The sequence below is a fragment of the Marinobacter sp. B-12 genome (assembly GCF_056857915.1).
This window is the reverse complement of the sequence record NZ_JBSXOB010000035.1, coordinates 1-57,671: the sequence shown is the minus strand read 5'-3', so window position 1 is coordinate 57,671 and position 57,671 is coordinate 1. Positions and strand designations below refer to the sequence as shown.

At 57.5% G+C, this 57,671-nt stretch carries 54 protein-coding genes and 1 rRNA gene (1 of these 55 running past the window's edge); 24 read left to right on the top strand and 31 right to left on the bottom strand.

The annotated features are described in order from the left end of the window. Positions 1-1,274, bottom strand: the 5' portion of a protein-coding gene (locus tag AC13D2_RS04410) for a DUF2066 domain-containing protein (RefSeq protein ID WP_421910593.1). Its footprint begins 52 nt before the window's first position; only the first 1,274 of its 1,326 coding nucleotides appear in the window; its start codon is at positions 1,272-1,274; the stop codon falls past the left edge of the window. Between the two features lie 198 nt (positions 1,275-1,472). Between AC13D2_RS04410 and purM the strand changes: the two genes are divergently transcribed. The 3 genes from purM (at position 1,473) to AC13D2_RS04395 (ending at position 4,049) form a co-directional block, all read left to right on the top strand. Then, positions 1,473-2,537: a phosphoribosylformylglycinamidine cyclo-ligase gene (purM, locus tag AC13D2_RS04405; protein ID WP_482938257.1), complete on the top strand. Its 1,065-nt coding sequence runs from the start codon at positions 1,473-1,475 to the stop codon at positions 2,535-2,537. Further along, positions 2,534-3,214, top strand: a complete 681-nt coding sequence (gene purN, locus AC13D2_RS04400; protein ID WP_300495658.1) for a phosphoribosylglycinamide formyltransferase — start codon at positions 2,534-2,536, stop codon at positions 3,212-3,214. Before purM ends, purN begins: the two co-directional genes overlap by 4 nt. 94 nt (positions 3,215-3,308) lie before the next feature. Further along, on the top strand, positions 3,309-4,049 hold the full coding sequence (locus tag AC13D2_RS04395; RefSeq protein WP_300495655.1) for a DUF3108 domain-containing protein: 741 nt from the start codon (positions 3,309-3,311) through the stop codon (positions 4,047-4,049). Positions 4,050-4,058: 9 nt separating this feature from the next. Here the strand turns inward: AC13D2_RS04395 and AC13D2_RS04390 are convergent, their stop codons facing one another. From AC13D2_RS04390 to apbC, 4 genes are all read right to left on the bottom strand, one after another. Then, the gene (locus AC13D2_RS04390) at positions 4,059-5,330 is read right to left on the bottom strand and encodes a valine--pyruvate transaminase (RefSeq protein WP_482938256.1); all 1,272 of its coding nucleotides are present in this window, start codon (positions 5,328-5,330) and stop codon (positions 4,059-4,061) included. Positions 5,331-5,399: 69 nt separating this feature from the next. After that, a complete protein-coding gene (locus tag AC13D2_RS04385) occupies positions 5,400-6,002 on the bottom strand; it encodes a YjaG family protein (RefSeq protein ID WP_482938255.1) in 603 nt (200 codons plus the stop codon). 55 nt (positions 6,003-6,057) lie between these two features. Further along, a complete protein-coding gene (gene dcd, locus AC13D2_RS04380) occupies positions 6,058-6,624 on the bottom strand; it encodes a dCTP deaminase (RefSeq protein WP_007155426.1) in 567 nt (188 codons plus the stop codon). Between the two features lie 235 nt (positions 6,625-6,859). After that, entirely contained in the window at positions 6,860-7,960 is a 1,101-nt protein-coding gene (gene apbC / locus AC13D2_RS04375) for an iron-sulfur cluster carrier protein ApbC (protein WP_421910592.1), read from the bottom strand. 180 nt (positions 7,961-8,140) lie between these two features. On the opposite strand from apbC, the gene metG reads away from it, so the two are divergent. The 8 genes from metG to nth are packed head-to-tail and all read left to right on the top strand — an operon-like array spanning position 8,141 to position 16,370. Next, positions 8,141-10,174: a methionine--tRNA ligase gene (gene metG, locus AC13D2_RS04370; RefSeq protein ID WP_482938254.1), complete on the top strand. Its 2,034-nt coding sequence runs from the start codon at positions 8,141-8,143 to the stop codon at positions 10,172-10,174. 12 nt (positions 10,175-10,186) lie between these two features. Then, entirely contained in the window at positions 10,187-10,768 is a 582-nt protein-coding gene (rsxA, locus tag AC13D2_RS04365) for an electron transport complex subunit RsxA (protein ID WP_007155451.1), read from the top strand. A 15-nt stretch (positions 10,769-10,783) separates the two neighbouring features. Further along, a complete protein-coding gene (rsxB, locus tag AC13D2_RS04360; protein WP_292049455.1) occupies positions 10,784-11,362 on the top strand; it encodes an electron transport complex subunit RsxB in 579 nt (192 codons plus the stop codon). Beyond that, complete coding sequence (gene rsxC, locus AC13D2_RS04355; protein ID WP_292049457.1) at positions 11,362-13,200, top strand: electron transport complex subunit RsxC; 1,839 nt, start codon at positions 11,362-11,364, stop codon at positions 13,198-13,200. Before rsxB ends, rsxC begins: the two co-directional genes overlap by 1 nt. A gap of 19 nt (positions 13,201-13,219) precedes the next feature. Then, complete coding sequence (gene rsxD, locus AC13D2_RS04350; RefSeq protein ID WP_482938253.1) at positions 13,220-14,272, top strand: electron transport complex subunit RsxD; 1,053 nt, start codon at positions 13,220-13,222, stop codon at positions 14,270-14,272. A gap of 3 nt (positions 14,273-14,275) precedes the next feature. Further along, positions 14,276-14,977 (top strand): electron transport complex subunit RsxG, encoded by a 702-nt coding sequence (gene rsxG, locus AC13D2_RS04345; RefSeq protein WP_300495638.1) that lies wholly within the window; start codon positions 14,276-14,278, stop codon positions 14,975-14,977. A 1-nt stretch (position 14,978) separates the two neighbouring features. Further along, entirely contained in the window at positions 14,979-15,689 is a 711-nt protein-coding gene (locus tag AC13D2_RS04340) for an electron transport complex subunit E (RefSeq protein WP_300495635.1), read from the top strand. Between the two features lie 39 nt (positions 15,690-15,728). Beyond that, a complete protein-coding gene (gene nth, locus AC13D2_RS04335) occupies positions 15,729-16,370 on the top strand; it encodes an endonuclease III (RefSeq protein ID WP_300495633.1) in 642 nt (213 codons plus the stop codon). A 40-nt stretch (positions 16,371-16,410) separates the two neighbouring features. Here the strand turns inward: nth and AC13D2_RS04330 are convergent, their stop codons facing one another. The 17 genes from AC13D2_RS04330 to AC13D2_RS04250 form a co-directional block, all read right to left on the bottom strand. Then, positions 16,411-16,986, bottom strand: coding sequence for a chalcone isomerase family protein (locus AC13D2_RS04330; RefSeq protein ID WP_300495631.1), 576 nt, complete (start codon positions 16,984-16,986; stop codon positions 16,411-16,413). Positions 16,987-17,173: 187 nt separating this feature from the next. Further along, positions 17,174-18,175, bottom strand: coding sequence for an RNA polymerase sigma factor RpoS (rpoS, locus tag AC13D2_RS04325; protein WP_300495629.1), 1,002 nt, complete (start codon positions 18,173-18,175; stop codon positions 17,174-17,176). A 214-nt stretch (positions 18,176-18,389) separates the two neighbouring features. Next, positions 18,390-19,145 (bottom strand): peptidoglycan DD-metalloendopeptidase family protein, encoded by a 756-nt coding sequence (locus AC13D2_RS04320; protein WP_420390955.1) that lies wholly within the window; start codon positions 19,143-19,145, stop codon positions 18,390-18,392. A 365-nt stretch (positions 19,146-19,510) separates the two neighbouring features. Next, positions 19,511-20,401 carry a DUF368 domain-containing protein gene (locus AC13D2_RS04315; protein ID WP_421912147.1) on the bottom strand — a complete coding sequence of 297 codons (891 nt, stop codon included), beginning with the start codon at positions 20,399-20,401 and terminating at the stop codon, positions 19,511-19,513. Between the two features lie 74 nt (positions 20,402-20,475). Next, positions 20,476-21,132 carry a protein-L-isoaspartate(D-aspartate) O-methyltransferase gene (locus AC13D2_RS04310; protein ID WP_292049467.1) on the bottom strand — a complete coding sequence of 219 codons (657 nt, stop codon included), beginning with the start codon at positions 21,130-21,132 and terminating at the stop codon, positions 20,476-20,478. Further along, complete coding sequence (surE, locus tag AC13D2_RS04305) at positions 21,132-21,896, bottom strand: 5'/3'-nucleotidase SurE (RefSeq protein WP_292049468.1); 765 nt, start codon at positions 21,894-21,896, stop codon at positions 21,132-21,134. Before surE ends, AC13D2_RS04310 begins: the two co-directional genes overlap by 1 nt. Next, the gene (gene truD / locus AC13D2_RS04300; RefSeq protein WP_292049470.1) at positions 21,874-22,974 is read right to left on the bottom strand and encodes a tRNA pseudouridine(13) synthase TruD; all 1,101 of its coding nucleotides are present in this window, start codon (positions 22,972-22,974) and stop codon (positions 21,874-21,876) included. The genes surE and truD overlap by 23 nt, the downstream gene beginning before the upstream one ends. Next, positions 22,971-23,450 carry a 2-C-methyl-D-erythritol 2,4-cyclodiphosphate synthase gene (gene ispF, locus AC13D2_RS04295; RefSeq protein ID WP_292049472.1) on the bottom strand — a complete coding sequence of 160 codons (480 nt, stop codon included), beginning with the start codon at positions 23,448-23,450 and terminating at the stop codon, positions 22,971-22,973. The genes truD and ispF overlap by 4 nt, the downstream gene beginning before the upstream one ends. 42 nt (positions 23,451-23,492) lie before the next feature. Further along, a complete protein-coding gene (gene ispD / locus AC13D2_RS04290) occupies positions 23,493-24,191 on the bottom strand; it encodes a 2-C-methyl-D-erythritol 4-phosphate cytidylyltransferase (protein ID WP_482938252.1) in 699 nt (232 codons plus the stop codon). A gap of 39 nt (positions 24,192-24,230) precedes the next feature. Continuing rightward, positions 24,231-24,503, bottom strand: a complete 273-nt coding sequence (locus AC13D2_RS04285) for a septum formation initiator family protein (protein WP_300495619.1) — start codon at positions 24,501-24,503, stop codon at positions 24,231-24,233. A gap of 183 nt (positions 24,504-24,686) precedes the next feature. Further along, positions 24,687-25,982 carry a phosphopyruvate hydratase gene (eno, locus tag AC13D2_RS04280; protein WP_300495616.1) on the bottom strand — a complete coding sequence of 432 codons (1,296 nt, stop codon included), beginning with the start codon at positions 25,980-25,982 and terminating at the stop codon, positions 24,687-24,689. A gap of 181 nt (positions 25,983-26,163) precedes the next feature. Next, entirely contained in the window at positions 26,164-27,009 is an 846-nt protein-coding gene (kdsA, locus tag AC13D2_RS04275) for a 3-deoxy-8-phosphooctulonate synthase (protein WP_482938251.1), read from the bottom strand. 2 nt (positions 27,010-27,011) lie between these two features. Further along, positions 27,012-28,640: a CTP synthase gene (locus tag AC13D2_RS04270; protein WP_292049480.1), complete on the bottom strand. Its 1,629-nt coding sequence runs from the start codon at positions 28,638-28,640 to the stop codon at positions 27,012-27,014. 88 nt (positions 28,641-28,728) lie between these two features. Beyond that, complete coding sequence (tilS, locus tag AC13D2_RS04265; RefSeq protein ID WP_292049482.1) at positions 28,729-30,090, bottom strand: tRNA lysidine(34) synthetase TilS; 1,362 nt, start codon at positions 30,088-30,090, stop codon at positions 28,729-28,731. Continuing rightward, on the bottom strand, positions 30,074-31,027 hold the full coding sequence (gene accA, locus AC13D2_RS04260; protein ID WP_292049484.1) for an acetyl-CoA carboxylase carboxyl transferase subunit alpha: 954 nt from the start codon (positions 31,025-31,027) through the stop codon (positions 30,074-30,076). Before accA ends, tilS begins: the two co-directional genes overlap by 17 nt. 176 nt (positions 31,028-31,203) lie before the next feature. Beyond that, positions 31,204-34,686 (bottom strand): DNA polymerase III subunit alpha, encoded by a 3,483-nt coding sequence (dnaE, locus tag AC13D2_RS04255; protein ID WP_300495608.1) that lies wholly within the window; start codon positions 34,684-34,686, stop codon positions 31,204-31,206. Between the two features lie 42 nt (positions 34,687-34,728). Then, positions 34,729-35,208 (bottom strand): TlpA family protein disulfide reductase, encoded by a 480-nt coding sequence (locus AC13D2_RS04250; protein WP_482938250.1) that lies wholly within the window; start codon positions 35,206-35,208, stop codon positions 34,729-34,731. A 72-nt stretch (positions 35,209-35,280) separates the two neighbouring features. On the opposite strand from AC13D2_RS04250, the gene arsC reads away from it, so the two are divergent. From arsC to tfpB, 4 genes are read left to right on the top strand one after another with little or no spacing between them, the layout of a single operon-like run. Continuing rightward, the gene (gene arsC / locus AC13D2_RS04245) at positions 35,281-35,634 is read left to right on the top strand and encodes an arsenate reductase (glutaredoxin) (RefSeq protein ID WP_292049486.1); all 354 of its coding nucleotides are present in this window, start codon (positions 35,281-35,283) and stop codon (positions 35,632-35,634) included. A gap of 13 nt (positions 35,635-35,647) precedes the next feature. Then, the gene (gene wrbA, locus AC13D2_RS04240; protein WP_300495605.1) at positions 35,648-36,250 is read left to right on the top strand and encodes an NAD(P)H:quinone oxidoreductase; all 603 of its coding nucleotides are present in this window, start codon (positions 35,648-35,650) and stop codon (positions 36,248-36,250) included. Positions 36,251-36,283: 33 nt separating this feature from the next. After that, the gene (locus AC13D2_RS04235) at positions 36,284-36,652 is read left to right on the top strand and encodes a DUF2069 domain-containing protein (protein ID WP_300495602.1); all 369 of its coding nucleotides are present in this window, start codon (positions 36,284-36,286) and stop codon (positions 36,650-36,652) included. A 13-nt stretch (positions 36,653-36,665) separates the two neighbouring features. Next, the gene (tfpB, locus tag AC13D2_RS04230; protein WP_300495600.1) at positions 36,666-38,468 is read left to right on the top strand and encodes a type IV pilus assembly ATPase TfpB; all 1,803 of its coding nucleotides are present in this window, start codon (positions 36,666-36,668) and stop codon (positions 38,466-38,468) included. 24 nt (positions 38,469-38,492) lie between these two features. Here the strand turns inward: tfpB and AC13D2_RS04225 are convergent, their stop codons facing one another. The 8 genes from AC13D2_RS04225 to smrA all read right to left on the bottom strand — a co-directional run bounded on the left by AC13D2_RS04225 (position 38,493) and on the right by smrA (position 45,111). After that, positions 38,493-39,542, bottom strand: a complete 1,050-nt coding sequence (locus AC13D2_RS04225; protein ID WP_292049490.1) for a DUF3080 family protein — start codon at positions 39,540-39,542, stop codon at positions 38,493-38,495. Between the two features lie 6 nt (positions 39,543-39,548). Further along, complete coding sequence (gene mtnC / locus AC13D2_RS04220) at positions 39,549-40,241, bottom strand: acireductone synthase (RefSeq protein WP_292049491.1); 693 nt, start codon at positions 40,239-40,241, stop codon at positions 39,549-39,551. Next, positions 40,238-40,798, bottom strand: a complete 561-nt coding sequence (locus tag AC13D2_RS04215; protein WP_300495596.1) for a 1,2-dihydroxy-3-keto-5-methylthiopentene dioxygenase — start codon at positions 40,796-40,798, stop codon at positions 40,238-40,240. Before AC13D2_RS04215 ends, mtnC begins: the two co-directional genes overlap by 4 nt. Beyond that, positions 40,795-41,421 carry a methylthioribulose 1-phosphate dehydratase gene (locus AC13D2_RS04210; protein ID WP_292049493.1) on the bottom strand — a complete coding sequence of 209 codons (627 nt, stop codon included), beginning with the start codon at positions 41,419-41,421 and terminating at the stop codon, positions 40,795-40,797. The genes AC13D2_RS04215 and AC13D2_RS04210 overlap by 4 nt, the downstream gene beginning before the upstream one ends. A 116-nt stretch (positions 41,422-41,537) precedes the next feature. Further along, positions 41,538-43,742, bottom strand: coding sequence for a xanthine dehydrogenase family protein molybdopterin-binding subunit (locus AC13D2_RS04205; protein ID WP_421910579.1), 2,205 nt, complete (start codon positions 43,740-43,742; stop codon positions 41,538-41,540). A 1-nt stretch (position 43,743) separates the two neighbouring features. Beyond that, positions 43,744-44,229, bottom strand: coding sequence for a (2Fe-2S)-binding protein (locus AC13D2_RS04200; protein WP_300495590.1), 486 nt, complete (start codon positions 44,227-44,229; stop codon positions 43,744-43,746). Positions 44,230-44,300: 71 nt separating this feature from the next. After that, a complete protein-coding gene (locus AC13D2_RS04195; protein ID WP_292049496.1) occupies positions 44,301-44,492 on the bottom strand; it encodes a hypothetical protein in 192 nt (63 codons plus the stop codon). Between the two features lie 40 nt (positions 44,493-44,532). Continuing rightward, a complete protein-coding gene (gene smrA, locus AC13D2_RS04190) occupies positions 44,533-45,111 on the bottom strand; it encodes a DNA endonuclease SmrA (RefSeq protein WP_292049497.1) in 579 nt (192 codons plus the stop codon). Positions 45,112-45,296: 185 nt separating this feature from the next. On the opposite strand from smrA, the gene AC13D2_RS04185 reads away from it, so the two are divergent. The 9 genes from AC13D2_RS04185 (at position 45,297) to AC13D2_RS04145 (ending at position 57,489) form a co-directional block, all read left to right on the top strand. Next, a complete protein-coding gene (locus tag AC13D2_RS04185) occupies positions 45,297-47,213 on the top strand; it encodes a putative nucleotidyltransferase substrate binding domain-containing protein (protein WP_292049498.1) in 1,917 nt (638 codons plus the stop codon). A gap of 17 nt (positions 47,214-47,230) precedes the next feature. Further along, a complete protein-coding gene (locus AC13D2_RS04180; RefSeq protein WP_292049499.1) occupies positions 47,231-47,941 on the top strand; it encodes a 3'-5' exonuclease in 711 nt (236 codons plus the stop codon). Between the two features lie 208 nt (positions 47,942-48,149). Then, on the top strand, positions 48,150-48,413 hold the full coding sequence (locus AC13D2_RS04175) for a DUF4212 domain-containing protein (RefSeq protein ID WP_007154785.1): 264 nt from the start codon (positions 48,150-48,152) through the stop codon (positions 48,411-48,413). Positions 48,414-48,419: 6 nt separating this feature from the next. After that, the gene (locus tag AC13D2_RS04170) at positions 48,420-50,186 is read left to right on the top strand and encodes a sodium:solute symporter family protein (RefSeq protein ID WP_292049500.1); all 1,767 of its coding nucleotides are present in this window, start codon (positions 48,420-48,422) and stop codon (positions 50,184-50,186) included. Between the two features lie 98 nt (positions 50,187-50,284). Then, positions 50,285-50,791, top strand: a complete 507-nt coding sequence (locus AC13D2_RS04165; RefSeq protein WP_292049502.1) for a hypothetical protein — start codon at positions 50,285-50,287, stop codon at positions 50,789-50,791. A gap of 52 nt (positions 50,792-50,843) precedes the next feature. Beyond that, positions 50,844-54,362 (top strand): hybrid sensor histidine kinase/response regulator, encoded by a 3,519-nt coding sequence (locus tag AC13D2_RS04160; protein WP_300495574.1) that lies wholly within the window; start codon positions 50,844-50,846, stop codon positions 54,360-54,362. Next, a complete protein-coding gene (locus AC13D2_RS04155; RefSeq protein ID WP_482938249.1) occupies positions 54,359-55,999 on the top strand; it encodes a tetratricopeptide repeat protein in 1,641 nt (546 codons plus the stop codon). Before AC13D2_RS04160 ends, AC13D2_RS04155 begins: the two co-directional genes overlap by 4 nt. Continuing rightward, positions 55,996-56,712, top strand: a complete 717-nt coding sequence (locus AC13D2_RS04150) for a sensor histidine kinase (RefSeq protein ID WP_482938248.1) — start codon at positions 55,996-55,998, stop codon at positions 56,710-56,712. Before AC13D2_RS04155 ends, AC13D2_RS04150 begins: the two co-directional genes overlap by 4 nt. Before the next feature lie 33 nt (positions 56,713-56,745). Further along, positions 56,746-57,489, top strand: coding sequence for a response regulator (locus AC13D2_RS04145; RefSeq protein ID WP_292049506.1), 744 nt, complete (start codon positions 56,746-56,748; stop codon positions 57,487-57,489). A 43-nt stretch (positions 57,490-57,532) separates the two neighbouring features. On the opposite strand, the gene rrf is transcribed toward AC13D2_RS04145, so the two are convergent. Continuing rightward, a 5S ribosomal RNA gene (rrf, locus tag AC13D2_RS04140) occupies positions 57,533-57,648 on the bottom strand. Between the last annotated feature and the right edge of the window lie 23 nt (positions 57,649-57,671).

Sequence of the window (57,671 nt, the reverse complement as noted above, 5' to 3'; positions counted from 1 at the left end):
AGCACCTGGTAGAGTGACTCGAACGCCTGTTCTGATTCTTCCTCATTATTTGCCAACAGCGGTTGGTAGACGAACAGTGGATTCGCGGAGGCCGCAGCGCTTTCAGTGCTCTGTTCAGCCAGTGCGATGCCTCCTTGTGGCGCCCGCTGTACCGGTTGCGCCTGAGACTGACCGCCGGACTGTTTCTCGTCACCGGTGGGCATGCGGGAGATCTCAGCCTCAGAAAGAGGAACCAACCGCGGATCCAGGGCAATGTACTGCTTCAACTGCTCCATCTCCCCTGAGAATGCGACCCTGAGTGTCAGTTGTTCCTTCCTCGCTCTTGTCGCACCTGCATCAACCACGGGGGACAGGTTCTTGAGAACCCCATTCACTCGGGCGTAGTCCTTCAGATTGCTGACTCCGTGCACAACGATGTCCACCTGTGGAGACTCACCGACATCACTGCCCGCAACCGCATAACGATCTGCGAACATTTCCGCCCAGCGCCCGACAACGGCAGCGGCCAGAGCTTGCGGAGTGTCAGCGGTCACCGATTGCTCTGTACTATCCAGCCCCATACCGTCAAATACCCATCCGGCGCGCCACTGTGATCCGGAACGGCTGACCCGTACCAATGACATCAGGTCATGCTCCATATCTTCAGACGACCTGCGGACACTGGACGTAAACTGGCCCCATATGTCCGATAACAGTTCACGGTCGTCCCGGTACCTTGCTGGGGGAAGACCCACCGGCAAACCGCGGTCGACCGCCGCGTCCTGAAAGACACGACGCCATTGCTCATCGGCGCCCGTCCCGGTGCTGTCGCTTCCCTGGTGGACCAGAGTGCGGCGTCCACCCTCTTCGACCGCGATCCAGGCCAGGGTCAGCGGCCGGTTCGCGCCCCACACCGGCGCATCCGCAGACGCCAGCGCACGGTTGACACCGACCGCGCCGAAACTCATCCGTAGTCTGTGATTTCCCGTATCCGAGCGTAAGAACTGGTAGGACTGAAGCAGCGATTCGGCGTTCGCCAGGAGCTCCGCAACACCGTCGCTACGCAACACGTCGCGGGTGCCCGAAACACGTACAAACACGCGGCTAAGGCCGTCCGCATAGCCCTGCTCAAGTTCCTGCGGCTGGGAACCCTCGACGGGCACTTCCACCGAGTAGAGGCCGGTGACGGTAACAGCTGCCGCTGGCGTGGCCATCAGCGCCAGAACGCCAAACAACCGGAGTGACTGACGGATTATCCGCGCTGCCTGCATCGAGATTTTTCCTGAGTCTGGCATGAAACACCCTGCGATTCGTCTTAATGGCGCATAGGATACACCAAGCCCCCTGGTGTGAGTAGCTAACCGGGATTGCAGAAAGTCAATCCGGTGCCACACTGCCTTGAGGGTGACAAACGGGGCAATTGCATTTGGAGCACCGTTCCGCACCTGTTAAAATCCGCCGCCTGTCCCACTGTCCAAACGGTTAAGCACACCATGAGCGAACAGAAGCCCTCCCTCACCTATCGTGATGCCGGCGTTGATATCGATGCTGGTAACGAACTCGTCGACCGCATCAAGAACACCGCGGCGCGCACACGTCGCCCGGAAGTCCTTGGCGGCCTCGGTGGCTTTGGCGCCATGGTGGCTATTCCCCCTGGCTACAATGAGCCTGTGCTGGTGTCAGGCACCGATGGCGTCGGCACCAAGCTTCGACTTGCCATGCAGCTCCAGAAGCACGACACCATTGGCATTGACCTTGTGGCCATGTGCGTCAACGACCTGGTGGTGGGCGGTGCAGAACCCCTGTTCTTCCTGGACTATTACGCTACCGGCAAGCTGAATGTTGACGTTGCCGCCGAGGTTGTCGACGGCATTGGCGCTGGCTGTGAACAGGCCGGCTGCTCCCTGGTGGGCGGCGAGACTGCAGAAATGCCGGGCATGTACGAAGGGGACGACTACGATCTGGCCGGTTTCTGTGTGGGTGTGGCGGAGCGCAGCGAGATCATTGATGGCAGCCACGTGCAGGCTGGCGACGTTCTGCTCGCCCTGGGTTCTTCTGGCCCGCATTCCAATGGTTACTCCCTGATCCGCAAGATTCTGGAAGTCAGCAACGCTGACCTGAACCAGACGGTTGCCGACGTTACCCTCGCGGATGCCCTGATGGCGCCCACCCGCATTTACGTGAAAAACCTGCTCCAGCTCGCCCGCGAAGTGGACGTTCGTGCGCTCTCCCACATTACCGGCGGAGGCCTTCCGGAGAACATTCCCAGGGTTCTGCCTGATGGCATAGTTGCGGCCATCGATACGGACAGCTGGCAACTGCCCCCGGTTTTCCAATGGCTGAGAGATGCCGGCGGCGTTGCCAGCGAAGAAATGTACCGAACATTCAACTGCGGCGTTGGTATGGTTGTATGCATCCCGGCCAACCAGCGCGAACTGGCCCTCGATACGCTGAACGCTCTGGGTGAAAAAGTCTGGCAGATCGGCATCATTGAGGCCTCTGACGACGCCACGGCCTCTGCCTCGGTACGTTATGCGCCAGGGCTGTTGTCGGCATGAAGGCAGATTCCGTAACCGCCCCTCGCATCCTGGTCCTGGCTTCCGGCAGCGGAACCAACCTCCAGGCCCTGATTGACGCCAGCCGGGAGCGGGACTTTCCCGGCCAGATCGTTGCGGTAGGATGCAACCGCCCTGGCGCCTTCGCGCTTGAGAGGGCAGCTCAAGCCAATATCGACACCTTCACCGTGGATCATACTCATTATGGCTCCCGCGAGGAATTCGACGGCGCTCTCATGGCGGAAATCCGCCGCCACAACCCGGACCTGATCGTTCTGGCAGGCTTCATGCGCATCCTGACCACGGATTTCGTACGGGCACTGCGTGGCACCATGCTGAACGTGCACCCTTCCCTGCTGCCCAAGTACACCGGGCTGAACACCCATCAGCGTGCGCTGGACGCTGGCGAAACAACCCACGGTGTCTCCATTCATTTTGTCACCGAAGAACTGGATGGCGGGCCGGTGATTGCGCAGGCGGAAGTGAGCATCTCTTCTGACGACACCCCGGAATCCCTGGCCGAGAAAGTCCAGGAGAAAGAACACGTGCTTTACCCAATCGTCGTGCGCTGGTTCTGTGAGGGGCGCATTCAACTGGGCAGCGACTACGTGGTATTCGACGGTCAGCCACTGAACCGACCTCTGGTGCTTCCGGACGAGAACACAGCTGCCACGACCTGAGTAAACTTATCGTCATCTCCGGGAGCAACCAGGCGCGCTAGACTGTCCAGTAACCAGGCAAAGCCCCATCTGCCATTGCAACCGGAGGAGTCACATGCCCCTGAAACTCAGCCCCACAGCCTTGCCCGCCCTGTTGGCCGGGGCCCTGCTTTTTGGTGCCACACTCGCAAGCGCCTCCGATGCGCAGGAGGACGTAGCCCTCCAGCCAATGAAGCTCAGCTACAATGCGTCCCTGGACAAGGGCATCTCTCTCAATGGCGATGCCCGCCGCAGCCTCGAGCAACGGGACGATGGCACCTGGCGTTTCCGAACGGACGTGAATTCCTTTGTCGCCGATATCGACGAATCACTGATCTTTCGCTGGGAAGATAATCAAGTGGTTCCCCTGCGCTATCGCTATAAGCTGTCCGGCCTGCTGATCAGAGACCGCGAGGAAGCGATCGATTTTGACTGGGAAAATAAAGTGGTCAGCGGGCATCACGAAGGCGATAAGTTTTCGATGACGCTGGAGGACGGCGCCATGGACCCCATGGGCTACCAACTGCAACTGAGCCAGGACATCAAGGCCGGCAAGCGTGAGATGGAATACCGCGTCATCGACAAGGGCGACTACGACACCGACAGGTTCTCCGTGGTTGACGAGGAGACCGTGCGCATCAACGGCGACGACATCCGCACACTCAAGGCCGAGAAAGTCCGCGACAGCGACAGCAAGCGTCAGTCACTGATGTGGTTCGCGCCAGAGCGTGACTATCTGCTGATCCGTTTCCTCCAGGTGGAACCTGACGGCAGCGAGTACGAGCTGACCATCAGCAACGCCAAAGTGGGCCGCTAGAGCGATGGGTTACGGGTTGGTCGTCGCCCAGACAGCCTTCACCTCATCCGCAATGATTCGCAGCCCCTCCGCCACGCGCTCATCGTCCTGTGAATAGGTCACTCGCAGGCATTCGTGGCGGTGTTTCCAGCCGTCTTCCGGCAAGCCGGGGAAGAAGTAGTGCCCTGACACCACCAGCACGCCCCGCGCCTTGAGCCGCTGATACAACTCCAGACTGCTGATCGGCAGCCCCGGAAACCAGAGCCAGAGAAACATGGCGCCTTCCGGTTTATGGACATACCAGCGACAACTGTCCTCGCCCATGGCATCCCGGAACACCGCCACCGCCCGCTCCATTTTCGCCTTGTAGAACGGGCAGACCACGTCCCGGCTGAGCGACAGGATCTCTCCTGAGCGCACCAGAGGCTCCGCCAGCATGGCGCCAAAGCTACCAGTGGCCAGGTTCATGATGGCATTGACGCCCGACAAGGCCTTGATCACCGGCTCCGCCGCAATAACGATGCCCGTTCGAACGGCCGGCAGGCCGAACTTGGACAGGCTCAGACACAGGATCACCTGGTCGTTCCAGTGGGGTGTCGCATCCACAAACAGCAAATTTGGAAATGGCGTACCGTAGGCTCCATCCACAATCAGCGGGATGTCGTGCTGGCGGGCCATCGCTTCCAGCCGGGCCAGCTCTTCGTCGGTGACCACATTTCCGGTGGGGTTCGTGGGCCGGGAAACGCAGATGGCGCCAGTTTCAGCCGTTACCTCAACCGCATCGAAATCCACCCGGTATTTGAACTCATGGGCGTCGGTGAATGAGATATCCGGCTGCACGGCGTGGAACAACCCGGGTTCAATACCGGCATCGGCATAGCCTATGTACTCTGGCGCCAGTGGCAACAGGACATGCTTGTGCACTCCATCGCCATAGTCACCACCAAACATATTGAACAGCATGAAAAACGCAGCCTGACTGCCATTGGTCAGGGCAATATTTTCCGGTTTCAATCCCCAGTCGTACTCCCGGTTCAGAAGGTCAGCCAACGAGGCAATGAACTGCTTCTCACCCTGGGGCGGGTCATAAATGCCAACCAACCTGCGCGTATCACCATCGCTTTGGGCCATGTCGGCCAGTATCTGCTGGACCCGAGCCTGGATCTCGGGAATATGGCCGGGATTCCCGCCGCCCATCATGATCATGTCGTCGCCGGACGCCAGGGCGTTGCCAAGGTCATCCATCAGGGAGGTAATGCCCGCATCCGCGGTAAATTTCCGACCAAAGGAAGAGAGTTTCATGATGCTTTTCTGTACCGGATTAAAACGGATTGTCACCCAAGTGTAGGCCAGAGCCGGCAGCGCTGCCGGTCAATCGCTCAGCGAGATGCCCAGGTTGCTCACACCGTCGTTGGCGGCATCGCCGTGGATACGTTCAACAAACTGGCTGGTGGGCGTGCGCTGGCGTTTGAGGGCCAGGACCAGATCGCGCTGGAATACCTTGTCTTCTTTCATCAGCGGGTGCTGATCCAGCAGCCTGACCAGCTCATCATCTTCTGCCAGATCTTCACCTTCGGAAAGCTCAACAAAGTTCATGACGGTCGCGGTGGCCATCTGGGAGGCGTCGGTTGCACGGTGCTTACCCGGATTGAGTCGGTTCAGCAACGCTTGCTCCAGCAACTGGCAGAAATCAAACGCCGGATAGACTCCGTAAGCGTCATAGGCGTTCACATCTGGCGATAGCGATTCGAGTTTCGCCAATAGCTGGGGAATGGCCGCTTCGGAAGCGTCCTTTTGCAGCATATCCCAGCCTAGATCGAGCAACTGGCGCATTTTTGCACCGGTTTTCAGCCCAACGGCGTCCGCAAACAGGGCGTAATTGGGGAAGGAGCGCTCAGCAAGGGCCATCAGGAAGGTGAATTCCCGCCAGCCCTGCAGTTGTGAGACCGCTTTCAGAAACTGATTGGCGTTCACTGTGGCTCTCTCCTGACGATGTCACTTCCCGGAATCGCCCCTGCGGCACTGCCACTCATGTTCGCGGCAGGGTCACGCCTGTCTGCCCCAGGTACTTTCCGCCCCGGTCTTTGTAGCTGGTGTCGCAGATTTCATCGGACTCGAAGAACAGCATCTGGGCGACGCCTTCGTTGGCGTAGATTTTGGCCGGCAGGTTGGTGGTGTTGGAAAATTCCAATGTGACCTGACCTTCCCATTCAGGTTCCAGTGGTGTGACGTTGACGATGATGCCACACCGCGCGTAGGTGGATTTGCCCAGGCAGATGGTCAGCACGCTGCGGGGGATACGGAAGTATTCCACGGTGCGTGCCAGGGCGAAGGAGTTGGGCGGTATGATGCAGACGTCGCCGGTGTAGTTGACGAAGCTGTTGTCGTCGAAGTTCTTCGGGTCCACGGTGGCTGAGTGGACGTTGGTGAAGATTTTGAATTCGTTGCTGCAACGGACATCGTAGCCGTAGCTGGATGTGCCGTAGGAGATTACGCGGCCTTTTTCGGTTTCGCGGACCTGATCGTATTCGAAGGGTTCGATCATGCCGTGATCCCGGGACATCCGGCGGATCCAATGGTCGGATTTGATGCTCATGGGTGACGTCTCGTATCCATAAAAAAAGAGGCGGTAGTTTACCTGTTCAATTAATGACTGTCGAAGCTTTGGCCCCGTGAATTCCACCTTCCAGCTTGGTGGCTGCGACAGCGAAGAGGACGGGTTTGAAACACGCCGTTAATACGTCCATGTAGGCTTGAGAAAAACATCCATGTTTTTCACAGTTTCAAACCCGTCCTCTCCGCTGTCGCGATCGAACCTTAGCGGTATTCGCCTAGTGTTCGGTTACGGAAACACTGGAGATTGAACCGGTTAGGTTTCGCTCCCTTGTAGACAGCTCCGCGCCAACCCGGCGGGCGATATCCTTGTAGCGCCTTGCCACTTCCGAATCGGGTTCCGCCACCACAGACGGGGTGCCGCTGTCAGTCTGTTCGCGGATGGTCATGTGCAGCGGGAGCTGGCCAAGCAGCGTGGTGCCGTACTCCTCGGCGATGCGTTCGCCGCCGCCGTGGCCGAAGAGGGGTTCTTCGTGGCCGCAGTTGCTGCAGATGTGGACGCTCATGTTTTCCACCACGCCCAGCACGGATATGTCCACCTTGCGGAACATTTCGATGCCTTTCTTGCCGTCCAGCAGTGCGATGTCCTGAGGCGTGGTTACGATGACGGCGCCGTTTACCGGGACTTTCTGGGCGATGGTGAGCTGAATGTCGCCGGTGCCCGGGGGCATGTCCAGGATGAGGTAGTCCAGTTCGTTCCACAGGGTCTGTTGCAACAACTGCATGACGGCGCCGCTGACCATGGGGCCGCGCCAGACCATGGGGGTTTTGTCGGTGACGACGAAGGCCATGGAGTTGGCCTGCAAACCGTGAGCCTCCATGGGAACGAAGTATTTGTTTTCCTTGGTGTCGGGGCGCTTGCCTTCCGGGACGCCCAGCATCATGCCGATGCTGGGGCCGTAGATGTCGGCGTCGAGGATGCCCACGCGGGCGCCCTCGGCGTGCAACGCGAGCGCCAGGTTGACAGCGGTGGTGGATTTGCCTACGCCGCCCTTGCCGGACGCGACGGCAATGATATTTTTCACACCGGGCACGGACTGGATGTCCTTCTGGACCTTGTGGGAGTGAATTTTCTGGCCCACATGGACATCCACGCTTTCAACGCCATCGACGTCGTCGAGGGCGTTGGTGAGCAGCTCTTTCAGGGCGCCGGCGATGCCTTTTGACGGGTATGGCAATTCGACCATCACGGTGACCTTGCCGCTGTCGTCCGCGGTCAGGGATTTCACCGCACCCAATTCGTACAGGTCCTTGCCCAGGTAGGGGTCGCGATACTGTTGTACGGCGGTTTCCAGTGCCTGCTGTGAAATCTGTGCCATCGGAATCTCCGGTCTAACGTCACGCGCATTTATTAGCGCGGAAACAGGTGTTTCGGGTGAAAATTATCTGCTCGGAAGGTATCATTTGTGCCCGTTTCTGGCCATAAGGGTTCTTTACCCGGAGCAAGGCCGGTAAACGCGAACACCCAACTCCTGACGAATGAAGGTTCGGACCACAACATGACGCAAGCGAGTTCAAAGCAACAGCGCGATATTCTGGTAACCAGCGCCCTGCCGTACGCCAATGGCCCCATCCACCTGGGCCATCTGCTGGAATACATTCAGACGGATATCTGGGTGCGCTATCAGAAAATGCGTGGCCAGAACTGCTACTACGTTTGCGCGGACGATGCTCACGGTACTGCTATTATGCTCCGTGCCGAGCGGGAAGGCATCTCTTCCGAAAACCTGATTGATCGTATCCAGGACGAGCACCAGCAGGATTTCGGTGGTTTTCACATCCGCTTCGACAACTATTACACCACCCACTCCGAGGAGAACCGCCAGTTCTCGGAGTACATTTATCGCCAGTTGCAGGAAAACGGCCACATAGCCACCCGCAAGATTACCCAGGCGTTCGATCCTGAAAAGAACATGTTCCTGGCGGACCGGTTCATCAAAGGCACCTGCCCCAAGTGCAAGACCGAGGACCAGTACGGCGACAACTGCGAAGCCTGCGGCGCCACCTATACCCCAGCCGAGCTGATCAATCCCCGCTCGGCGGTTTCCGGCGCCACGCCGGTGGACAAGGAATCCGAGCACTACTTCTTCCGCCTGCCGGAATTTGCAGACTTCCTCGCGAACTGGACCCGCAGCGGTACGCTACAGCCCCAGGTGGCCAATAAGCTGGCCGAGTGGCTGGATGCGGGTCTGCAGGAATGGGACATCAGCCGCGATGCCCCCTATTTCGGATTCGAGATTCCGGATGCACCCGGCAAGTACTTCTACGTCTGGCTCGACGCGCCCATCGGTTACCTAGCCAGTTTCAAGAACCTGTGCAACCGGGAAGGCATTGATTTCGAGCATTTCTGGAAGGCGGACTCCACCGCCGAGGTGTACCACTTTATCGGCAAGGACATTATCAATTTCCACGCCCTGTTCTGGCCGTCCATGCTGCACAGCGCCGGGTTCCGCACGCCCAGTGCCGTCTGGGCCCACGGTTTCGTGACGGTGAATGGCAAGAAGATGTCCAAGTCCCGGGGCACGTTCATCATGGCCCGTACCTATCTGGACCACCTGAATCCGGAATACCTGCGCTACTACTTCGCCGCCAAACTCACCGGCAGCGTCGACGACATGGACCTGAACCTGGAAGACTTCGCCGCGCGGGTGAACTCGGATCTGGTGGGCAAGGTGGTCAACATTGCCAGTCGCAGCGCCGGGTTCATCACCAAGCGCTTTGACGGCCAGCTCGGTACCGTTACCGAACATGAAAAGCTGAAAGAGTTTATCGAGGCCGGTGATGAGATTGCGGACTTTTTCGAGGCCCGGGAGTTCGGCCGCGCCATGCGTCGTATCATGGAACTGGCGGACATCGCCAACCAATACGTGAATGACGAGCAGCCCTGGGTCATTGCCAAGCAGGACGGCCAGGACGACAACCTGCAGGCCATCTGCACCAATGCCATCAACATGTTCCACCTGCTGATGACGTACCTGGCACCGGTTCTGCCGGAAACCGCCAAGGCGTCCGAGGCCTTCCTGAATGCGCCGCTGGACTGGAACAAGCGCGAGCAGCGGCTTGAGAATCACGGCATCAACAAATTCAAGCCGCTGATGAACCGAGTGGACATGGCCCAGATCGAGAAAATGCTGGACGCGTCCAAGGAAGAAATGCCCGCGGCGACAGGACAGAAGGCCCCGGAAGCCAATCACGAGCCGATTGCCGATGAAATAGAATTCGGAGATTTCGCGAAGGTGGATCTTCGGGTCGTCAAGATTGTCAAAGCCGAGCACGTGGACGGCGCCGACAAGCTGCTTCGCCTCACCCTTGACGTTGGAGAGGGCGAGCGCAACGTCTTTGCCGGCATCAAATCGGCGTACAAACCTGAGGACCTCGAAGGACGCCTGACGGTGATGGTGGCCAACCTCAAGCCCCGAAAGATGAAATTCGGGATGTCAGAGGGCATGGTGCTGGCGGCCGGCCCCGGCGGAAAAGATATTTTCATCCTGTCACCGGATTCGGGCTCCACGCCCGGCATGCGGATTATGTAATGGCGCGCTCTGATGACTGAGTATCTGCTGATCCTGGTCAGCACCATACTGGTGAACAATTTTGTGCTGGTTCAGTTTCTTGGACTGTGCCCGTTCATGGGTGTATCCGGGAAGCTGGAAACCGCCATGGGCATGTCATTGGCCACCACGTTTGTGCTGACCCTGGCCTCGGTGTGCAGCTACCTGGCGTATACCTACCTGCTGGAGCCCCTGGATCTGGCGTTCCTGAAAACCATCACGTTCATCCTGGTCATCGCCGTTGTCGTGCAGTTCACTGAGATGGTGGTACGCAAGACCAGCCCCCTGCTCTATCGGGTATTGGGCATTTTCCTGCCGCTGATTACCACCAACTGCGCGGTTCTGGGTGTTGCCTTGCTTAACCTCAACAAGAACAATAACTTCGTGGAATCTGTCCTGTACGGATTCGGAGCCGCCGCCGGCTTTTCGCTGGTGCTGGTGCTGTTTGCTGCCATGCGTGAACGCATCGCCGTGGCCGATGTTCCGGTTGCCTTCCGGGGCGCTGCCATTGGCATGGTCACCGCCGGGTTGATGTCTCTGGCTTTCCTGGGCTTTACTGGTTTGGTCAGCGTCTGACGGAGCGTTTGTATTATGTGGACGAGCATACTGATTGCCGTAGTGGTTCTGCTCGCGCTGGCGGTTGTGTTCGGCGGCCTGCTGGGCTTCGCTGCAGAGCGCTTTCGGGTGGAAGGCAACCCGCTGGTGGACCAGATCGACTCCATGCTTCCCCAAACCCAGTGCGGCCAATGTGGTTTTCCCGGCTGTCGTCCGTACGCGGAATCCATTGCCAACGGCGATGCCATCAACAAGTGCCCTCCGGGCGGTGAAACCACCATCAAGGCACTGGCAGACCTGCTGGACGTGGAGCCACAACCGCTGGACGCGGAACACGGGGTGGAGCAGGCCAAGCGTGTTGCAGTGATTCGCGAGGACGAGTGTATCGGCTGCACCAAGTGTATCCAGGCCTGCCCGGTGGACGCCATCCTCGGCGCCGCAAAACACATGCATACGGTGATCGAGAGCGAATGCACCGGCTGTGATCTGTGTGTGGAGCCCTGCCCCGTGGACTGTATCGACATGATTACGATAGAACCCGACATTCGCTCCTGGACCTGGACTCCGCCTACGTCCGGTGTGATTGCCACCGATCGTCAGGGGGCCAACGCCTGATGACACAGCTCTGGGACTTTTCCGGCGGCATCCATCCTGCCGAAAACAAACACCTGTCCACATCACGCCCTATCACTGACGCCGGCCTGCCGGAGGTTCTGGTATTGCCGCTGCAGCAGCACATAGGCGAACCAGCTGAAGCCTGTGTTGCAGTCGACGATCGAGTTCTCAAAGGCCAGAAAGTTGCCGACGTGACCGGCGGCATGGGCGTACCCGTTCACGCGCCGACCTCCGGTACTATTGAATCCGTCAGCCTTCAGCCCGTTCCCCACCCCTCCGGAATGAGCGACTGGTGTATTACACTCAAGCCCGACGGAAAAGATGAGTGGGCGCCTCTCAACCCGGTAACGAACTACCGAGATCTGGACCGGGAAACGGTGCTCGAACGAATTCGCGACGCCGGCATTTCGGGCATGGGAGGCGCCGGCTTCCCAACAAACATCAAGCTACGCCCGCCCCGGGACCGCAAGGTGAACACGCTGATCCTGAACGGCGCGGAGTGCGAGCCTTACATCACTGCCGACGATATGTCGATGCGGGAGAACGCGGGCGAGATCATTGCCGGGTTGCGGATTATGGCGTGGGTACTACGCCCGGAACGGGTTGTAATCGGCATCGAGGACAACAAACCCGAGGCCATCTCAGCGCTCAGGAAAGCCGCAGAGGGCACCCAGACAGAGATCGCAGTAATCCCTACCAAATATCCCTCTGGTGGCGAAAAGCAGCTGATACAGATCCTGACAGGCATGGAAGTGCCCAGTGGCGGGATTCCGGCGGATATTGGAGTGATGTGCCAGAACGTGGGCACAGCCATCGCCGTATCTGCCGCTATTCACCGGGGAGAGCCATTGATTTCCCGCGTGACAACGGTCACTGGTGATGCCGTCACCGATCCCGGTAATTTCGAGGTCTTGATCGGCACACCTATCGACTATCTGCTCGCACAGGCCGGGCCCACCCAGAACAAGCTCCACCGCCTTGTTCTGGGTGGGCCAATGATGGGCTACACCCTGGAAACTCCGGCCGTACCGGTGGTCAAAACCACCAACTGCGTGATTGCCGCCACGGCCACGGAATTACCGGACCCCGCTCCGGAACAGCCCTGTATTCGCTGCAGCATGTGTGCCGAAGCCTGCCCCATGGAGCTGCTGCCCCAGCAACTGTTCTGGTACTCCAAATCCGGAGAACTCGACAAAGCCGAGCACCTGAACCTGTTCGACTGCATCGAATGTGGTGCCTGTTCTTACGTCTGCCCCAGCTCCATTCCGCTGGTTCAGTACTATCGTGCCGCGAAAGGCGAAATTCGGGTGCAGCAGGCCGAACAGTTGAAGGCAGACCGCGCCCGTGAACGCTTTGAAGCCCGTCAGGCCAGGCTCGAACGAGAACAGCAGGAGAAAGAACAGCGGCGTAAGGAGCGGGCAAAAGCAGCCGCCGAGGCTCAGGCCAAGAAGCAGGCAGAGGCCGAAAAGGCGGAAGCAGAGGGCCAACCAGCCGATGACCGTGCCGCCAAGGCCACCCTGGTGCAGGAAGCCTTGGCACGTAAAAAAGCCAAGGCCCAACAGCAGGCCGAAACAAAAGCCGGGGCCTCTGAGACCAGCACCTCCAGCGAACCGACGCCCGATATCGACGCCCTGGAAAAGCAGCTCGCCCAGGCCACCGCCAAGCTCAATACCATGCAAAGCATGCTCGAGGACGCCAGGGCTGAGAACGCAGACAACGTCGAAAAACTCGAGAGAGCCGTCACCAAGAACCACGACCGGGTAAAACGGGCGGAAGAGGCTCTGGCTGAGGCCCGGCTATCTGTGGCGGCCACCGATACCCAACCGACAGACTCATGATGAACAGGCCCCAACGCTAATGGCACTTGCGCAACAGTCCTCGCCCCACGCCCGTAACGCCCGCTCCACATCACAGGTCATGCTGTGGGTGATACTGGCGGCCTTGCCCGGCCTGCTGGCGCTGACCCTGTTCTTTGGCTGGGGCAATCTGATCAACGTGGTATGGTGCATCGCAGTGGCACTGGCCGCCGAGGCTGCCATCCTAAAGCTTCGCAAGCGCCCGGTGGCTTTCTTCCTGAAAGACAACACCGCTGCGGTCACCGGCCTTTTGCTCGGTCTTTCCCTGCCGCAGTTTGCGCCCTGGTGGGTATCCGCGATTGCGGTCATCGCCGCCATCGTCATGGCCAAACAGCTCTATGGTGGTCTGGGCTCCAACCCCTTTAATCCCGCCATGGTGGGTTACGCCCTGGTGCTGATCTCGTTCCCCGTGGCCATGACCACGAATTGGGCGCAGCCCGGTCTCCTATGGGAATCCGCGCCGGGCTTTGTCGACACCCTGGGCATGATCGCCTCCGGCCAACAGACGGCGGTAGACGCGTTCACCATGGCCACGCCGCTGGATGAATACAAGCACAAAATTACCACCCACACCGCAGCGGAAGTCCTTGCTCACCCCACTTTCGGCGACGGTGTTGCCCGGGGCTGGGAATGGGTCAACGCTGCATTCCTGGTAGGTGGTCTGGTTCTTGTCGGCTTGAAGATTATCACCTGGCACATTCCAGTCAGCATGCTGGCGGGGCTCGCGCTTATGAGCCTTGCCTTTGGCAGCAACGCGGACCTGTATGCGCCGCTGTCCATGCACCTGCTGGCCGGGGGCACCATGTTGGGCGCGTTCTTTATTGCCACGGACCCGGTGTCCGCCGCGTCCAGCCATCAGGGCAAGCTGATCTACGGAGCGGGTATTGGTATTCTGATTTACCTGATCCGCGCCTGGGGCGCCTACCCGGATGCAGTGGCCTTCAGCGTTCTGCTGATGAACTTCGCAGTGCCGTTTATCGACCACTACACGCCGCCCCGTACCTACGGGCATCACAAGCCCCGGCGCGGCATTCCCGGCAAGGGTCAGGGGTAAACCATGGCAGCACTAGCAACGTCGATCCGTCGCAACGCCATTGGCCTGGGCCTGTTCGCCATCATTACCGGCGGCACCATCGCCATCACCCAGGTTATGACGGCCGAGCGCATACAGGAACAGGCCGCCAGGGCGGAAGCGCAGGCGCTGTTTGAGATCATTCCGGAAAACCGGCACGACAATCATCTGCTGACCGACACGGTGCAGCTTCCGACGGATAACGGAATGAACGCTAACGACCCCGTCACGGCCTGGGTGGCACGTCGCAATGGCCGCCCCATCGGTCTGATCATGCCGGTAGTGGCCCCTGACGGTTATTCTGGCAACATTCACCTATTGGTGGGTCTGAATATGAAGGGCACGGTGCTGGGAGTTCGGGTGACCAGCCACCGGGAAACCCCCGGCCTGGGCGACCGCATTGAAACCAAGAAGTCAGACTGGATCCACTCGTTCACCGGCCGCTCCCTTGGCAACCCGGCACCGGAACGCTGGGCTGTCAGGAAAAATGGCGGGGCGTTTGACCAGTTCACCGGTGCGACCATCACCCCGAAAGCCGTAGTTAATGCAGTGCAAAAAACACTCATCTATTTCCGTGAGCACCGCAGTGACATTCGCGACATCCTCAATGAACCCGCGTCACCCCGAAGCACGCCGCTGACGCCCGAGGAAATCGCTGGCCAGACACCAGAGCGGGAGCACTCGTAACATGGCGACCAAATCCAGCGCAGAGATCATCCGTGACGGGCTCTGGACCAACAACCCTGCTCTGGTTCAGGTACTGGGGCTTTGCCCCCTTCTGGCGGTGACCAGTACCGTCGTCAATGCCATCGGCCTGGGCCTGGCAACGCTGATGGTGCTGATGGGCTCGAACCTGGCGGTATCACTGATCCGCAACTTTGTCAGCGAGTCGGTGCGCCTGCCTGCCTTCGTGATGATCATCGCCTCTTTCGTCACCTGCGCTGAACTGCTGATGCAGGCCTATACCTATGAGCTCTACCAGATCCTGGGCATTTTCATTCCATTGATCGTGACCAACTGCGCCATTCTGGGCCGTGCGGACGCGTTTGCCTCCAAAAACCCGCCCCTACCCGCCCTGCTGGACGGTGTCATGATGGGTATCGGTTTTCTGGTAGTGCTGATTGCACTCGGCGCCATGCGGGAGCTCGTGGGCCAGGGCACCCTGTTCACCGATATGGACCTTCTGCTAGGCCCCGTGGCGGCAGACTGGGGAATCCGGCCGTTGGAGCAGTACCCGGACGTGCTCTTCATGGTTCTGCCGCCAGGTGCCTTTGTGGGGCTGGGGCTGCTCATCGCGCTGAAGAATGGCATCGACAATCATCTCAAGGCCCGTCGCAAAGCAGCGGAGCCCATCGTGGCGGGTAGCAAGCGAGTGCGGGTAACAGGCCATGTGTCCTGAACATTCAATGAACATTTCTTCTCAGCCAGCGGATAGCCCATGAACAAGGCAAAACGTACGGAAATCTTTACCCGTTTGCGGGAAGCCAACCCGACACCCACAACCGAGTTGAACTATACCAACCCGTTCGAACTGCTGATTGCGGTGATCCTCTCGGCCCAGGCCACGGACGTTGGCGTGAACAAGGCAACCGCAAAACTGTATCCCGTAGCCAACACACCCGAAAAAATCCTCGCCCTGGGAGTGGATGGCCTGAAGGAATACATCAAGACCATCGGGCTGTTTAACAGCAAGGCCGAGAACGTGATCAAGACCTGTCGCGCGCTGATTGAAAAGCACGGCGGGGAAGTTCCGGACAACCGGGAAGACCTGGAAGCCCTTCCGGGTGTCGGCCGCAAGACCGCCAATGTGGTTCTGAACACTGCGTTCGGGCAACCGGCCATGGCGGTGGATACCCACATCTTCCGGGTATCGAACAGAACAGGGATTGCGCCGGGCAAGAACGTGCTGGAAGTGGAGAAGCGCCTGATGCGACTGGTGCCCAAGGAGTTCCTGCTGGACGCCCATCACTGGCTGATCCTTCACGGGCGCTACACCTGTACAGCCCGGAAGCCAAAATGCGGCGCCTGTATCATCGAAGATCTGTGCGAATTCAAGCAGAAACGGGATTACATGGACTGACACCGGCTCCGGATAACCGGAACCGGTGCCCGCCGGGCGCTTACCGCTGGCCCAGCATCTTCTCTTTCAGGTCTTCCTGGGCAGGCTCGTCCGACAGCCAGATGCCGAACAGGGCCTTCTTGAACTCCAGGTCACCAATAGTCGCGCGCTGATCACCGTTCTTCAGCACACGCACGCCTTCACCCGGCAGGTAAACGAGATCAAACACGTCACCGTCCTTGATCTCTTCTGAAAACACATCCAGGAACGCATCCACATCGTCCTTGATCGCAGCCAGGTCTCCGCCTGTGGAATTCTCAAACCCTTCCATTGTGGCGGATTTCATTTTATCGCTGGTGATCATCCCGGAAATGATGTGCAGGGTGATGGCCTGGGGCTCGTCCGCGTTGATAATGGCCTGGCCATCGTCGATGGTTTCGGGCACATACAGACCGCCAATGTAGAGGTCCATGAACCACTTGGAACGGGTACCCGCACCATTGAGCTTGAGCTCGGTATCCATCGCCGAGTAGGTATCCGGCACATCGACGCCTTCCACCGTCAGGGCGGCGGCTGGCGTTGTAAGGGCTACTGTCAGCAGCAGTGATGCAAATCCTGTTGATAGGGCCTTTTTCATCGTCCTTTCCTTATTGATCGTTATTATTGAATGTCTGATTGCACCGGAGTTCGACACCCATATCCCCCTCCGGCCATTCAAGTTTAACAGGGAGCAAACGAACGCTTACGCCGGCTGGTTCTCATTTGGCAACGCAAAAAAAACCGGCCCGCAGACAGCGGGCCGGTTTTTGGTGGTACAGAACGAATTACTTGAACAACATGGTTCCAGACAGACCTTCCTTCTCCAGGATTTCACGGAGGCGACGGAGCGCCTCCACCTGGATCTGCCGAACCCGCTCACGGGTCAGACCAATCTCCTGGCCCACTTCCTCAAGCGTGCTGATGGGGTAACCCCTCAAACCAAAGCGGCGGGACAGCACTTCCTGCTGCTTGTCACTGAGCTGGTCGATCCACTTTTCGACACAGGAACACATATTGTTGTCCTGCAGCAGGTCGGCGGGATCGGAGGCACCTTCGTCTGCAACAGTATCCAAAAGGGACTTTTCACCGCCGGTACCAATGGGCGTGTCCATGGAGGCAACGCGCTCATTCAGGCCCAGCATCCGCTTAACGTCCGCAACTGGCTTGTCGACCATCCGCGCGATTTCTTCCGCTGACGGCTCGTGGTCCAGCTTCTGGGTAAGTTCCCGTGCCGCACGCAGGTAGAGGTTGAGCTCCTTAACGACGTGGATGGGAAGGCGGATGGTACGTGTCTGGTTCATGATGGCCCGTTCAATGGTCTGACGGATCCACCAGGTGGCGTAGGTGGAGAAACGGAAGCCCCGCTCGGGGTCAAACTTCTCTACTGCGCGGATAAGTCCAAGGTTACCCTCTTCAATCAGGTCCAACAGTGTCAGACCACGGTTCACGTATCGCCGTGCAATCTTTACCACCAGGCGTAGATTGCTCTCGATCATACGTTTGCGACCGGACTCCTCTCCCTTGCGGGCGAGCCGTGCAAAATACACTTCTTCTTCGGGTGTTAAGAGAGGAGAAAAACCGATTTCGTTGAGATAAAGCTGGGTGGCGTCCAGTTGCTTCTGGCTGGTGAAGTATCGACCCTGGGCCGGGATGTCTTCTTCTGTTTCAACGGCTTCCACTTCCGCCGATTCTTTTTCTTCTACTTTGTCTTCTGCTAACAGCTGATCGTCTGCGTCTTCAACATCTGAAACACGATCAATGATGAGTTCTTCATGCTCTGCTGACATAACTCTTTGCCCCGCCTTTCAATGATCCTGGAAATTCGCCCACGTCTTTTTGTTATTGCGAGCGTCTGCTTTCTTCGCGTTCTTGTTCAGGACATTTATTGCTAGCTGTTGACGGTTGCCGGAACCGCCGTCTTTTTATTGTTTGTCTCGACTATTGTCTTTCGTTGTCTCTGATTTTGGTGCCGGACGTCAGGCTCTTTCCTGCAAATCCGTTTCATCGGGCCGGGAGGTAGTGGGCGGGGTCGACCGGGTTGCCATTTTTCCGAATTTCAAAATGCAACTTGGGTCTGTCCGTGCCGCTGTTTCCCAGTTCAGCGATGACCTGTCCGGCTTTAACATCCTCCCCTTCCTGCACCAGAATCTTCCGGTTGTGAGCATAAGCACTCAAATAGTGCTCGTTGTGGTTCACTATGATCAAGTTGCCATAACCGAGCAACCCACTTCCGGCATAAACGACATTACCACTTGCCGCTGCCCTTACAGAGTCACCTGCTTTTCCAGCAATATCAATACCTTTATTGACTTTCCCGGATGTAGAATATCCTGCAATTACGGTGCCAACGTGGGGCCAGCGCCAGTTGACATTGGATACTGTCTGGCTCTGGCCCGTTAATGGTGACGACTTATCGGGCCGCCGAGAGACCGTCGGTTTTGGCTCCGGTTTGGGAGCAGGCTGTCGCGACGCGGCACGGGTTGGTGGTCGCGAGACCGACGCTTTGTTACTTCCGCCAGTCTGCGCAGTGGATGTTACATTTCCGCGAAGGTCCAGCCTGAGAACCTGCCCTGCCTTGATGTGGTATGGCGGGCTAATACCATTGGCATTGCCCAGTTCCCGGTAGTCACGACCATAACGCCAGGCGATGCTGTAGAGCGTTTCCCCGGATTTGACAACGTGGCGGCCCCAGTACACAGGCGGGTTGTAAAGGTCATCACGGTAGATTGCCTGCGTGTTGCAGCCAGTCAGCAGCATGGCTCCAATAAGCATAAGCAGAAAGGTGTAGAGGCGCGTCCGCTTTTTTGAACACGGAGAGGCAGGGGCACCGGAGGGGAGCCGCGGGAAGACTGCCGTCGCAGCAATGATGGACCCACGCACTAATCTCAAAAGAATAAAAATATGCCCGTTATTAGTAATTCGTATAAAAAATTCAGCGATTTATAAAGTGTTTTGAGTAACTTGCTAATTTATTGCACATTTTGGGCATGAAACCAAGTTACCCATCTGTTGCATTTGTTACTGCTCGAAACAACCTCACGGATCAAAAAGTAACACTTAGTCTCGATACGCCTGTGAACGCCGTCACAACGGCGAGCAGAAAACCAAGCTAACGGGCGGGGTCAGGCTGTTTTTTTCCTACCCACCCATTCCACCAGCAAAACCAGCGACAGACCGGCCAACGCACAGGTCATTGCCAGCAGTAATTGTGATTCGTCACCGGTCAACTCAGCATAGCTTATCGGGCTGACGCTTGCTTCGTTCAGGGGCACCTGCTGGCCGGCACTGTTGGTACGCCAGCTTAGTGTCTCTTTCCAGGGCCAGACCTTGTTCAACGCTCCCACCATAAAGCCGATCAACAACGCCAGCACAAGGTCATGGTAGCGATGGAACGCCCAGGTAATGAGCCGGGCAACCGACAGCAAACCGACCAGGCAACCAACAGCGAAAATCCCGAGGATGCCCAGATCCAGGGAACGTATGGCGTCCAGCACCGGGACGTACATACCCAGAACCACCAGGATAAAACTGCCGGAGATTCCTGGCAGGATCATGGCGCAGATGGCCAGAGCCCCGGCACCGAAGAACACCGGCACTGAGGGCGACAACGGGCTGCCGGACAAGGTTGTTACCCACCAGGCGAAGAACGTTCCCGCCACAAATGGCAACAGAAGTGACAGCGTATAGCGGCGAACCTGGCGGCCGACGTGCCACACCGAGGCGACGATCAGGCCGAAGAAAAAGCTCCAGATCAGGATCGGATAGGTGGCAAGAGCATGACTGATTACAGACGCGAGGGTGGCAATACTGCCCAGGATCCCCGCCAGCAGGCACAGTAGGAAGGTGCCATCACACGCCACCCAGAATTGCCTCACCTGCCCGCGGATCAGGTGGTGGAAGAAGGCTTGTGGAACGGCATTGATGGCTTCCAGCAACCGGAAGTAGATGCCGGTTATGAATGCAATGGTGCCACCAGAGACGCCGGGTACGATATCAGCCGCCCCCATGGCCATGCCCCTCAGGAATACCGCAAAGGGATGATGGGAATGAGGTACGTCGGCCGAAGACTCAGAGGGGCGTTCCGCCGTCACCGTACAACCCCACCCAATAGCGGCACAAAACGAACCGGTTCAATATCTCGGGTTTCGAAACGGTCGCCCTGGCGTACCATTTCCACCAACATCTGTGTGCCCTCGCCGATCGGCGCTACAATAACGCCCCCATCCGCCAGTTGGTCTTTCAGTTCCGGTGGGATCTCACGGGGCGCTGCCGTAACGATGATGCCGTCAAACGGCCCCTGCTCTGGCCACCCCATGCCCCCGTCCGCGTGCTTGAGCATGGTATTACGGTAGCCAAGCTGGCGAAGCCGGTCGCGGGCCCGGTCCTGGAGCGGTTTGATGCGCTCAACGCTGAAAACCTGATCCACCAGCCTGGCAAGGATCGCGGTCTGGTAGCCCGACCCCGTTCCCAGTTCCAGCACTTTCCGGGGTTTGTGGCGCATCAGGGATTCGGTCATTCGCGCGACAATATAGGGCTGGGACAGGGTCTGACTGTAGCCAATGGGCAGTGCCGTGTCTTCGTAAGCCCTGTGGGAAAGCGCTTCGTCCAGGAATATGTGGCGCGGCACGTCGGACAACGCTGTCAGCACCTGCTCATCGGCTATACCAGCTTCTCTGAGCCTTTGTATCAGTCGCATTCGGGTTCGGCGGGACGTCATTCCAATACCGTCAATCGCTGCCACCATTAACGTCCCTCCCGTCCTGACAGCAACTCAACCCATTCTCGCAGTGGCGACAGCACCTCATGGCGCGTCATATCCACGTGGACGGGAGTGATCGAAACGTAATTCTCGCGCACCGCGTTGAAATCGGTCCCCGGCCCGGCGTCACTGCCCTTGCCAGCAGCACCGATCCAGTATCGGGCTTTGCCCCGGGGGCAGGTCATCGGCACCGCGCCCTCGGCCCGATCGCGATGACCAAGCCGGGTAACGCGGAAGCCGGCAATCTCTTCCCATGGCACATCGGGAACGTTCACATTGAGAATGCACCGAGGACCAAGGGTTAACGGCTGATCGCTTTCCAGCAACGCACGCACAACCCTGGCCGCCGTCTCGTAGTGGAAACGGCCTTCGTTCACCAGCGATACCGCAATTGCTGGCAATCCCAGGTTTCTGCCTTCAGTGGCAGCGGCCACCGTACCGGAATAGATGATATCGTCGCCGAGGTTGGCGTGGGTATTGATGCCTGACACCACGCGATCAAACGGCTCATCAAACAGCCCGTTAACCGCAAGGTGAACGCAGTCTGTCGGAGTTCCGTCCACAGAGCAAAAGCCATTGGGATGATTTTCGACCGTTAGCGGGCGGCTCAACGTCAAGGCATTGCTGGCGCCGCTATGGTCCCGATCCGGCGCCACGACTTCAAGATGGCCCAGCCCCTGGAGCCCGTCGTGTAGGGCCTGAAGACCAGGCGAGTGAACGCCATCATCATTGGACAACAGAATTCGCACAATTTTCTCCAATAAACGTGGTTGCGTCCGTTATATCAAATACATCGTCCAGCAACGTCGTTGCGTATTGTCCCGGCGCAAGCCGGAATGACAGCCGCAACTGGTCATTGCCGTCCCAATCCCATTTTAGACCTTCAGGTTTCAGGTTCAGCGGCCGACGTTCCGGCTTCATACGGGTTGTAGAAAACACCGCTGCCAGCTCCGGGTGCCCCGCAACCACAGAACGCTCAATCTCGCCCTGTACCGATACCGCCTCGGTGCCACCGTCGCCCCAGAGAGGACCTGTCACCATCAGGTTCTGATTCTCACAGGCGCCTGGCTCTCCCTCCAGAGGTGTCAGCCAGGTGCCTGTCTCAACGCGATGGGCGAGCACCTCGTTGAATAACCACGAACGTGCCGCCGAAAAGTACAATACGTTCTTACTGTCGCGACTGCCAGAGGTTGACCGCCCTCGCCCACGTTTTTTGACATTGCGACCACCTCGACGGTTCAGTGTTGTCGGGTCCATGGTCAGAGCCCTGTCCAGATTAGCACCGCCATGGCCAAACCGTTGAGAGCCGAAATAATTCGGGCATCCGAGATCCCGCAACCGGGCCAGAGCCGCATCGATAGCCGATGTATCGCCGACCACTTCTTTTAGCACCAGTTCAAACCGGTTACCCCGATGATCGCCCCGCCTCAGTTTTCGTGCCTGGCGGTGCTTTGCCAATACCGGCCAGTGTTCCTCCACCGCCTGGATGAACGTCGCATCTTCGTCTTCCTGCCCCGGTCGATAAAGGCTAAACCACTGACGCGTAACCGCATGACGATCCTTCAGCCCGCAAAAACCCACGTCGAAATGCCGACAGCCGCAAATAGTAGCAAGCTGCCGCGCCACGTAGTCGGTGTTGTCCCCGACTTTTTCCAGACGCAGGCACAGGTGTTCTCCTCCACCGTCGCAGTCATCGGGCATAGACAGATCTTCATCCACGAAAAAATCGGCGGGGAGGGATTTGATACGCGCCGACGCCACCCGAGAGCCCGATGAGGTTGGCCAGTCGAGTCGCCAGCCTTTCGAAGCGTGCTGAGCATTCGTCATGATGAAACCTGTTCCAGCAGGCAAACCGCCTGGCATGCGATGCCTTCACCGCGGCCGGTAAAGCCCAGCTTTTCGGTGGTCGTCGCCTTGACGCTGACCCGGCTCGCCGGGATTGCAAGATCCTCGGCAATGGTCAACCGCATGGCCTCAATGTGGGGCGCCATCTTCGGGGACTGGGCAATAATGGTGGCATCCACGTTACCGACACCAAACCCTTCACCAGCAACACGCTCCATCACGCGGCGCAACAGGTCCCGGCTGTCCGCGCCCGCCCACTCCTCACTGGTGTCGGGAAACAGGTGGCCGATATCGCCGAGGGCCACGGCACCCAACAGAGCATCTGCAAGGGCGTGCAAAAGCACATCCCCATCGGAATGGGCCTTTAGGGCGTGAGTGTGCGGAATGGTCACACCGCCAATAACGACTTGATCGCCCTCACAGAAAGCATGGACATCAAAGCCCTGCCCGATTCGCATAGTGCTGTTTCCTTTTCAGTCAGTAACGATGCAGGCTCGCCGCTAAAGATGGCTGAGGATAAAACCGGCCAGTGCCAGATCAGCGGGTACCGTAATCTTTATATTATCCGGTCGCCCCTCCACGATACAGGGAGCATTGCCTGCGTATTCCATGGCTGAGGCTTCATCGGTCACCGGGTAACCTGATGCAATGGCAGCTTTCAGTGCCTGCCTCAAGGCGCCACAACGGAACATTTGAGGTGTCAGTGCGCGCCACAGATGACGACGGTCGATGGTTGTCTCCACCTGACTGCTGTCACTTGCCACAAGCTTGAGCGTATCGGCCACCGGCGTCGCCAGCAAGCCACCCACAGGATGATCCTGAAGTTGGATCAGCAATCGTTCGAGGTCATTGGGGTGCAGGCAGGGCCGTGCCGCATCGTGCACCAGAACCCAATCGTCATCACCCGCCTGATGTGCCAGCGCGTCAAGTGCAGCCAATACCGAATCCGCACGCTCAGCGCCTCCGGCACAAGTATCGATACGTGTATCAGAACTGGCCATGGTTTCCGGCCACCAGGGATCGTCCGCGCGAATAGCGACCACACAACCTGAAAAATCAGCATGACCCAATAGCCTGGAGAGAGTGATATCAAGGATATATTGCTGGTCCAGCTTGAGATACTGTTTGGGACAGTCTGCTTTCATTCGCTGGCCGGAACCTGCGGCGGGAACAATCAACCAATAGCGGGGTTTACTCATGGACGTGGTCAGCTTTGATCGGCCTGGCTTGCGGCTGGGTTACTGCTCGACCACCAGGAAGAAGGTTTCATCGTTACGGATCAGCCCCAGGTTCATACGGGCACGTTCCTCTACCGCGCCTTTCTCGCCGCGAAGGTTGCGAACTTCCGCATAGAGACGCTCATTGCGGACTGCAAGCTCAGCGTTCTCCTCACGCTGCTCGGCAATGGCGTTCTCCAGCCCCCATACCTGGGCAAAACTACCCTCGCCGATCCACAGGCGGACCTGTAGCAGGAGAATAAGAATAATCATGATAGACCAGAGCAACTTCATTGCGAATTCCGTTTACGATGCATCAACCGGACAGTAAGTATAGACCTTAGTGTAGTTTAGCAACAAGTTCTGCTAACCAGTTGTACAAAAAGGTCATCATGCCTCATATATTGAGGACCACGATGACCTTTCCGGATCTGTTACCCGTCAGCATCCCGCCGACAGGGTATCCTTAACAGGCGATCAGCCCTGGCCTTTGATCTCGCTCAGGCCACGATAGGGAGCCTTGCCATCCAACGCTTCCTCGATGCGAAGCAACTGGTTGTACTTGGCAACCCGGTCAGAGCGGCACAGGGAGCCGGTCTTGATCTGACCTGCACAGGTAGCCACGGCCAGATCGGCGATGGTGGTGTCTTCAGTTTCACCGGAGCGGTGGGAAATCACTGCCGTGTAACCCGCATCCTGGGCCATCTTGATGGCGTCCAGAGTTTCGCTCAAGCTACCAATCTGGTTGAATTTGATCAGGATGGAGTTCCCGACGCTCTTGTCGATACCCTGCTTGAGAATTTTGGTGTTGGTCACGAACAGGTCGTCACCCACCAGCTGAACCTTGTCACCCAGCTTCTCAGTCAGCACTTTCCAGCCGTCCCAGTCGCTCTCATCCATACCGTCTTCGATAGACACAATCGGATAACGCTCGCACAGGCCCGCGAGATAGTCGGCGAAACCGGCGGAATCAAAGGACTTGCCCTCTCCGGACAGCTGGTACTGGCCATCCTTGTAGAACTCGGAAGACGCACAGTCCAGCGCCAGGGTCACGTCGGTACCCAGCTTGTAGCCGGCCTTCTCCACCGCTTCCTGGATCACTGCCAGGGCGCCTTCGTTGGAAGGCAGATCCGGTGCAAAACCACCTTCGTCACCCACTGCAGTGTTGAGGCCCTTGCTGTTAAGAACCTTCTTCAGCGCGTGGAAAATTTCCGCACCAATGCGCAGCGCTTCGGCAAATGACTTCGCCGCCACCGGTTGGACCATAAATTCCTGGATATCGACGTTGTTGTCTGCGTGCTCGCCACCATTAAGGATGTTCATCATTGGCACAGGCATGCTGTACTTGCCGGAGGTGCCATTCAGATCCGCAATATGCGCGTACAACGGCTTGCCCAGTGACGCGGCAGCGGCTTTGGCAGCGGCCAGGGAAACAGCCAGAATAGCGTTAGCGCCCAGGTTGGCTTTGTTTTCAGTGCCGTCCAACTCAAGCATGATGTTGTCCAGGGCACGCTGGTCTGCGGCATCTTTGCCAATCAGCGCTTCACGGATTTTGGTGTTCACAGCTTCGACAGCCTTCAGAACACCTTTGCCCAAGTAGCGATTTGCGTCTTTATCTCGAAGCTCTAGAGCTTCACGGGAACCGGTAGACGCACCGGAGGGTGCACACGCACTACCAATGGTGCCGTCCTCAAGAATAACGTCCGCTTCAACCGTAGGGTTCCCACGAGAATCCAGTACTTCACGGCCTTTAATGTTGGCAATCTTGGTCATTCTTCTCTGTCTCCAAGTTTGATTTCAAAATTGGGAGTAAGAGCGAGCGGGAACGGCCCTACGAAAAACGCTACAAGCACATCCCTGTGCGCTTGGGCTCCGCCATCCATGGCTCCGCACATTTTCGTAGGGCCGTTCCCGCTCACTCCCATAGTCCTTCTGGAACGCAAAAAACCGCCAATCAGGCGGTATCAATAGGTTTGAAACTCTTCACAAGGTCATCAACGGCCTTCACCCGGGCCAGGAACGGCTCAAGCTGGCTCAGGCGGAGGGCACAGGGCCCGTCGCACTTGGCTTGATCCGGATCGGGATGTGCCTCGAGGAACAGACCCGCAAGCCCCTGGGACATACCCGCCAGGGCCAGGTCGGTTACCTGGGCTCGGCGGCCACCGGCAGAATCCGCGCGACCACCGGGCATCTGCAAGGCGTGAGTGACGTCAAACATCACCGGCACATTCAGGGACTTCATAATGCCGAAGCCCAACATATCCACCACAAGGTTGTTGTAACCGAAGCTGGTGCCACGCTCACACAGGATCACCTTGTCGTTACCGGCTTCTCCACACTTCGCAATGATGTGCTTCATTTCCTGTGGCGCCAGGAACTGGGCCTTCTTGATATTGATGACCGCACCGGTTTCCGCCATGGCGACGACGAGATCGGTCTGCCGGCTCAGGAAAGCCGGCAATTGGATAATATTGCAAACTTCTGCGGCGGGTGCAGCCTGCTCAGGCTCGTGAACATCAGAGATAATAGGGACACCGAACTTGCTTTTGATGTCCGCCAGAATCTGCAGCCCCTTCTCAAGACCGGGGCCACGGAAGGAGTGCACGGAAGAGCGGTTGGCCTTGTCAAACGACGCTTTGAATACGTAGGGAATCCCGAGTTTGCGGGTGGCTTCGACGTACGCCTCGGCCACTTCCATCGCCATTTCAGGGGATTCCAGCACGTTCATGCCACCAAACAACACGAACGGCTTATCGTTGGCAACCTCGATTCCCGAGACGTTCACCGTACTCTGCGCCATAATCAGGATTCCTTTTTACGGGCCAGAGCTGCCTCAACAAACCCCTTGAACAGCGGGTGGCCGTCACGAGGCGTGGAAGTAAATTCCGGGTGGAACTGGCAAGCCACGAACCAGGGATGATCAGGCACTTCCACAACCTCAACCAGTTTGCCATCGGTAGAACGACCGGAAATTCTCAGGCCGGCACCTTCCAGCTGCGGCAAGAAATGATTGTTCACCTCGAAACGATGACGGTGGCGTTCGCGGATGGTCTTACGACCGTAACAGTTGGCGATGGTGGATCCTTCAGCAACCACGCAGTCCTGGGCGCCCAGGCGCATGGTGCCGCCCAGATCGGACTCTTCGGTGCGCTCCTCTTTCTCACCGCTGGCATCCAGCCACTCCGTGATCAGCCCTACAACCGGCTCCGGGGTGTGTTCGCGGAACTCGGTGCTGTGGGCGTCCTTCAGGCCAGCCACGTTGCGGGCGTATTCAATAACGGCCACCTGCATACCCAGGCAGATACCCAGGTACGGGACCTTGTTTTCCCGGGCGTACTGCACCGTGCGGATCTTGCCTTCGACACCGCGCTCGCCAAAACCACCGGGAACCAGAATAGCGTCGGCACTGGCCAGCGCACCGGTACCATCGCGCTCAATGTCTTCGGAGTCGATGTAGTTCATCCGGACCTTGGTGCGGGTTTTGATACCGGCATGGAGCAGGGACTCAATCAAGGACTTATAAGCGTCCAATAGCTCCATGTACTTGCCGACCATGGCAATTGTAACTTCACCTTCCGGATTCATCAGGGATTCAACGACCGCATCCCATTCGCCCAAATTGGCCGGGCTGGCCTCCAGGCTGAAACGCTCTATAACCAGCTGATCCAGACCAAATTCGTGCAGCATGCGCGGAATGGCGTAAATGGACTTGGCGTCCTGCAGCGGAATGACCGCCCGCTCTTCTACGTTGGTGAACAGCGCGATCTTGCGACGGGAACTGGCGTCCACTTCGTGTTCCGAACGGCACAGCAGAATATCCGGCTGCAGGCCGATGGAACGCATTTCCTTCACCGAGTGCTGGGTAGGCTTGGTTTTGATTTCACCGGCAGTGGCGATGTAGGGAACCAGGGTCAGGTGCATGAACAACGCACGCTGCGGGCCGACTTCCACCTTCAACTGGCGGCAGGCCTCAAGGAATGGCAACGATTCAATGTCGCCCACCGTGCCGCCGATTTCGATCAGTGCCACATCGGCGCCGGAAGCGCCTTCAACCACACGACGCTTGATCTCGTCTGTAATGTGGGGAATCACCTGAACCGTGCCACCGAGGTAGTCACCCCGGCGCTCTTTACGAATCACTTCCTCGTAAACACGACCGGTAGTGAAGTTGTTCCGGCGTGACATCGGCGTGCGGATAAACCGCTCGTAGTGCCCCAGGTCCAGATCGGTTTCCGCGCCATCTTCGGTGACAAAAACCTCACCGTGCTGAAACGGGCTCATGGTGCCGGGGTCCACGTTGATGTACGGGTCCAGCTTGAGAATAGTGACCTTCAGGCCGCGTGCCTCTAGGATCGCAGCCAGAGAGGCCGATGCGATACCTTTCCCCAAGGAGGACACGACACCGCCGGTGACGAAAATATAACGCGTCATGCAGATTCCGTGATTTGTCTGGTTCGGTGAAGGAGGGAGATTGTCATCTCAAGATGGGACGCCAGACTACCAGAAAGGCCTCACCTTCTCAATTACATTCCCGCTCCACAACAATCCGCCAGCCACTGGCCGGGGCCTCTCCACAGTATTTGCCGGAAAGCCACAAGTCGCCAGCTCCGACCACTTCTTCATGGTCACCCACCGCCTCAAGAAGCAGCGGCAGCCGAGCCCTTTCCCAGGGTGGAACGTTTTTTTCCTGAAGCCAGTTCTTCAACGATTTCGACGGGCCACCAGGGGCTGGGCGGACACGTTCGCCCCCTGCCCTCGTAGATACCCTTATTTCCGGCGCCGGTGTTTTACGCATACCCGACGGCGCCAACGTCAATCGCCACCCGCCCCACGACAGCTCCTGATTTGGAACCAGGACTGGCTTATCGGCAGGCAATGCCGTGAACTCGGGGACCAGATACAGGCAACCCTGAAAACGTCGAATCACGAACCCCGTTCCACGAAGCTCCGGTTCCCTATCCACCGGCGAGCAAAGAAAATCCCCCAGAACCTGCGACCAGTCTGCAATGGCGGGAGGCTCGTAATGAAAATACCTTATCCACCAACGCAGCAGGTTTTTCTGCTCTGCCAGAGACAGCGCACCGACAGCACTCAAATAAAGCTCACCGGACTGGCCGGCACATTGCTGAAAGTGGATTTCCGCCAGCTTCCCGGCTAGCTCATCCCCTTCGCGGCACGAATGGGCAGTATGGCCAAGCCGGCTGATCAGCGACGGCCAGCGTGATTTGAGGAGAGGAAAAATCGACGTACGGAGAAAGTTGCGATCAAAGCGCTCATCGAGATTACTGGGATCTTCCATCCACTCGATACCATACTCTACTGCCCAGCCATAAAGCTCTGCGCGGCTGAAATCCAGCAGTGGCCGATACAGCCGACCATCACCCAGAGGGCGTGTCACCGGCATACCGCCCAGCCCCGCCACACCGGTCCCGCGCAATAATCGAAACAGCACCGTTTCAGCCTGGTCATCACCATGATGGGCCATCAACAATAACTCACCCGGCGCCAGAATCTCCTCAAACACCTGGTAACGCGCATTCCGGGCGGCTTCTTCAACACCACCACTGGCGCCGATGTCAGGACATTCTCGACCGGCGACGGTGACCCGGCGGCTGTCGAGCGACACACCAAGCTGCCGACAAATCCCCTGACAGAAACGCGCGGTTTGATCAGCATTTGGCTGTAACTGATGATTTATGTGAACCGCAGAAACTTGGCCAGTATGGGCATACAGCTGGGCGGCAACATGGAGAAGCAAAACCGAATCCATGCCGCCGCTGAGGGCAATGCGAAGGTGTGAATGATCAGGCAAATGCCTGACCGGAGCACATAGCGCTTCCGGCCAGTCTTGTCCGAAGCCGGGGTTACCGGCCGGTGTCATATCGGGTCAACCGCTCATAGCGGCGGGACACCAGTTCGTCTTCCGGCAGGCGACTGAGTTCGGCAATGCCCTTGCTCAGGGTCGCACGCAGGGATTCCGCCATTTCTTCCGGGCTGCGATGCGCTCCACCCAGCGGCTCGGTAATGACATTGTCCGCCAGCCCAAGGTCCTTCAATCGATCAGCGGTCACACCCATCGCCTCTGCCGCCTGGGAGGCGTATTCCGCACTCTTCCACAGAATCGAGGCACAACCCTCGGGTGAAATGACCGCATAGGTGGAATATTGAAGCATATTCAACTGGTCGCACACCCCGATGGCCAAGGCACCGCCGGAGCCACCCTCACCCACCACCGTGGAAATAATCGGCGTCTTCAGGCGGGACATGACCGCAAGGTTGAAGGCGATCGCTTCACTCTGGCCGCGCTCTTCAGCCCCGATACCGGGATAGGCGCCCGGGGTATCGATAAAGGTCAGGATCGGCATACGGAAACGCTCAGCCATTTCCATCAGCCGCAGGGCCTTACGATACCCTTCCGGGCGAGGCATACCAAAATTCCGCTTTACCTTGTCGCGCACCTCCCGACCTTTCTGGTGCCCAATTACCATGACCGGCTTTCCATCCAGGCGGGCTGTACCACCCACGATGGCCTGATCATCCGCATAACGACGGTCACCGTGCAACTCGTCGAAGTCGTCAAAGATCATGTCGACATAGTCGAGGGTATAAGGCCGGCGGGGATGACGTGCCAAGCGTGCCACGTCCCAGGGTTTCAGGTTCGAGAAGATGCTTTCCGTCAGGCTGACACTTTTCTTGCGCAGCCGACTGATCTCGTCGGTGATGTTGATGTCGGTGTCGTTTCCCACCATACGAAGCTCTTCGATCTTGGCTTCCAGGTCGGCAATCGGTTGTTCGAAATCCAGATAATTAGGGTTCATGATGTTCCATCATTTGCTTGCAAGGCGAGAATGTGTGTCGCCAAACCAGAATTTTGGACAAAGATAGCAGCGCCCGAGCATTGGCTAAAGCGGACCTTCGTATGAGTCCGCTTTCTGACAAAAACGTAATTTTTCAACGTGCCCGCCATACCCGGGATGAACCTTGCCGGATAGTATCAATCATAGACCAGTTCTACCGACTGGTCGCCTACGAGGTATTTCAACTCCAACAATAGGTCATCATCGGGCTGGACGCGCCACGATTCACCCAGTTCAATACGGGTGCTGGCATTAGCGCTGCTGTATTCAATCCACACCGGACTGCCCTCGCAACGGAAGGGCCTGAGCGTGGAGTCCAGTTTATCCAGCAGGCCGTTCTGAAGCTGATCCGCGTGTATAGCGAGCTTGAGACCACGGCTGAACTGTTGCCGAGCCGTACCAACGTCCATCACCGAGCTGACGCGCATCTTCATCTGGCCAGAATAATCATCATGGCTGACCTGGCCTTCCACCACAATGACCTGGTCGGACTGAAGCAACTCCCGATTCTCGAAAAAGGCCTCTGAAAACAAGGTAGCCTCGATGCGGGCACTGCGATCATCCAGGGTGATAAACGCCATGGTCGACCCTGTGCGGGTTTTCATGGAGCGCTGCGCAACGACAAGACCGGCAACACGCTGGGGCTGACGAGCCGGTTTAAGATCGGCAATGGATGAGCGCACAAACCGCCGCACTTCTTTCTCATATTCATCGAACGGGTGGCCGGTCAGGTATAGGCCCAGGGTATCCTTCTCGCCCTTGAGTCGCTCTTTCTTGGGCCATTCCCGCACATTCGCCACATCGGAATAAGGGTCTCCGTCTTCCCCGCCCATTAGCATGTCGCCGAACATATCGGTCATGCCTACGGACTCGTTGCGAGATTGCTGGCCGGCCTGCTGGATAGCCTTGTCGATGCTCGCCATCAACTGGGCGCGCCCTGCCCCCAGCTTATCCATAGCACCGGAACGGATCAGGGCTTCCATGGCCCGCTTGTTCACTTTTTTCAGATCCACCCGGCGGCAAAAATCAAAAATGTCCTGGTAGGGCTCACCGTCGGCGCGACCGGCCTGAATGCTGCCAATAGGGCCCTCACCGAGCCCCTTGATGGCGCCCAGACCGTACACGATGGCGCCATCATCGTTGACGGTAAAGGTGTATTCAGAGCGGCTGACGTCCGGCACCAGCAGCTCCAGCCCCATGCTGCGGCACTCCTCCACCAGCGTGACCACCTTGTCGGTGTTCTGCATATCCGCCGTGAGTACCGCGGCCATAAACTCAGCGGGATAATGAGCCTTCAGCCACAGTGTCTGGTAGGAAACCAGCGCGTAGGCAGCCGAGTGGGATTTGTTGAAGCCATAGCCGGCAAACTTTTCAACCAGGTCGAAAATGTTCTCCGCCAGGGTTTTGTTAATGTCATTGTTTTCACAGCCGTCGAGAAAGAACTGCTTCTGTTTGGCCATTTCCTCGGGCTTTTTCTTACCCATGGCCCGGCGCAACATGTCGGCGTTACCGAGACTGTAGCCAGCCATGACCTGGGCAATCTGCATGACCTGTTCCTGATACAGGATAACGCCATAGGTGGGCTCGAGAACGGGCTTCAATCCCTCATACTGATAATCTGGATGCGGGAACGACATGGGCTGCCTGCCATGCTTCCGGTCGATGAAGTCATCCACCATGCCCGACTGCAGCGGCCCCGGACGGAACAACGCCACCAGGGCGATCATATCCTCCAGGGAGTCCGGTTGCAGGCGACGGATCAGGTCTTTCATGCCGCGGGATTCAAGCTGAAACACCGCTGTGGTTTCCGCCTTCTTGAGCATGTCGAACGATGGCACGTCGTCCAGCGGAATTTCGTTGATGTCCAGCGCCGGTTTGCCCTGTTTCTCCAGGCGCGGATTAATCATCTTCAGGGCCCAGTCGATGATGGTCAGGGTTCGTAGCCCCAGGAAGTCAAACTTCACCAGGCCGGCATCTTCCACATCGCCCTTGTCGAACTGGGTCACCAGGCTACCGCCCTCATCATCACAGTACAGCGGCGAGAAATCGGTGATCTTGGTGGGTGCAATCACCACACCGCCGGCGTGCTTGCCAGCGTTTCGGCACACACCCTCGAGTTTCAGGGCCATCTCCCAGATTTCCTGGGCTTCCTCGTCATTTTCCAGGAATTCGACCAGCTGTGGTTCCTGTTCCAGGGCCTTCTCCAGAGTCATGCCCGGCTCAAAGGGGATCATCTTGGAGAGCTTGTCCGCCAGCCCGTATGACTTGCCCTGAACCCGGGCAACGTCCCGCACAACCGCCTTGGCAGCCATGGTGCCGAAGGTAATGATCTGGGACACCGCCTCCCGACCATATTTTTCCGCCACGTAGGCGATGACACGATCACGGCCCTCCATGCAGAAGTCGACGTCGAAGTCGGGCATCGAAACCCGTTCGGGGTTCAGGAAACGCTCGAACAGCAGGTCGTATTCCAGAGGATCAAGATCGGTAATCAACTGGGCGTAGGCTACCAGGGAGCCAGCACCGGAACCCCGGCCAGGGCCTACCGGCACGCCGTTATTCTTGGCCCACTTGATGAAGTCCATAACGATCAGGAAGTACCCCGGGAACCCCATCTGGATGATGATATCCAACTCGAAGTTCAGACGCTTGTAGTAAGCTTCACGCTTGCTGTCGTACTCCGGGTCGTCCTTGCTAAGGGTTTTCGCCAGCCGCTCTTCCAGGCCCTCTTCCGACACCTTGCGGAAGTACTCATCCATGGTCATGCCATCAGGGATGGGGTAGTTCGGCAGGAAATACTCTCCCATACGCACCGGGACTGAGCAGCGTCGGGCAATTTCCACCGTATTCTCAACCGCCTCGGGGATATCAGAGAACAATTCAATCATTTCATCGGCGCTGCGCAGATACTGCTGGTCGCTGAAACGACGATCCCGCCTCGGGTCATCCAGGGTGCGGCTCTCGCCAATGCAGACCCTTGCCTCATGGGCTTCGAAATCTTCGGCATGGAGGAAGTGGACATCGTTTGTCGCCACCACCGGGCAGCCCAGCGCCCCCGCCAGTTCAACACTCAGGTGCAGGCAATCTTCATCCCCCGGTCGGCCCGTGCGTTGCAGCTCCAGGTAGAACGACCCAGGATAGAGACTCATCCAGTATTCGGCGCGCTGTCTGGCAAGGTCCAGCTTACCCGACATCAACGCCTTGCCCACATCTCCCAGGCGCGCCCCAGACAGGGCAATCAGCCCTTCAGTCCGGCTTTCCAGCCACTGGCGCTGGATAATTGGCTTACCGAAACGTTGCCCCTCTGTGTACCCCAGCGAGACCACTTCGGTCAGGTTCAGGTAGCCATCGTTGTTGCGAGCCAGCAGAGTGATGCGAAACGGATTGTCAGGCTCGTCGGGATTTTCGACCCACAGGTCAGCGCCGATAATGGGCTTCACCCCGGCGCTCATGGCCGCCTTGTAGAAACGTACAAGGGAGCACATATTGGATTGCTCCGTAAGCCCGACAGCGGGCATACCCAGTTCTGCAACACGACCGATCAGGGGTTTCACGCGCACCAGGCCATCTACCATGGAGTATTCGGAATGCACGCGGAGGTGGACAAAGGTCTGTGACATAGCGTCGGAAATTTCCTGCAGGTTAATGGCGGTTCGGCCAGGTCAGCGACCAATCAATTCTTTGACGTCTTCTTCAGTTTGTGGGCCGAAGCGGGTCTCAACGAGGTTTCCATCCGGATCCACAATAAACGTTGCGGGCAGGGCTACGGGGGTTTTCCAGCCAAACTTCGGCCCTGGATCTTCCGCCAACATACTGTATTCAATACCCATTTTTCGTCCCAGGTCGATCAGTTCCTGGCCACGAACATCATCAAAATTCACGCCCAGGACTATCACGGCACCGGCGCGGTCGATACTGTTCAGCTCTGGAATTTCCTCCAGGCACGGCTTGCACCACTCGGCCCAGTAATTGACCAACACCCAATGTCCCCGCAGGCTCTCCCAGTCCAGGACGGTTCCGTCGGGCTTTTCAAACTCATGGTTCTGACAGCCGGCCAGCAACAACGAGGCCAATATTATACCGATCCTGCATAACCCGGCGGAATAACGCACCGTTGCAGGATACTTTGCAGGGTATTGCACAGGGTGCCCTCCTGTTAGACTACGGCGCTCAGACAAACTTGCGGTTAACCTGACCTGGGAAGAGGGAGAACCATGACAGAACCAACCCGAATTTTCCACAATCCGCGCTGTTCAAAATCTCGGCAAACCCTTGAACTCCTTCGCGAACAAGGTGTTGAACCCGACATTATACGTTACCTGGAAACGCCACCGACAGAGCAAATTCTGGAACAGATCCTTACAGCCCTGGACATCACTCCCAGAGAACTGATGAGAACCGGGGAAAAGGAATACAAGGAACTGGGCCTGGACAACCCCGAGCTTGGTCGTGAGATCCTGATCAAAGCCATGGTCGAAACTCCGAAGCTGATCGAGCGTCCTATCGTGATCAGGGGTAACAAAGTGGCCCTGGGCCGACCGCCCGAAAACGTCCTGAATATTCTCTAACCGGAGATAACCAATGGCGACCACCTCGCCCTATATCCTGGTGCTGTATTACAGCCGCACCGGGCAAACCGCCGAAATGGCCGCCCAGATCGCCCGGGGCGTTTCCCGGGTGCAGGGTATGGATGCCAGGATTCGCACCGTGCCCAGCGTGTCGCCGGATACCGAGGCATCCCTGCCAGGGGTGCCGGACGACGGTGCCCCCTACGCCAGCAAGGATGACCTGGCGAATTGCGCCGGCCTGGCCATAGGCAGCCCAACTCGCTTTGGTAACATGGCGGCACCGCTGAAATACTTTCTCGACGGCACCGGGGACCTGTGGCTGAACGGAACCCTCAGCGGAAAGCCTGCTGGGGCATTTACCTCCACCGGTAGCCTGCATGGTGGTCAGGAGAGCACTCTGCTGACGATGATGGTGCCACTACTTCACCACGGCATGGTGCTGTGCGGTGTGCCCTATTCCGAAAACGCGCTCAATGAGACCTCCGCGGGAGGGACCCCCTACGGCCCATCCCACTGGGCCGGCACCGGAGAGCCACAGGCAGTGAACGACCACGAAAAAACCATATGTCAGACGTTTGGCGAGCGCCTTGCCCGGCTCGCCATGAAATTGCGCTAACCCCGGCGCCACTCAACGACAACGGATCACCGAATGCTCCACAACCCCAAAGCCCGAATGACCGCCCGACTGACCATCCTGCTTTATCTGGCCACCCTGGCGGCCCTGCTTGTCAGCACCTTTTACCCCGCGCAGGTCGAGGGCGTCTCCGTCACGCTGATGCTCAGCGTAAAGCTGGTCCCGCTACTGGCCTTTGCCGTACCGGTGTTCCGAGGCCACAACCGCGGTTATATCTGGCTCAGTTTCGTGGTGATTTTCTATTTTACCCAATACGTCGTATCGTCGTGGCTCAGCGAGGGCGCCATTACCCCTCTGATCATCGCGGTGCTGACCTTCCTGCTGTTTACTGTGGCCATGGTCCACCTTAAGGTGAACCGTCCGCAGCCCGTTACAGAAACCTGACAGGAAACGCATCATGGCTGACAGCACTCATCCACCCGCGCCACATAGAAGTACCTTGACCCTGAGGGATATCTGCACGGCGCTGGTCACCGGTGGTGAGATCACGCAGGAGGATGCCGAACGGGTCCTTTCGGCCAATATTGGCATCCAGACAGGTAGTAGCGGGCCAGCCAGCCAGCGCCACCCATTGGAACTGGTAGCCAAGGCTGGGCTGGAAAGCCAGATTACCGGGCGCACGCTGGATCTGGACAGGCTGACCCAATGGCTGGCGGAGTGGGCGGAACAACGCTATTACCACATTGACCCCCTGAAGATAGACACACCCGCAATTGCCCGGGTGATGTCCTATGCCTTCGCCCAGCGACACGGCATTCTTGCGGTTGAAATCGGCCAGGATGAAGTGCTGATCGCCAGCACCGAGCCCTTCAAGAGTGACTGGGAAAGCAACCTGCGCCAGGCGGTCAGAAAAGACATCCGCCGCGTGGTCGCCAACCCCGAGGACATCCGTCGTTACACCGTCGAGTTCTATCAACTGGCGAGCTCCGTCAGCAAGGCCGGTGGCAACAATACGGTCAATCCCGCGGGTGCCCAGAATTTCGAGCAATTGCTGGACCTTGGGGCTAGCGAACACCCGGATGCCAACGACCAGCACGTAGTCAAGATTGTTGATTGGCTGCTGCAATATGCCTTCGATCAACGCGCATCGGATATTCACATTGAACCTCGGCGCAATGTCACCCAGGTGCGCTTTCGCATCGACGGGGTGCTGCACAACGTCTACGAATTTCCTGACCAGGTCGGTGTGGCCGTTACCAGCCGCCTGAAAATTCTCGGCAGGCTGAACGTGGCGGAAAAACGTCGCCCCCAGGATGGCCGCATCAAAACCCGAAAGCCGGACAACAGCGAAGTGGAACTGCGACTGGCCACCATGCCAACCGCGTTTGGTGAAAAAATGGTGTTGCGGATTTTTGATCCGGAAGTGCTGCTGAAGTCCTACGAACAACTGGGGTTTTCCAAGGAAGACCGGGAACGCTGGCAGGCTATTACCGACCACCCTCATGGCATTGTTCTGGTCACCGGCCCTACCGGCTCCGGTAAGACCACCACCCTGTACTCAACCCTCAAGCAACTGGCCACTCCCGAGGTGAATATCTGCACCATCGAGGACCCGATTGAGATGGTGGAGCCGGCCTTCAACCAGATGCAGGTTCAATCCAATATCGAACTGACCTTTGCCTCGGGCGTACGGGCGCTACTGCGACAGGACCCGGACATCATCATGATTGGTGAGATCCGTGACCTGGAAACTGCAGAAATGGCGGTTCAGGCCGCTCTGACCGGGCACCTCGTGCTGTCCACCCTGCACACCAACGATGCCCCCAGCGCCATCACCCGATTGATGGAACTGGGCATTCCCCCCTACCTGATTCGTGCCACGGTGCTGGGCGTCATGGCGCAACGGCTAACCAGAACCCTGTGCCCTCACTGCAAGGCGCCAGGGCCGGTGGACGAGCAGGCCTGGCAAAGCCTGACCCGTCCGTGGAAAGCCTCCATGCCCAAGCAGGTCTACCACCCGGTTGGCTGCCTTGAGTGCCGGAACACCGGTTACTATGGTCGGGCCGGCGTGTATGAAATCATGCAACTGTCCGGCAACCTGATCCGGCAGATTACCGAGCAGTGCGAGCTGGACCAACTGAGAGTGGATGCGTACAAGGATGGCATGAAATCCCTGCGGCTCAGCGGCGCGCAGAAAGTGGCCGCCGGTTCCACCACTGTCGAGGAAATCCTGCGGGTGACCCCCGAAAGCCAGCGTTGATGTGCTGCCCGACATGGTCGAGCTTCACTGGGGAGACGCTTCGCACTGAGTGAGCAACTGCCGCCAGCGCTGTTTATGGGCGGAAATGGCCCGGTCCAGTTGCACCCAGACGCTGTCGGCATTGCCCGTATCCAGATAGTGCCTATACCACTCACGAAAAGCAGAAGGCATAGTCTCCGACTGTTGGGCGGCAAGCGTATCCAGCGGCTTGATCAGCGCCTCCTTCGCCCGCTCAATGCGGTCGAGATAGTCCTCAATGCCATCGCCGTAACCATCGGTATAAATTTCCGCGAGCTCGCCGGGCAGCTCTTCAGACTCCGCCCCCGAGCAAAGTGGCGCTCCTTCCACTCTCTTGGCCAGCAAAGCTGTTGCGTCGCCAAGCCGCACTGTCATCAATCGTGCGCTGTTCAATAGCTGACCCGCACGATGTTCTGCCTGCCAGAGTTGATGCACACCACCCACATAGTCCAGCGGCTCACTTGTGTTGCCGTCCAGCAGGCCTCTGACCGTCTGGTTGACCCGCGTTACGCCGGAGGACAACTCCGCCAGAGCCTTGTCATCGCCGCTCCCGGGATAATATCCCTGCGACAGGGTAAACAGCCGTTCAATCTCCTCCACACCCCAGGTGGCGTTCCATACCGCAATGGGGAGCGTTTCGATTTTATGGGTGATGGCCTCTTCCAGTTCTTCCTGTATCTCCTCATCATCGGTCTCCGAAATACAGGCCTCAGCGGCACGGATAAAACGCGTTTCATAACGCAATCGATTCAACGGCTGCATCACCCGCCCCATGATTGAGTTCCTTTCGCCGACCACGTACTGCAACTCGCATCCGTAAAGGGAAAGGAAATCGAGCATTCCCATATCCAGACCCGGCATGTCGAGAACGCGTTCCCGCCGGCGCGGAATCTGGGGGACAGGGGCAATATCGGAAAATTCGGGACGCAGTTCCAGGGCATCGGCCACGCCCATGACGTACTCATCCATCATGCCTGGAACACCGGAGTCCGGCGCGCAGCCGGCAAGGTATAGGCACACCAAAGGCACTATCAGGTATCGGACGTCAGGCACCATGTAGGGTCAACCCTGCTGCAGAAACCTGTCGACTCCTGAAAAGTCCGTGGTCACCGCCCGCTTCGTGACCGGCAAATCTCCCTCACGTACAAGCCAGACCGTGCGCATGCCAGCGTCCTCAGCAGCCTTCAGTTCGGCCTCAACATCGGAGAGAAACAGCACAGTTCGGGGTTCGACTCCCAATTCGTCGATGATGTTGCTGTAGGAAGTTGACTCCTTCTTACCGCCGATACGGGTATCAAAGTAACCGGAAAAGAACGGCGTTAAATCCCCAGCTTCGCTGAAACCGAAAATCAGCTTCTGTGCCTTCACAGAACCGGACGAGTAGACGAACAGGCGCAGACCTCGATCATGCCAGCGCTGCAGATACTCGGCGGCATCGTCGTAGATGTGCCCCCGGAACGCACCCTGCTGGTAACCCTGCTCCCAGAGCATTCCCTGCAAGGCCTTCAAAGGCGTTTCCTTGCGATCTTCCCGAATCCAGGTGTCCAGCACCTCAATAAGCCCGTCGATATCCTCCCTGGCAACCCCAGAGGTGTCGGCAACGGCATCCAACTGCTCACGGATTTCAGTACTGTCTGCCGCGCCTTCCCGCACAAACTCGGCCATATGCTCCGCCGAGTAGGGAAACAAAACCTCATGTACAAAGGAGATCGAACTGGTGGTTCCCTCGATATCCGTCAAAATTACGCGGATCATCCCGCCACTCCCGCCAGCCGCTCGTAGCGGGGCAACCGGCTGGCAATGTCTTCACCTGTGAAGTCCGCCACCCAGCCTTCCGGGTTGGTAAACAGACGGATGCAGGTAAACGCAGGCTCCGGCCCCATATCAAACCAGTGGCGTGTGCCATCCGGCACGCTGATAAGGTCATTTTTCTGGCACAGAACGGCGTACACCTGGTCACCAAAGTGCAGGTAAAACAGGCCCTGCCCGCGAACAAAGAAACGCACCTCGTCTTCGCTGTGCACATGCTCATCCAGAAATTTCTGGCGGAAGGCCTCTTTCTGGGGGTTGTCCGGGTTCAGGCTGATGACATCCGCCGCCTGGAAGCCGCATTCCGCCTTCAGCGCCTGGATCTCACCGGAATAGGCCTCAAGAATGTCGTCAGATGACGCATCCGCAGGCAGATTCCGGGTAGCCCATTGTTCAAAGCGAACCCCGTGCTCTGCCAACAGGTTAGCGATTTTGCCCGCGTCTTCGGTCACGACACGGGGGGATTCGGGCACACTCTGGTCAAAAATGCTCAAGGTTGTCATCGGCGGACCCTCATGGTTTCAAGCTCACATTCGAAAAGGAATTCAAAGGCTTCGACGTGGCGCAGGCAGTCTGACATGGTCCTGCCCCAGGTATAAAGGCCGTGCCCACGAATCAGGTACCCGGGTTGTTCAGGGTGCTGACGAAACCAATCTCTGGTTTGGTCCGCCAGCGCCGGAATATCCTGGGTATTGTCGAACACTGGCACGGTCAGCTGCGACTCGTGGGTATCAACCCCTGAAAACGCCTTCTGTAACTCGTACCCCTGTAATGTCAGCGGTTCTCCAGCGGGCAGCAGCCGGCTCAGCACCGTTGCTTTGACGGAGTGGGTATGCAACACCGCACCAACGTCCGGAAAGGCCTGGTAAAGAACCGTATGCAAGCGTGTTTCAGCCGACGAGCGGGCATCGCTCTGAATTGGGTTGCCGGCAAGATCCACCACCATGACATCACCCGCCACCAGCTTGCCTTTGTGTCGACCGGACACCGTGACGGCAATATGCTCATCATCGATCCGCGCCGAATAGTTGCTACTGGTGGCCGGCGACCAGCCCTGGCCGTAGAGAAACTCGCCGGCATCAATGATGGACTGCGCGGCAATGGCGTAGCGGGTTACATCAAACAAAAAGTCACCTCGGAACAGACACGCCGGATCAGCGCTTGATGGTTTCCATTATAAGGATGAGCGTGTCGCCCGCAAAGGCCGACGAACGCTCACCGGTCGGCTTTGACAGCCACGGGTTATACCGTGGCTTTCAGGGGAAGGCTGCGTTGGCGTTTGCCGGTCAGTGCAAACAGCGCATTACCCAAAGCAGGTATCACCGGAGGTACGCCGGGCTCCCCCACACCGGTGGGCAATTCATCGCTATCGATGATTTTCACCACCACCTCGGGCCGCTGATCATGACGCATCAGCGGGTAATCGTGGAAATTGCTTTGCTTGACCTGTCCGTCTTCCAGGGTAATGTTGCCGTACAGGGCCGCCGTAAGGCCAAATATGATGCCGCCCTCAATCTGGTCGCGAACAATGTCCGGATTGACCACCTGACCGCAATCCACAGCACAGAACACCCTGTGCACCCGGATTTCCCCAAACTCGACGCTGGCCTCAACCACCTGGGCCACGTAGGTACCAAAACTGCGGAACAGGGCAACGCCACGGGCCCGTCCTTCGGGTGCCGCGCTGTCCCATTGGGCAAGTTGGGCAACCCTGTCCAGCACGCCCAGGTGTCTTGGTTCGTGATCAATCAATGAGCGCCGGAACCGGTACGGGTCCTGATCGACTTCATGGGCCAGCTCATCCATAAAGGTTTCAACGGCAAAGCCGTTGTGAGAGAAGCCCACGGACCGCCACCAGGACACCGGCACCCCTGGATCTGTATGGGTATGACGTATGTCGAGATTAGGCACCCGATACGGATATTCTATGGCACCTTCGATGGCGGAATGATCCTTCGGAGTCGCGATACCCTCGGCCATCAGCCCAACGCGACCCAGAGTGCCGTACAGGAATTTCGGAGCCCAGGGATACTGGGCCGGTGCAGCATTGCGCACGTACCAGTCCAGTATCTGAGGGCCAACAATCTGATGATGCCAGCCAGTGAGGCGATCGCCGCTGACACTGGCCCGCATCCGGTGCAGCATGGCCGGCCGATAAACATCGTGACGGGTATCCTCTTCCCGCGACCAGATCAGCTTGACCGGCTTGCGGATACGGTACGCGACAGACGACGCTTCCTCGATGTAATCATTGGTCAGGCGTCGCCCAAAACCGCCGCCGAGGAAGGTGGTATGAATGGTCACCTCGTCGGGCGAGAGGTCCGTCACCCTCGCAGCCGCGATCCGGCCAAGATCGGGTGCCTGAGTCGGTGCCCAGACGTCAATGGCGCCGTCCCGATACCACGCCGTGGCATTCATCGGCTCCAGCGTCGCGTGTGCAAGGTAAGGCTGCTCGTAACTGGCCTCCACCACGCGTTCCGCACCTTGCTGTGCGTCATCAAAATCACCTTCGCTGCGCTCGCTTTCCCCCGGATCTTCATCGGCGGCTTTGTGGTAAGAGGAGAACACCTGATCGGAGGACACATCCAACGCGCCGTCGTTATCCCATTCGATCGTCAGGGCGTCCTGGGCCTTACGGGCCCGCCAGTATTTATCCGCCACAACCGCCACGCCACGATCGATCTCGAACACGTCCAGCACGCCCGATAACCGGCGAGCGGCGGTATCATCGTATGATTTTACCCGAGCGCCATAGCGCGCAGGGCGGGACACGACCGCGTAAACCATGCCTTCCAGTTCGACATCAATGCCGTAGATTGGCGCGCCGGTGGACTTGGCTTCGGCGTCCAGGCGTCCCCGTTCCTTGCCGATGTACTTCCACTCCTCACGGGGTTTGAGTGACGGAGCCTCCGGCACCGGCTGCTTCGCCGCCAGTTCCGCCAGCCGACCGTAAGCCAGGCTGTCGCGTCCGTTCGGATGCACTACCCTGCCTTCGACAGCCCGGCACTCAGCGGGGCTGACGTCCCAGACACTGGCTGCGGCAGCAACGAGCATCATGCGGGCAGAGGCTCCCGCCGATCGTAGCGGCTGCCAACTGGTCGCCAGACTGGTACTGCCGCCGGTCAATTGCAGTTTGTAGAGGGGATTCCGGTATTCCGGGGCCGCAGGGGCAAATCGCGGTTTGATGGAGGCTGGCGCCACCCCAAGCTCTTCCGCAATGAGGGTGGTCAGGCCAGTGTAGGTTCCCTGCCCCATCTCAACACGCGCCAGGGTGAAGTAGACCTGATCATCGGTAGTCAGCTCCAGCCAGGCGTCCGGTCTCCAGCTACCATCCTGCTCATCATAACCGGTCTGGATGCCAGCACAGCCCGGAAGCGACAGGGACAGGACCAGCCCGCCAGAGGAGCCTGCGGTTACCTTAAGGAAATCGCGTCGATTCATGGACATATTACCCTTCCCCCCGATCGGGACGGGCTGCGCCATCACCAACCACGGACTCAACCGCCGCAACGATGCGGGAATAGGTACCGCAACGGCAGAGATTTCCGCTTACGGCGGCAACAATATCATCGCGGGAGGGAGCGTTGTTGTGCTGCAACAGGTGCGCTGCGCTCATGATCTGGCCGGACTGGCAGTAGCCACACTGGGGCACACCATGTTCGACCCATGCCTTTTGCAAGGGATGCAGATTTCCATCCTGCGACAGACCTTCGATGGTCGTCACATCCCCACCGTCGGCCAATTCAACCGGGGTGGAGCAGGAACGCACGGGGTGCCCGTTCAGGTGCACGGTACAGGCGCCGCAGAGCCCCATGCCGCATCCAAATTTGGTGCCTTTCAGTCCGAGTTCATCGCGAATCACCCATAGCAGCGGGGTATCGCTGTCTACGTCGAGCATTCGCTCCCGGCCATTGACGGTAAGGCTCACGGCCATGGTTGTTCTCTCCCCTGCTGCCCGGAGCCCTTGCCCCAGACTAGTTTTATTATTATGAACGCTGAACGTTCTTACTTGATGACGTCGTTGCCGTCCTTATCAGTCCAGATCTTCCGTTCGCCGGTTTCCATTTTGCCCTCGGAATCCCAGACCTCGCGGTCGGTTGTTGCCTCTTCCACCTTGCCGTTGTCATTCCAGATAACCCGGTCTTTGCACCCGGCCAGTGCCGCTACCACGAAAAGTACCAACATCAGTTGCTTCACACTTACCTCCGAACCGATTTTATCGGCGTTGGGTGAATAGTCAGGATCCGTGAATCTCACGGTTACGCTGTTTGTCGCGGTCGCCCTTGCGGACCATGACATAGACGGCACCAGTGCCGCCATGGCGCTTCTGGGCCGAATGAAACGCCAGCACATCATCCAGCTCTGGCAGCCATTTGGCCAGGTAACTCTTGAGCTGGGCGATGCCATCGGGGTTACGCTCTCCCTTACCGTGGAGAATAATGACGGATCGAAGCCCATAGCGCACGCAATCATTGATGAAGCCAAACACGTCCCGACGTGCTTCTTCGACGGTCATTCGATGCAGGTCCAGGCGCGCTTCGATCGGGTATTGCCCAAGACGGAGCTTACGGAATACGCCATGCTGCACACCGGGCCGCTGCCAACAGAGAACATCGTGCGCCGTCAGGGGCTCGACCATATCCGCCGTCAAAGGATTGCAGTCCCTGTGCGGCTGATCTATGGCGGACCGCTGACGCTCAAGGTGCCCTGGGGTCAAATCCTTTGGGGCTTTAACATCGGCTTTGTTCGGCTTCCGGATACGGCGGACATCCTTCATTTCCTCCAGGAAGCTCAGGCGCTCATCTTTGGTTGTCATGGCGATATCATTTACAGTCGAAGTTGCATGGACTTTACCACCCGGCTCACCCATCATAAAGGAGGCCCCTTGCCCTACCCGCTGCCGGGACGGGGCTGGCCCGCGCTCAGACAAACATCGTAGGGCCGGTAAACAGACGGTTGGTCTACACTTCAGGCTCATAAGAACGACAACGGACCGCGATTATGACTGCCGCATCGCAAGACAGTGCACGCCCCCAGAATACCCGTGCCATCATGGCATTTCTGCGGGAGCATTCGCCTTTTTCAAACATGGACGATGCACATCTGGCCCATTATGCCGAGCACGCCTCGCTGAGATTCTACGCCGATGGCGATGTTGTGCTGTCACCGGACGATGGCACGGTAGAACGGTTCTACGTGGTCAAACAGGGGCGCATCCGCGGCGAACGGGAGCGAGACAAGGACGGAGAAACCGAAACCACCTTTGAAATAAGCCAGGGCGAATGTTTTCCATTGGCCGCACTGATTGGAGAACGCCCCACTCGCACACTGCATCGCGCTTCCGGAGACACCTTCTGCCTGAGCATTGAACACGACACCTTTGTCATGCTGTTCTCGCAGAGTGACCCCTTTCGCGATTTCTGCCTGCGTGGTGTAAGCAGCCTTCTTGATCAGGTGAACCAGCGTATACAGACCGGCGCCATGGCCTCCATTGGCTCCAGCAACTCGCTGGACACGCCGCTGGAACGTTACGCCATTCGCAACCCCATCGTCTGCTCTCCGGACCTGCCAGTCCGAAAAGCGGTTGCGCGCATGCACGAGAACAGTGTCGGCAGCATCGTGATTACCGATGATAAACGGCATCCCACGGGCATATTCACCCTTAGGGACCTGCGCACCATGGTAGCGGAGGAAAAAGGCCCACTGGATACGCCCGTCGGCCAGGTCATGACCAAGAACCCCTGCTGCCTGACGGCCAACGCTGATGCTTTTGAAGCCGCCATGCTGATGGCAGAGCATCATTTCGCCCACATCTGCGTGGTGGATGACGAGCATCGACTGATTGGCATGGTATCCGAGCGTGATCTGTTCTCCCTTCAGCGCGTCGATCTCGTCAATCTTGCCAGGACCATTGGCACTGCCAGCCATCTCCGCACCCTTGTCAGCCTCCGTAAGGATGTGTCCCGACTGGTGGACGCCATGCTCGCCCACGGAGCCGATTCCGGCCAGGTGGTGAAAATCATCACCACCCTGAACGACGTTACTGTGAGACGGGTGCTGGAACTGAATATCAAGAAGAACGACCCAGGCATCCCTTTCACCTGGCTGACGTTCGGCAGCGAAGGTCGGCAGGAGCAAACCCTGCTGACGGATCAGGATAACGGCATTCTGTTCCAGACACCGGAGGGAATGACCGAGGAACAGGTCAGGGAAAAACTGTTGCCCTTCGCGGAAACTGTCAACAAGGAGTTGGCGGAATGCGGCTTTACACTGTGCAAAGGCAATATCATGGCCAGCAACCCCAAACTGTGTCTCAGCGGCGGGGAGTGGGATGACTGGTTTGCCCGGTTTATCGATGCCTCCACCCCACAGAACCTGGTGTACTCCTCGATCTTCCTCGACATGCGGGCGGTTTTCGGGCCGATGGAACCATTGGAAACGTTACTGGATAAAGTGCTTACGCGCATACGCAAGAACGACCTGTTCCAGAAGATGCTGGCGGGCAACGCCATTACCCGCAAACCTCCTCTGACCATGTTCCGCAGCTTCCGTTATGCCCCGGATGGCAAGAAAAACACACTTGATCTGAAGCGCCAGGGACTTGCTCCCTTTGTGGAGGCCGTTCGGGTATTTGCCCTCGCCCATAGTGTCGGTACAGCCAACACACTGGAGCGCATGCAGCAGCTCGCCATAAAAGGTGTCTTTGACACCAAAGACGCCAACGCCTGGCAAGAGGCCTACAGTCTGATACAGGCTATTCGGATGAGGGCGCACCAGGAAATGCTGGACCTGGGTGAGCCCTTGTCCAATTATATAAACCCGGACGACCTTAACCCGCTGGACCGCCGGATTCTTCGCGAATCCTTCCGCCAGGCACAACGCCTGCAGCAGAAACTGGAAATCACCTACCAACTCTGAAGACCGGGCCAACGTTTATGCTGGAGCAGTTCAAAAACTGGATCGAACGGCGTAGGGCCGGCAGCACCGGTGGTCCCGATCATGAACACTTGCCAACGCCAAAGGCGGCCGGAGACCAGCGCCTGTCAGACTGCCGACTGATCGTACTGGACCTGGAAACCACGGGGCTCAACCCGGCAAAGGACAATGTCATCGCCATCGGTGCGGTGGCCATTCGGCACAACTCCATTGACCTCGGCGACCAGTTTGATCTGATCCTGCGTCGCCCAGAGTTGGACATCAGCGAAACGGTACTCATCCACGGTATCGGTCCGGAAGCCCTAACACAGGGGCATGAGACTGAAGACGCGCTGCTCCATCTGCTGGAATGGATGAATGGCGACCCTATCCTTGCCTACCATTCCGCCTTTGACCAGAAATTCCTTGAAAAGGCTCTCAAGCAAACACTGAGTTACGCCCAGCTCCACACATGGCTCGATGTAGCCGAGATGCTCCCTGCCTTCTTTCCCAACTCCAAAACCGGAGGCAAAGGCCTGGACAACTGGGCCGATTTTTTCGACCTGGAAGTCAGCGCCCGCCATCATGCCGCTGCCGATGCCATGGTGACCGCTGAATTAACCCTTGCGGTCATCAACAAAGCACGAAAAAGCGGTGTCACCACATTGCGTGACCTCAATGAAAAACTGAAATACCACCGGCAACTGAAGAACATCCATCGGCGAGGCTAGAACCCCGGAACTGTGTCGCGTTTGTAGACGCTTTATCCCTCAAATTACTGAGAATTAGACCTTTTGCCAATATCTATCTATCGCTTGACGGGTAAAGTCGAATAGGACATCACGTCGGAGAAGAACTATATGAATAATAATTTCTCTACAACCAACACTTCACAGAAAACCCAACCAACCTCCACAACAACAACACAGGAGTGATCCTATGTCAGGTCATGACTACGATGCTGTGAATTACTGGAAGGCGAATCTTCGTCTTATATTCGGGAGCCTTATTGTCTGGGCCCTCGTGTCATATGGGTTTGCGATACTGCTTCGCCCCATGCTCGCCGGAATCCCCATTGGCGGAACCGACCTCGGCTTCTGGTTCGCCCAACAGGGTTCGATTCTTACTTTCATCGCGTTGATCTTCCATTACGCCTGGCGGATGAACAAGCTCGATGAAAAATTCGACGTGCATGAGGAGTAAGTTCGAATGAGTCAATTTGCCATTAACCTATTATTTGTGGGCGGCTCATTCGCCCTCTATATCGGTATCGCCATCTGGGCGAAGGCCGGTAGTACCAGTGACTTCTACGTTGCCGGTGGCGGCGTTCACCCGATCACCAACGGTGCGGCGATCGGTGCTGACTGGATGTCCGCAGCATCCTTTATTTCCATGGCGGGCCTGATTGCCGCCGGTGGTTATGCAAACTCTACATTCCTGATGGGCTGGACAGGCGGTTATGTTCTGCTGGCCATGCTTCTTGCACCTTACCTGCGCAAGTTCGGTAAGTTTACGGTTCCCGAATTTATCGGTGACCGCTTCTACAGCAAGAATGCCCGCCTCGTAGCGGTTATCTGCCTGATCGTGGCGTCCGTGACCTACGTTATCGGTCAAATGGCGGGTGCCGGCGTAGCCTTCTCTCGCTTCCTGGAAGTAGACGCCACCATGGGTCTGATTATCGCTGCCATCGTGGTATTTGCGTATGCCGTGCTCGGCGGCATGAAAGGTATTACCTACACTCAGGTGGCTCAGTACTGCGTACTGATTACTGCGTACACCATTCCTGCCGTCTTCATCTCCCTGCAGTTGACCGGTAACGCCCTGCCTCCACTTGGTCTGTTTTCCACTCACGTGGATTCCGGCATGCCGATTCTGGACAAACTGAATCAGGTCATCACGGATCTCGGCTTCAACGAGTACACCGCTGATGTGGACAATAAACTGAACATGGTTCTGTTCACCCTGACCCTGATGATCGGTACCGCTGGCCTGCCCCACGTTATTATCCGGTTCTTCACTGTGCCAAAAGTGGCTGATGCACGCTGGTCTGCAGGCTGGGCGCTTGTTTTCATCGCCCTGCTTTACCTGACTGCGCCTGCCGTTGCTTCTATGGCTCGTTTGAACCTGATGACAACCATCTACCCGGAAGGCACTCAAGCCGAGCCGATCCAGTACGATGAGCGTCCCAACTGGATCAAAGAGTGGGAAGTAACCGGACTGATTCAGTTCACCGACAAGAACGAAGACGGTCGTATCCAGCTGTACAACGACTCGCCAGAGTTTGAAAGCACGGCTCAGGCCCGTGGCTGGGAAGGCAACGAGCTGGTGGTTAACCGGGATATCCTGGTACTGGCCAACCCGGAAATCGCCAATCTGCCAGGATGGGTTATCGGCCTGATCGCCGCCGGTGGTCTGGCAGCAGCCCTGTCCACGGCGGCCGGTCTGTTGTTGGCAATATCGTCGGCAGTCAGTCACGACCTGATCAAAGGCTCGATTAATCCCAATATCACGGAGAAAGGCGAGTTGATGGCCGCCCGTATTTCAATGGCTGTTGCCATAGTGGTAGCCACCTATCTTGGCGCCAATCCCCCGGGGTTCGCAGCACAGGTAGTGGCATTGGCGTTCGGTATTGCGGCAGCCTCGCTGTTCCCGGCACTGATGATGGGTATCTTCTCCAAGCGGGTTAACAATATTGGCGCGATCGCCGGTATGCTGACCGGCCTGGCCTTTACCCTTTCGTACATTTTTGTGTACAAAGGTTGGCTGTTCATTCCGGGCACCAACAATCTGGCAGACACCCCTGAAAACTGGGTTCTGGGCATTTCGCCGCTGTCTATCGGTGCCATTGGTGCTATCGTCAACTTTGCGGTAGCCTTCATTGTGTCCAACGCAACTGAAGAACCGCCCGTTGAGATTCAGGAACTGGTTGAAAGCGTCCGCTACCCACGTGGTGCGAGTCAGGCTCACGACCACTAAGCAACGAATCAGCCTGATTCATTGAATGAATTAGAAGGTTGATGATGAACGGGCTTCCTCTGAGAGGGAGCCCGTTCTTTTTTAAGGAAACCCTTTTTATGTTCTGGACGTTTGTCGCTACCGCCTTTTGCGGCCTGGGCGCCGCAGGTATTGCACTTGGTATTCGGGCCGCGACCCGTAACCTGGCGCCGAAGTGGATCATCCCAGTATTTGCCGGAGCCGGCATGCTGGGGTATCTCATTTATACCGAGTACACCTGGTTTGAACAGAAACAGTCCCTGATGCCCGAAGAGGCTATCATTGTGGATACGGAGAGCAACGGCATACTCTGGCGCCCGTGGACGTTTTTCTTCCCTTACATCAACGCTTTCTCGACAGTGGATACCAAGAGCATCAGCGAAACCCCCTCAAATCCGAACGTAGTGCGATTCACTCTGTATCGTTTCGAGCAGAAGATGACCGACGCCGTCTCCCATAGGGTTCATATTCTCAACTGCAGTACCCACGAACTCGTACCACTGGGTTCGGACGGTGCTCCAAGGCTTGATAACATGAAGGAGCTGGATCCGCAGGACAAACTGCTGAACACCGTTTGCAGCGGATAACGATAAACTCAATGAACCCCGACAGTCCCGGGTAGAATAAAAAGAGCGAACTATGATTAGTGCCTGGTTGCTGGTTTTAATCTCCATCACCTACATTTCGATTCTTTTTATCATTGCCTGGGCCGGCGACAAACAGCCGGGTCTTTACCGCCGTCGACTGGCAAGAACCCACATCTACGCTTTGTCACTGGCGGTCTACTTCACCTCCTGGACGTTTTATGGCGCTGTAGGCCGGGCAACCCAGGAAGGTCTGGGTTTTTTACCGATCTATCTCGGCCCGTTGCTCGTTTTCATCTTTGGCGCCCCATTACTTCGCCGGATCATTTTCATCAGCAAACGTAACAACACCACCTCCATCGCTGACTTCATTGCGTCCCGCTACGGCAAATCCCAGTCACTCGCTGCAATGGTGGCAGTCTTTGCGTTGATCGGCAGCGTTCCCTACATTGCCTTGCAACTCAAAGCCATCTCCATGGGCTTTAGCGTCCTGTCAAACACAGGCGTGGAGCCCAATGAACTCAGTACCGCTGCATGGAACGACTCAGCCTGGTATATCACCCTGGTCCTCGCGGTATTTACGGTCCTGTTCGGCACCCGACACCTCGAATCGACCGAACATCACCGGGGCATGATACAGGCGGTAGCCTTCGAATCATTGATAAAGCTCGTGGCCTTCGTGGCCGTTGGCCTGTTCGTTATCTATGGTCTCTATGGCGGTTTCGGCGATCTCTGGAGCAACGTCCGCAGCGCAGGACTCGTTGGCACCCTGACCACTGACAGCGTTGAAGCACCGGCTTTTATTACACAGACGCTGGTGGCCATGCTCGCAATCATCTGCCTACCCCGACAATTTCATGTGATGGTGGTGGAAAACACCGACCACCGGGATTTTGAAACAGCCCGCTGGGCAATGCCGATTTACCTGATTATCGCCAGCGCATTTGTCCTGCCTATTGCGGCCGCAGGCCTGCTATCCCCGGAAGCCAGTGCATCCGATCCGGACATTCTGATCCTGAACCTGCCAATTCTCGCCGGGGAGCAATGGCTCGCCATCCTGGCGTTCCTGGGCGGTGGATCAGCGGCTGCAGCAATGGTCATCGTCTGTTCAGTCGCCATCGCAACCATGGTCAGCAACGAAATCATCATGCCGGCGCTGCTGAAGTTCTTCCGCCCACGCATGAACAAACGCTCGGATCTCAGCTACCTGCTTCTCAGCATTCGACGGGTTGCTATCTTCGTGGTGTTGCTCACTGCTTATGGTTTCTATCGCATGGCAGGTGCAGATTACAGTCTCACAGCCTTTGGCCTGCTCTCATTCGCTGCAGCGGCACAGTTCGGTCCGGCACTTGTCGGCGGTATTCTCTGGCGCAAGGGCAACCATACCGGCGCTGTCTGGGGCCTTGGCCTCGGTTTCCTGATGTGGTGCTATACCCTGCTGTTGCCCGCCCTGGCATCCACCGGCTGGTTGAGCGATACCCTCATTGATCATGGCGTTTGGGGTATTAACTGGACAAGGCCCACGGCTCTTTTCGGTTCTGAACTTGATCAGACCAGCCACGGAATTATCTGGAGCCTGGGCATCAACACCGTTACCTACATCGTTCTCTCCATGCTGACCCGGCAACGGGTGCGGGAAAAGATCCAGATCGCCTCGTTCTTCCACGATCCCCAACCGAGAGCGGAGACGCCGCAGCAACAGAGCTGGCAGGGCGAGATCATGACCTCTGACCTGCAGGCAATCTCCGACCGTTTCATGGGGGAAGAGCGAGCCGAAGCCATCTTCCGCAACTACGAGCGGCGCAATGCCATTCGACTGCACCCTCATAGGCCAGCTTCGTCACACCTGATGAAATTCATTGAGCGGCAACTGGCGTCAGTGATCGGGGCGTCCACGGCACGTGTGGTACTGGAGTCCACGCTTACCGGGCGGGACATGCAGATAGAGGACGTTGTCAGCATCGTCGATGAAGCCTCGCAAGCCATGACCTTCAGCCGGGAATTGCTGCAATCGGCAATAGAGAACATCAGCCTGGGTGTATCCGTCGTCAACCATCAACAACAGCTGGTGGTATGGAACCATCGCTATCTGGAGCAATTCAGCTACCCGAAAGGCTTCGTCCGGGTCGGCCGGCCGGTGGAGGACCTGATGCGGTACAACCTGACCAGTGCCAATCTGCCAGCGAGACGAATCGACGAGGTCATTGCTGATCGCTGCACCAGCATGCGCGAGGGTCAGCCGATGTCCTACGAGCGACAACGCCCGGACGGCACTGTACTGAGGATTGACGGTAGCCCGATTCCCGGCGGTGGTTACGTAACCACCTTCCAGGACATCACCGCCATGCGGCGGACAGAACAGGCACTGAAAGAAACCAATATCTACCTGGAGCAGCGCGTCAAGGAACGCACCCAGGAACTTCAGGTGATTAACGAGCAGATGCTCAAGGCGAAATCCGTGGCTGAACAGGCCAACCAGAGCAAAACCCGCTTTCTGGCGTCAGCAAGCCATGACCTTCTCCAACCCCTGAATGCCGCGCGGCTATTCACGTCCGCTCTGGCGGGAAAAGCCAGGGACCCTGAAATGACCGAACTGGTGGACCACATTGACAGCTCGCTGGGAGCCGCCGAAGAAATCATCAGCACCCTATTGGACATCTCGAAGCTGGACGCCGGTGCACTGGAACCGGATATCGGTGTGTTTCCGGTCAACGAGATCATGCGGCACCTGGCAACCGACTTCTCTGCCATCGCAAAAGACCAGGGCCTGGATCTTCATGTTGTCCCCAGCAGCGCCTGGGTGCGGTCAGACTCGAAACTGCTTCGGCGCGTTATCCAGAATTTTCTTTCCAACGCCATTCGTTACACCCCAAGCGGGAAAATTCTACTGGGCTGTCGGCGCCTGAAAGGGTATATCCGCATTGAGGTGTGGGATACCGGGCCAGGTATTCCAGAAGACCAGCTTACTCACATCTTCGAGGAATTCCGTCGTTTTCAGCAGGGTCGGGACAAAAAAGGCCTTGGTCTGGGGCTCGCGATTGTCGACCGCATCTGTGGCATGCTGAATCACCCGGTAAACGTGCAGTCGGTTCAGGGACTCGGCAGCGTATTCAGCATCACCGTGCCAGTTGCGCCGGCCGAGCATCGTGATCAGAACACCACCAAATCTGCACCTGCGTCGCGGCGTGTATCGAGCCTGGGGGGGCTTCACGTCGTCTGTATCGACAATGATCCTGCTATCCTCCACGGCATGAGCGCCTTGTTGGACAACTGGCACTGTGACGTGACGACAGCCGAAAGCCTGGAGGATGCTCGGGACAAGCTGAACGGTACGAAACCGGACATCATATTGGCCGACTACCAATTGGATGATAACCGGAATGGGCTCGATGCCATGGATTCATTGAGGGACGAGATCAGCAATGATATACCTGGCATACTCATTACCGGCTATATGGCTCCGGACGTCAGGGAGGATGCAATCAGCAGGGGATATCAGATCCTTTATAAACCGGTAAAGCCAGCCGCATTACGAGCACTGGTTAACAAGTTGCTGAAACAGAAACGGTCATGACCAAACCCACTAGCAATGCCATCGGCACCAGCTTCGGGAAACTCAGTTACCTGATCGTCGACGACTTCGAGAATTTTCGATTGTCTATGCGGCAAATCTTGCGGAATTGTGGCGCCGACAAGATCGAGTCAGTCGCCAACGCCTCTGCTGCCGTCCAATATTGTGCCTATAACCACGTAGACGTGGTGCTTTGCGACTACAACCTGGGCGAGGGCAAGAACGGCCAGCATATACTTGAGGAGCTCCGGTACAAGAAACTCCTGAAACGCTCTTCGCTGTTTTTGATGGTGACCGCCGAAACCTCCAAGGAGATGGTGATGGGCGCCCGGGAATACCAACCTGACGGCTACCTCACCAAACCTATCAACCGCGCCATGCTTGAAAAGCGACTGGGTGGCCTTATCGCACAACGCAATGCCCTGCTTCCCATCAACCGGGAGATCGATCGGGAAAATTTCCCCGAAGCCATTTCTCTCTGCCTGCAGACGCTACCCTCGCAACCCCGCTACAAGACCTGGCTTATGAAAACGCTGGCAGACCTCTACTACCAGGTTGGAGACTTCAGCCATGCCCTGAAAATCCATGACGACGTACTGAGCCAGCGCGATTTGTCCTGGGCAAGGCTTGGTCGTGGCAAGATCCTGATTGCCAACCAGAATTACGAAGACGCGGCGGCAACCCTGAAAGAGTTGGTGTTCGAACATCCGGATTACATGGAAGCGTATGACCTTCTTGCCGAAGCTCTCGAAAAACAGGGCCGGCCCATTCAGTCTCAGCAAATTCTTGAGACGGCGGCAGAGCACTCCCCTAACGCCCTGCTACGGCACAAGCACCTGGCCATCTTGGCCTCATCCAATCAGGATATACCGACAGCATGCAACGCCTGGCGACAGACCGTCAGCCTTGGCACCTACTCGGTACACGATAACTCCGAACACTATCTTGCGTTGGGTCAGTCACTGTCTGACCTCAGTGAAGGAGAGTCGTCGAATGAGGGTGCAGCCCATGCGGACGAAGCTCTGGCAATACTCCGGCGCATGGAAAAGCGGTTTGCCGGGGAAAAGGACGTCAAGCTACGGAGCCGAATTGTCGAGTCCCGGGTTCATGCCGGCCAGGACCGAATAAATGAAGCCCAAAATGCTCTAGACAGCATTGCGGACGAACTCGATCCTGAACTGATGGCCCCCGAAGCCTGCCTTGACTACGCCAAGACACTGTTCCGTCTGGGCCGGGAAAACGACGCCAAAAACCTGCTCAGCGCCCTTGCCATCCGCTGCAGCGACAACCCTCCACTATTGCAGAAAATCGAGAGTTTACTCGATGAGCCTGTGGGCTTTCGACAGAAACTACAGGCCCGGTCGTTGAATCGTGACGGTATCAAGGCCTTCGAGGCAGGCAATCTTGATGATGCCGTAGCTACGTTCAATCGGGCACTGGATATTGTGCCCTCCCACGCAGCTCTCAATTTGAACCTGGTACAGGTGTTGATGAAACAATATCAGGATGCATCAGGTGATCGCGAGCTTTTGAAACGCTGTGAAAGATGCCTGGAAAAACTCGCTAGTCTGCCAGAGCAACATCGCCAACACCGACGTCTGATCTCTTTGCGCAAGAAACTGGAGGGAATGATGCCATGACCACGAATGATCCTGATGAGTTGACCCACTCCCGGGGCGCACAGAGCATCGACTTTTCGATGGTTCTGGCCTCTGCCGTCCACGACATGAAGAATTCCCTCGGCATGTTGCTGAACTCCCTGGACGAGCTCCGCCAGGAGCAGGCAGACACCACCGGCGACTCTCCGCGTTTCAATACCCTGCAGTATGAAGCCGAACGCATGCACAACGATCTGGTGCAGTTGCTGGGCATTTACAGGCTTGGCGAAAACAATCTGTCTGCACACGTCGAGGAACACTTCGTTCCGGACTTCCTCGCCCAGCATATGGCCCGTCATACGCCGCTTCTTGAGGGTATGGGTATCAAACTGGCCATTGAATGCGATGACATCAACGGCTTCTTCGATGAGGACCTGCTGACCGGCGTGCTCAATAACACCATCAATAACGCCATCCGGTACACCAAGAGTATGATCAAACTAACAGCGGCGATGCAAAATGGGTTTCTGGTCATTGGCGTCGAAGATAACGGCGACGGATACCCGGAAAACATGCAACATAATGGAACTCCCAGCTTCAAATCGCTGAACTTCAACAGTGGAAGCACCAGTCTTGGGCTGTTCTTCGCATCATCGGTTGCCCAGCTTCATAGCAATGGTAACTGCCACGGATACATCAAACTGCACAATGACGGCCGCCTGGGCGGTGGCGTATTCGAGATCTGGCTGCCATGATGGAACACAGCCAATACTTCAGGAAGGGAATCAATGGCTCGAGGTCACGCATTAATTGTCGATGATTCATCGACCGCACGCATCATCCTGGCCCGCCTGCTGGAACGCGCCGACCTGACGACAAAAGGCGTCGCCAGCGCTGAAGAGGGCCTCGAACAGCTACGTGAACAGACGTTCGATCTGGTCTTTCTGGACCACCTCTTGCCCGGAATGAATGGCTTAGAAGCTCTGGACGTGATCAAGGCAGACTCTGAGCTACGGCACATCCCGGTTTTCATGTACACATCACAGAGCGCAGAACGATACCGACAGGATGCCAAGGCCCGTGGTGCCGCTGGTGTGATTGGAAAACAGGTTGACCGGGAACAGCTCCTTACCACTATCGAGGCTATCCTGACTGATGCCTCCACCTTACCTGGCCTATCGCCATTCGAAAATACCCCTGGCGAACTCATTGAACAAAGCTACACAAGACGACTGACAGGACGGCTCGCCACCCTGGAGATCGCCTATGAAGAAACCCACGACGAACTCAGGCACCTGCGCAAGACTGTTGCCTTATTGGAGGCCATGCACCAGGAAGGCCTTGATAGGCAGCGCAACCGGCTGAAGTGGCTGGCGCTCGGTGGTATTGCTGGCCTTTCTGGGATCGTTCTCTTCTTTGGCCTGGAATTGAGAGATCTGTCGACGGTGCTTGAAAGCGTGAACGGACAACTGGCCGTTATGCAGGAAATCGTAGGTAGCCTGGTTGACCTCGTGGAAACGGACAGGCAATAAAAAACCCCCGTCGGCGAAGCCGCGGGGGTTTTTGGTATTAAGAGCCTGACGATGACCTACTCTCACATGGGCAGAAGCCACACTACCATCGGCGCTGGTCTGTTTCACGGCTGAGTTCGGGATGGGATCAGGTGGTTCCAGACCGCTATGGTCGTCAGGCAAAACGGTTGATCACTGGGTGG

What these genes read in the sequence shown, in the direction of transcription:
- arsC (WP_292049486.1), top strand. Translation starts at nt 35,281, where the DNA reads ATGACAGAACCAACCCGAATTTTCCACAATCCGCGCTGTTCAAAATCT.
- metG (WP_482938254.1), top strand. Translation starts at nt 8,141, where the DNA reads ATGACGCAAGCGAGTTCAAAGCAACAGCGCGATATTCTGGTAACCAGC.
- accA (WP_292049484.1), bottom strand. Translation starts at nt 31,027, where the DNA reads ATGAACCCTAATTATCTGGATTTCGAACAACCGATTGCCGACCTGGAA.
- AC13D2_RS04315 (WP_421912147.1), bottom strand. Translation starts at nt 20,401, where the DNA reads ATGGCCATGGGGGCGGCTGATATCGTACCCGGCGTCTCTGGTGGCACC.
- truD (WP_292049470.1), bottom strand. Translation starts at nt 22,974, where the DNA reads ATGACGAATGCTCAGCACGCTTCGAAAGGCTGGCGACTCGACTGGCCA.
- rpoS (WP_300495629.1), bottom strand. Translation starts at nt 18,175, where the DNA reads ATGTCAGCAGAGCATGAAGAACTCATCATTGATCGTGTTTCAGATGTT.
- nth (WP_300495633.1), top strand. Translation starts at nt 15,729, where the DNA reads ATGAACAAGGCAAAACGTACGGAAATCTTTACCCGTTTGCGGGAAGCC.
- rsxB (WP_292049455.1), top strand. Translation starts at nt 10,784, where the DNA reads ATGTGGACGAGCATACTGATTGCCGTAGTGGTTCTGCTCGCGCTGGCG.
- AC13D2_RS04165 (WP_292049502.1), top strand. Translation starts at nt 50,285, where the DNA reads ATGTTCTGGACGTTTGTCGCTACCGCCTTTTGCGGCCTGGGCGCCGCA.
- ispD (WP_482938252.1), bottom strand. Translation starts at nt 24,191, where the DNA reads ATGAGTAAACCCCGCTATTGGTTGATTGTTCCCGCCGCAGGTTCCGGC.
- AC13D2_RS04215 (WP_300495596.1), bottom strand. Translation starts at nt 40,798, where the DNA reads ATGACAACCTTGAGCATTTTTGACCAGAGTGTGCCCGAATCCCCCCGT.
- rsxD (WP_482938253.1), top strand. Translation starts at nt 13,220, where the DNA reads ATGGCACTTGCGCAACAGTCCTCGCCCCACGCCCGTAACGCCCGCTCC.
- AC13D2_RS04320 (WP_420390955.1), bottom strand. Translation starts at nt 19,145, where the DNA reads ATGCTGCTGACTGGCTGCAACACGCAGGCAATCTACCGTGATGACCTT.
- AC13D2_RS04330 (WP_300495631.1), bottom strand. Translation starts at nt 16,986, where the DNA reads ATGAAAAAGGCCCTATCAACAGGATTTGCATCACTGCTGCTGACAGTA.
- AC13D2_RS04310 (WP_292049467.1), bottom strand. Translation starts at nt 21,132, where the DNA reads ATGGTGGCAGCGATTGACGGTATTGGAATGACGTCCCGCCGAACCCGA.
- AC13D2_RS04150 (WP_482938248.1), top strand. Translation starts at nt 55,996, where the DNA reads ATGACCACGAATGATCCTGATGAGTTGACCCACTCCCGGGGCGCACAG.
- rsxC (WP_292049457.1), top strand. Translation starts at nt 11,362, where the DNA reads ATGACACAGCTCTGGGACTTTTCCGGCGGCATCCATCCTGCCGAAAAC.
- eno (WP_300495616.1), bottom strand. Translation starts at nt 25,982, where the DNA reads ATGACCAAGATTGCCAACATTAAAGGCCGTGAAGTACTGGATTCTCGT.
- AC13D2_RS04340 (WP_300495635.1), top strand. Translation starts at nt 14,979, where the DNA reads ATGGCGACCAAATCCAGCGCAGAGATCATCCGTGACGGGCTCTGGACC.
- dnaE (WP_300495608.1), bottom strand. Translation starts at nt 34,686, where the DNA reads ATGTCACAGACCTTTGTCCACCTCCGCGTGCATTCCGAATACTCCATG.
- AC13D2_RS04270 (WP_292049480.1), bottom strand. Translation starts at nt 28,640, where the DNA reads ATGACGCGTTATATTTTCGTCACCGGCGGTGTCGTGTCCTCCTTGGGG.
- kdsA (WP_482938251.1), bottom strand. Translation starts at nt 27,009, where the DNA reads ATGGCGCAGAGTACGGTGAACGTCTCGGGAATCGAGGTTGCCAACGAT.
- AC13D2_RS04390 (WP_482938256.1), bottom strand. Translation starts at nt 5,330, where the DNA reads ATGAAACTCTCTTCCTTTGGTCGGAAATTTACCGCGGATGCGGGCATT.
- AC13D2_RS04235 (WP_300495602.1), top strand. Translation starts at nt 36,284, where the DNA reads ATGCTCCACAACCCCAAAGCCCGAATGACCGCCCGACTGACCATCCTG.
- AC13D2_RS04205 (WP_421910579.1), bottom strand. Translation starts at nt 43,742, where the DNA reads ATGTCCATGAATCGACGCGATTTCCTTAAGGTAACCGCAGGCTCCTCT.
- AC13D2_RS04200 (WP_300495590.1), bottom strand. Translation starts at nt 44,229, where the DNA reads ATGGCCGTGAGCCTTACCGTCAATGGCCGGGAGCGAATGCTCGACGTA.
- AC13D2_RS04155 (WP_482938249.1), top strand. Translation starts at nt 54,359, where the DNA reads ATGACCAAACCCACTAGCAATGCCATCGGCACCAGCTTCGGGAAACTC.
- dcd (WP_007155426.1), bottom strand. Translation starts at nt 6,624, where the DNA reads ATGAGCATCAAATCCGACCATTGGATCCGCCGGATGTCCCGGGATCAC.
- AC13D2_RS04225 (WP_292049490.1), bottom strand. Translation starts at nt 39,542, where the DNA reads ATGGTGCCTGACGTCCGATACCTGATAGTGCCTTTGGTGTGCCTATAC.
- rsxG (WP_300495638.1), top strand. Translation starts at nt 14,276, where the DNA reads ATGGCAGCACTAGCAACGTCGATCCGTCGCAACGCCATTGGCCTGGGC.
- AC13D2_RS04175 (WP_007154785.1), top strand. Translation starts at nt 48,150, where the DNA reads ATGTCAGGTCATGACTACGATGCTGTGAATTACTGGAAGGCGAATCTT.
- AC13D2_RS04185 (WP_292049498.1), top strand. Translation starts at nt 45,297, where the DNA reads ATGACTGCCGCATCGCAAGACAGTGCACGCCCCCAGAATACCCGTGCC.
- wrbA (WP_300495605.1), top strand. Translation starts at nt 35,648, where the DNA reads ATGGCGACCACCTCGCCCTATATCCTGGTGCTGTATTACAGCCGCACC.
- purM (WP_482938257.1), top strand. Translation starts at nt 1,473, where the DNA reads ATGAGCGAACAGAAGCCCTCCCTCACCTATCGTGATGCCGGCGTTGAT.
- mtnC (WP_292049491.1), bottom strand. Translation starts at nt 40,241, where the DNA reads ATGATCCGCGTAATTTTGACGGATATCGAGGGAACCACCAGTTCGATC.
- rsxA (WP_007155451.1), top strand. Translation starts at nt 10,187, where the DNA reads ATGACTGAGTATCTGCTGATCCTGGTCAGCACCATACTGGTGAACAAT.
- smrA (WP_292049497.1), bottom strand. Translation starts at nt 45,111, where the DNA reads ATGACAACCAAAGATGAGCGCCTGAGCTTCCTGGAGGAAATGAAGGAT.
- tilS (WP_292049482.1), bottom strand. Translation starts at nt 30,090, where the DNA reads ATGACACCGGCCGGTAACCCCGGCTTCGGACAAGACTGGCCGGAAGCG.
- AC13D2_RS04285 (WP_300495619.1), bottom strand. Translation starts at nt 24,503, where the DNA reads ATGAAGTTGCTCTGGTCTATCATGATTATTCTTATTCTCCTGCTACAG.
- AC13D2_RS04395 (WP_300495655.1), top strand. Translation starts at nt 3,309, where the DNA reads ATGCCCCTGAAACTCAGCCCCACAGCCTTGCCCGCCCTGTTGGCCGGG.
- AC13D2_RS04170 (WP_292049500.1), top strand. Translation starts at nt 48,420, where the DNA reads ATGAGTCAATTTGCCATTAACCTATTATTTGTGGGCGGCTCATTCGCC.
- ispF (WP_292049472.1), bottom strand. Translation starts at nt 23,450, where the DNA reads ATGCGAATCGGGCAGGGCTTTGATGTCCATGCTTTCTGTGAGGGCGAT.
- apbC (WP_421910592.1), bottom strand. Translation starts at nt 7,960, where the DNA reads ATGGCACAGATTTCACAGCAGGCACTGGAAACCGCCGTACAACAGTAT.
- AC13D2_RS04145 (WP_292049506.1), top strand. Translation starts at nt 56,746, where the DNA reads ATGGCTCGAGGTCACGCATTAATTGTCGATGATTCATCGACCGCACGC.
- AC13D2_RS04160 (WP_300495574.1), top strand. Translation starts at nt 50,844, where the DNA reads ATGATTAGTGCCTGGTTGCTGGTTTTAATCTCCATCACCTACATTTCG.
- tfpB (WP_300495600.1), top strand. Translation starts at nt 36,666, where the DNA reads ATGGCTGACAGCACTCATCCACCCGCGCCACATAGAAGTACCTTGACC.
- purN (WP_300495658.1), top strand. Translation starts at nt 2,534, where the DNA reads ATGAAGGCAGATTCCGTAACCGCCCCTCGCATCCTGGTCCTGGCTTCC.
- AC13D2_RS04180 (WP_292049499.1), top strand. Translation starts at nt 47,231, where the DNA reads ATGCTGGAGCAGTTCAAAAACTGGATCGAACGGCGTAGGGCCGGCAGC.